This window comes from Streptomyces sp. NPDC031379 (genome assembly GCF_055569615.1).
The window spans coordinates 223,503-280,433 of the sequence record NZ_JBVIIT010000002.1 but is presented as its reverse complement, the minus strand read 5'-3'; the positions used below and the strand labels follow the sequence as shown (position 1 = coordinate 280,433).

Below are 56,931 nucleotides of genomic sequence, written 5' to 3'. Positions count from 1 at the left end.
CGTGCCGCCCCGTCCGCTCACTGTGCCGCCGGTACCGCCACCCCCATCACCTCGCGGGCGTGGCGGTCCGGTGTCATGCGCAGCCGCCACGCCTGCCAGCCCGCCTCGAGCTGGACGCCCCGCTCCAGCAGCAGGGCGTACGCCGAGGTGTAGTCGGCCAGTTTCTCGTCGCGCAGCGGATGCGCGGCGCGGGCCAGCTCGGCCAGTTCCTCCTGGGCGACCGCCGTGCCCACCTCCACCCCGCCCGGCGCCGCGTACGGCAGCAGGGTGCAGCGCAGGAAACGGGCCCAGTCCTCGCCGCGCCGGTCGTCGTAGGACGTGAACAGGGCGAGAGCCTCGTCGCACAGGGCCAGCGCCTGCTGGGTACGGGCGTTGCCCGCGTCGACCACGGCCAGCTCCAGGCAGGTCCACGCCTCGCCGTGGGCGACGCCGATGCGCTGGAAGTCGGCGCGGGCGTCGACGAGCAGCTGGCGGGCGAAGCCGGAGTTGCGCAGCGACCCGGTCTGCGCGGCCCGCTGGTCCCGGGTGACCCGGGCCGAGTGGTGCCGGGCGCAGGCCAGGCCGTAGACGTCCCGCATCCGGGAGAACATCGTGCGGGACCGCTCCAGGTCGCGCACCGCCTGATCCAGCTCCCCGTCCTCCTCCAGCGCCTGCCCCAGGTAGTACAGCGTCCACGCCTCGCCGCGCGCGTCCTCGTTCTCCCGGTGCCGGGCGGCGGCCTGCCTGAGCGCGTCCACGGCGGCCGGGGCGTCGCCGTCCACCAGGCGGGCCCGGGCCAGCTGGGTCAGCGCCCAGGCCTCCCCGCGGGCGTCGTGCGTCCGGCCGTACCGTTCCAGGGCGGCCCGCAGCTCCGTCTCCGCGCGCGGGACGTCTCCCATGCGCAGGGCCAGCTGACCGAGCTGGAAGTGGGCCCAGGCCTCGCCGTGCACCGAGCCGCCCTCATGGTGCAGGAGCAGGGAGCGGGTGAGCAGGTCGAGGGCCTCCGACAGGCGGGCCCGGTCGCGCTGGACCGCCGCGAGAGCGTGCATCGTCCACGCCCGGTCCGTCGCCAGCTCCGGCGCCGCCTGCAGATCCAGTGCCTCCTGGAGCTTGGCCGCCGCCTCGGTGAGGTTGCCCTGGTGGTGCAGGGTGATCCCCAGGGAGGTCAGGGCGCGGGCGGCACCCGCGTCATGGTGGGCCTCCCGGTACAGGTCGACGACCGAGGTCAGTGTGGTGCGCGCCTTGTCCAGCTCGCCCAGCTGCCGGGCCGCGATACCGGTGCGCCACTGCACCGAGCGCACCAGCAGCCCCTGGTCCACGGCCTGCGCCAGCTCGCTGATCTCGCCGAGCCGGTACAGGTCGCCGCGCAGCAGGCAGTAGTCGCACAGCGCGCCGAGCAGGTTCTGCACGGCCGCCTGGTTCACGCCCTCGGCGTGGCGCAGGGCCGCCGTGATGAAGCTGGACTCGTCGTCCAGCCAGCGCAGCGCCTCGTCGAGGGAGGTGAAGCCGTGGGAGCCGAACTGGTTCGAGCGGGTGGACATGTTGCCGTCCACCAGGCGCAGCACCGAGTCGGCCAGCTCCGCGTAGTTCACGATCAGCCGTTCCTGTGCCGCCGCGCGCTCGGCCGGGTCCTCCTCGTCCGCCAGCCGGGCCTGGGCGAAGGCGCGCACGAGGTCGTGCAGCCGGTACCGGCTGCCGCGTACGTGGTCGATCAGTCCGGCCCGGGCGAGCGCCACCAGGTGCCGGGTGGCCTCGGCCTCGTCGGTGGCGAGCAGGGCGGCGGCGGCCGCCGCGCCGAGCGAGGCACGGCCCGCGAGGGCGAGCCTTCTCAGCAGCCGGCGGGCGGGCTCCGGCTGGTCGGTGTAGCGCAGCCACAGCGCACGTTCCACCGGTTCCACCGGGCCGTAGGCGCCCAGGTCCGTGGCCAGCTGCCGCGGTGAACGCGGGCCGAGCGCGGAGCCCGCGATCCGCAGCGCCAGCGGCAGACCCCCGCACAACGCGCGGACCTCGTCGGCGGACTCGGCGTCGTAGGGGCTCGACGCGTCCTCGGCTGCCGCGGTCAGCAGCTCCTCGGCGCCCGGCGCGTCCAGCGGTTCCACCGGCAGGTGGTGCACCCAGGCCGGCAGGTCCGCCGGCAGGTCCAGAGCCGCACGGGCGGTGACCAGGACCAGACTGTCGGATCGCTCCGGCACCAGCGCCCGCACCTGCTCCGGGTCCGAGGCGTCGTCCAGCACGATCGTCACCGGCAGGCCCGTCAGATGCTGGTGATACAGCTCGCCGAGCCGCTTGACCTGCTGGTCGGGGGAGGAGCGCTCCCGGAACAGCAACTGCTCGCGGGGCGCGCCCAGCCGGTTGAGCAGGTGCAGCAGGGCGTCCCGGGTGGCCAGCGGAGCCTCCTCCCGGCTGCCGCCGCGCAGATCGACGACCACCGCGCCCCGGAAGTGGTCCCGCAGATCGTGCGCCGCGCGCACCGCGAGTGCCGTCCGGCCCGAGCCGGGTTCGCCGTGCAGGACGACCACCGTCGGCCGGGTCTCGGTGGCCGCCCGGGCCGCCTGCGCCCACTGCCTGATCCGCCCCAGCTCCTGCCGTCGCCCGGCGAACGGGCCGTCCGGTTCGGGCAGTTGCCCGAAGGACTGCTCCAGCACCGTGCGCCGGCGGGCCGCCGCGCTCTTGTCCGCGCCGCGCAGTGCCGGGCCGCCCGTCTTCTTCGGGCCGGTGGAGGCGCTGAGCATCCGCTGCTGGTCGAGGAAGGGGCGGATGCCCCGTACCTCCAGCGCGGTCAGCCACTGCAGCCGCAGCTGCTCCGGTCCGCCGGGTTGGCCGGCCTCGCCCGCGCGGTGATGAGCGGCCGGGAGGTGCGAACCGGCCACCTTCACCACCGTGGCCGCGGCGCCGACCACGCCCGCGACGACACCGGCGCCGACTGCCGTACCGGTGCCGGTCCCCAGGGACAGGTCGGCCACGGCTGCGGCGAGCGCGGCCACGGTCGCCGTCAGCAGCGCTGTCCCGGCGCCTTCGCGGGCGTAGCGCTGGCCGAAGGTCAGCCGGCCGGCGTCGGCCTCGTCCAGTGCGCGCGTGTAGGCCTCGTACTCCTCGCCGGCCGAGCGTGCCATCGTGTCCAGCGCGCCGCGCGTGCGCGACAGCAGCAGCTGTCCGTCGATCCGTCCGCCCGAGCGCCGTACCTCCTCCTCGACGGCCCGCGCCACCAGCCGCTCGGCCTCCGCCCGATGGTTGTCCCGCATGTCCCGTCCCCCTCCGGCGGCAACTCCCTTGCCTACGAGTGTCCTTCGGGGAGGCCGGGAGCGCGAGGGGTGGTGATCGAGAGGTGATGAACAGGGTGGACCGGGTTTGCCGACAACTTCTCCGCGTCCGTGTGCGTTTGGAGGAGGGCGGCCGCCTCTGTTCAGCGGGTCGTCCTGGACAGCGCGAGGGCCACACACGACGCCGCCAGCGCCCCCTCCGCCACCGCGCACAACAGGGCCTGGGCCAGGGCGCTGCCCGCCTGGGCGGTCGTTATGTCGAACCAGGCGTCCAGTACGGCGACGGCCGCCGTGGCGGAGGCCGTGAGGGAGGCTCGGGGGTCGCCGCGCAGGCCGAGCAGCGCGGTCGTGGCGCAGCCCGCCGCCATGAGGACGTCCAGGCCGATCCAGGCCAGGCGCCAGTTGTCCACCTGGGTGCTGCCCGGCAGCGTCACCGCCAGGACCACCGTCCACGGCACCAGCACAACCGCCGCCGCCCCCAGCACCCGCAGTGTCCACTTCTGCAGTGTCCACTTCCTCATCCCCGCCCCCTCCGGCTCGCTCCGTGCCCCACCGTCTTGCTGTGTGCCTCCACCGTAGACCGCAGAGAAAGTTCTGCAAAGAAATCTCGGCAGATGTCGGGGACGTCTCAGGGTCCTCAGGGTTACCGTGGCGGCATGACCGACGGCCTGCCCGAGATGACCAGCCTTGAGCGCACCGCTCTCTACAAGTCCCTGGGCAACCCCCTGCGCCGCCGGATCCTCGAATACCTCGGCCGGCACGGCGAGGCGAACTCCACCGTCCTCGCCCGCGAACTCGGCGAAAGCTCCGGCACCACCAGCTACCACCTGCGCAAACTCGCCGAGCAGCGGCTCATCGAGGAGATCCCGGAGAAGTCCGGCGGCCGCGAACGCTGGTGGCGGGCGTTGCCGTTCCGGCACACCACGCCCGACCCGGCCACGATGACCTCCGAGGAGTACGCGGCCGCGGCCCAGCTCGCCCACCTCAAGATCGAGTTCGACACCGCGCTGTACCGCCGGGCCCACGAGGAGTACCGAGGCCCCGAGGGCTGGGCCCAGGTCCAGCGCCACGGCACCTGGCTGACCAGGGAGGAACTGCTCGCCTTCATGCGGGACTACCACGCCCTGCTGGAGCGCTACGGCCACCCGCGCGAGGAGGCGCCGCAGGAGGCGCGCCCGGTGCTGATGCGTTTCTACGCGGTGCCGGAGGCCGTGGGAGAGTGGAACGGTGAACCGACTGGCCCATGAGACGTCCCCGTATCTGCTCCAGCACGCCGACAACCCCGTCGACTGGTGGCCCTGGTCGGCCGAGGCCTTCGAAGAGGCCCGCAGGACCAACAAACCCGTGCTGCTGAGCGTCGGGTACAGCAGCTGCCACTGGTGTCACGTCATGGCGCACGAGTCCTTCGAGGACCAGGCCACCGCCGACTACCTCAACGAGCACTTCGTCAGCGTCAAGGTCGACCGCGAGGAGCGCCCCGACGTCGACGCCGTCTACATGGAGGCCGTCCAGGCGGCCACCGGCCAGGGCGGCTGGCCGATGACCGTGTTCCTCACCCCGGACGCCGAGCCGTTCTACTTCGGCACCTACTTCCCGCCCGCCCCCCGGCACGGCATGCCCTCCTTCCGGCAGGTGCTGGAGGGCGTCGAGCAGGCCTGGAGCACTCGGTACGACGAGGTCAGCGAGGTCGCCGGGAAGATCGTGCGCGATCTCGCCCAGCGGGAGATCAGCCACCAGGGCGCCCGGCCGCCCGGCGAGCAGGAACTGGCCCAGGGCCTGCTCGGGCTCACCCGCGAGTACGACCCGCAGCGCGGCGGCTTCGGCGGCGCGCCCAAGTTCCCGCCGTCCATGGTCCTGGAGTTCCTGCTGCGCCACCACGCCCGCACCGGCGCCGAGGGCGCCCTGCAGATGGCCCAGGACACCTGCGAGCGCATGGCCCGAGGCGGCCTCTACGACCAGCTCGGCGGCGGCTTCGCCCGCTACTCCGTCGACCGGGACTGGATCGTGCCGCATTTTGAGAAAATGCTTTATGATAATGCCCTTTTGTGCCGGGTGTACGCCCATCTCTGGCGGGCCACCGGCTCCGACCTCGCCCGGCGGGTCGCACTGGAGACCGCCGACTTCCTGGTGCGCGAACTGCGCACGAACGAGGGCGGGTTCGCCTCGGCGCTCGACGCCGACAGCGACGACGGCTCGGGCCGGTACGTCGAGGGGGCGTACTACGTCTGGACGCCCGAGCAACTGGTCGGCGTCCTCGGCGAGGACGACGGCAAGCTCGCCGCGCAGTACTTCGGGGTGACCGACGAGGGCACCTTCGAGCACGGTCAGTCCGTGCTGCAACTCCCGCAGACCGAGGGCGTCTTCGACTCCGAGAGGATCGCCTCGGTCAGGAGCCGGCTGCTGCGGGAGCGGGCCGGGCGTCCCGCCCCCGGCCGGGACGACAAGGTCGTCGCCGCCTGGAACGGCCTCGCGATCGCCGCGCTCGCCGAGACCGGCGCCTACTTCGACCGGCCCGACCTGACCGAGGCCGCCCTCGGCGCCGCCGACCTCCTCGTCCGCGTGCACCTGGACGAACACGCCCGCCTCGCCCGGACCAGCAGGGACGGCCGGGTAGGGCCCAACGCGGGCGTCCTGGAGGACTACGCCGACGTCGCCGAAGGCTTCCTCGCGCTCGCCTCCGTGACCGGCGAGGGCGTCTGGCTCGACTTCGCCGGACTGCTCCTCGGGCATGTGCTGGACCGCTTCGCCGACCCGGAGACCGGTGCCCTGTACGACACCGCCTCCGACGCCGAACGGCTCATCCGCAGGCCTCAGGACCCCACCGACAACGCCACCCCCTCCGGCTGGACCGCCGCGGCCGGCGCGTTGCTGAGCTATGCGGCGCACACCGGGTCCGAGCCGCACCGGACCGCCGCCGAGCGGGCGCTGGGTGTCGTCAAGACGCTCGGGCCGCGCGTGCCACGGTTCATCGGCTGGGGGCTGGCCGTCGCGGAGGCACTGCTCGACGGGCCCAGGGAGGTCGCGATCGTCGGCCCGTCCCTCACCGACGACGCCACAACCGTCCTGCACCGCACGGCACTTCTGGGCACCGCGCCCGGAGCCGTGGTCGCGGTCGGCACTGCGGAGAGTGACGAGTTCCCGCTCCTCGCCGACCGGCCGCTCGTCTCCGGTGAACCGACGGCGTACGTCTGCCGTAATTTCACGTGTGACGCCCCGACGACCGACCCGGAGCGGCTGCGCGCAGCACTGAGCAGCTGAAAGGCGAGGTGGAGCGGGTCTTCGGGCTGCCCGAATTGGGCGGGTCTTCGGATAGATCCCGCTACCCGCACCACCGTTCCGAAACACGCTTTTTATCGGATCAGCCCCCACGCTTCACAGATCCCCCCTAGTCTCTCCACAGCGGCACGGCGGATGTGACTCACCGTCGTGCACACAGGGGGTATTTGGGGATCTGGGGGGATCTTTTTGCTGACGTCTGTCTTCGTTGCTGCTGTCTCATTGGCCCTGTTCTGGATGGCAGCCTTCACCCTGTGGTGGCAGATGCACGCGTGGCGGACGCCCGAAGTGCTCGCCTCCACACGGTTCAGCAGACCGGACGGGGACGAGCACGTCTCGTTCTCCCTGCTCCTGCCGGCCCGGCACGAGCAGGCCGTGCTGGACCACACCATCCAGCGGCTGCTGGAATCCACACACACCGACTTCGAGATCATCGTGATCGTCGGACACGACGACCCCGAGACCACGGCCGTGGCCGAGCAGGCCGCCGCCCGTGACGGGCGCGTCCGGGTCGTCGTCGACACGCACGAGAAGAAGAACAAGCCCAAGGCCATGAACACGGCGCTGCCGCACTGCCGCGGTGACGTCGTCGGGGTCTTCGACGCCGAGGACCAGGTCCACCCGGAGCTGCTCGCCCACGTCGACCACGCGTTCCGGACCACCGGCGCGGACGTCGTCCAGGGCGGCGTCCAGCTCATCAACTTCCACTCCAGCTGGTACAGCCTGCGCAACTGCCTGGAGTACTTCTTCTGGTTCCGCTCCCGGCTCCACCTGCACGCGCAGAAGGGGTTCATCCCGCTCGGCGGCAACACCGTCTTCGTGCGGACCGACGTCCTCAGGGAGGCGGACGGCTGGGACCCCAACTGCCTCGCCGAGGACTGCGACCTGGGCGTGCGCCTGTCCAGCGTGGGCAAGAAGGTCGTCGTCGCCTACGACTCCGACATGGTCACCCGCGAGGAGACCCCGGGCTCGCTGATGTCGCTGCTCAAGCAGCGCACCCGCTGGAACCAGGGCTTCCTGCAGGTGTACCGGAAGAAGGACTGGAAGCAACTGCCCGGACTGCGGCAGCGGTTGCTGGCCCGGTACACGCTGATGACGCCGTTCCTCCAGGCCTTCTCCGGCGTGATCATCCCGCTGAACGCGGCGATCGCGCTCTTCCTCGACGTGCCCGTCGGGATCGCCTTCCTCACGTTCCTGCCCCTGGTCACGGCGGCCGTCACCTTCGTCTTCGAGGTGGTCGGGCTGCACGACTTCGGCAAGCAGTACGCCCTTCGCGTCCGATTCATCCACTACGCGAAGCTCATCGTGGGCGGGCCCTTCTACCAGGTCCTCCTCGCCGGAGCCGCGATCCGCGCCGTGTGGCGCGAGCAACGCGGCCGGAACGACTGGGAACTGACCACGCACGTCGGCGCGCACCTCACCGCGGCCGAGCCGACCCGAGAGGACGTTCCTGCGTGACCTCCACTCTTCCCGCGGTGACCGCAGCGAAGGTCCCCGCGCAACGCCAGCCTGTGCCGGAAGCCGGTTCGACCGGCCGAACACAGCCGCCGGAGCGGCTCCGCTCCTCCCGTCCCGACCTGCTGCTGTGCGGTGTGCTGCTCGCGGCGATCCTCGTCGTCCAGGGCTGGAACATCGCCGCCTACCCGACCCTCAGCGACGACGAGGGCACCTACCTCGCCCAGGCCTGGGCCGTCCAGCAGGGCAAGGGCCTGGCCCACTACACCTACTGGTACGACCACCCGCCGCTCGGCTGGGTCCAGATAGCCCTGCTCAGCTGGATCCCCTCGGCGATCAGCCCCGGCTCGATGACCGTCGGCACCATGCGGATCACCATGCTCGTGATCAGCGCCGTCAGCGCGGTCCTCGTCTACGTCCTCGGCCGCCGGCTCTCCCTGCCGCGCTGGGCCGCCGGCCTCGGCATGGCCCTCTTCGGACTCTCCCCGCTCGCGGTCGTGCTCCAGCGGGAGATCTTCCTCGACAACATCGCCGTGATGTGGCTGCTGCTGGCGTTCTGCCTCGCCGCCTCGCCCAGCCGCCACCTGTGGCACCACTTCGGCGCGGGCCTGGCCGCCGCCGCGGGCGTGCTCACCAAGGAGACGATGCTCGTCGTCCTGCCCGCCCTGTTCGTCACCATGTGGCGGCACAGCCACCGCGACACCCGCAAGTTCGCCCTCACCGGAGCGGTCACCGCCTGCGCCCTCATCGGCTTCTCGTACCCCCTGTTCGCCCTGCTGAAGGGCGAGTTGTTGCCGGGCGACGGACACGTCTCGCTGTGGGACGGCATCACGTACCAGATGTCCCGGCCCGGCTCGGGCTTCATCCTCCAGCCGGGCACCGGCTCGCACGGCGTGCTGCACTCCTGGCTGTACTACGACCGCGTCCTGCCCCTCGGCGGCCTGGCCGGAGCCCTGCTGCTGATCGCCACCTGGCGCTGGTCGGTCACCGCCCGCGCCCTCGCCGGTCCGGCCCTCACGGTCGCCGTCCTGGCCGCCGTCGCCCTGCGGCCGAACGGCTATCTGCCCGCCATGTACGTCATCGGCGCCCTGCCCTTCCTCGCCCTCGTCCTGGCCGGCGGCACCGCCTCCGTCGCGCACGCGGTCCTGCGCCGCCGCCGCTCCGAGGGCGAGCGGCGGTACGTCACCGGCGGCCGGTACGCCCTCGCCGCCACCCTGGCGCTCGCCGCCGGCGCCTACGTCGTGCCGCACTGGTACGACGGTGACCGCACCGCCGTCACCACCGACGCCAACAAGCCCTACCGGCAGGCGTCGCACTGGCTGCGCACCCAGGTCGGGCACCCCGAGAACACCCGGGTCCTCGTGGACGACGCCCTCTGGCTGGACCTCGTCCACGCCGGATACCGGCCCGGGCTCGGCGCGATCTGGTTCTACAAGGCCGACCTCGACCCGGCCGTCACCAAGACCATGCCGCACGGCTGGAAGGACATCGACTACGTCGTCGCCTCGCCGACCGTGCGGCGCGACGCCAAGGACCTGCCCAACGTCAGGGCCGCCATCCGGCACTCCGAGCCGGTCGCCACCTTCGGCGCCGGACCCGACCGCATCGAGATCCGGCGGGTCGGCACTGCCGCCACAGGAGGCACGCGATGAGCAGCCACGAGTCCACCGCGCCCGTCCCCGGCCTCGAGGCGGTCGAGGTCCCCGAGCCCGGTGCCGTCACCATCGTCGTGCCGACCTTCAACGAGTCGGCGAACATCCGGCAGTTGCTGCACCAGATCACCGAGTCGGTGCCCACGCATCTGCCCTGCGAGGTCGTCTTCGTGGACGACTCCACCGACGACACCCCCGAGGTGATCCGCGAGGCCGCGCAGGACTGCCCGTTCCCGGTGGCCGTGCTGCACCGCGAGGAACCCGTCGGCGGGCTCGGCGGAGCCGTGGTCGAGGGCCTGAAGGCCGCGACCTCGGAGTGGATCGTCGTCATGGACGGCGACTGCCAGCATCCGCCGTCCCTGGTACCGGAGCTGGTCGCCACCGGAGAACGCGCGAAAGCCGGGCTCGTCGTCGCCTCCCGGTACATCGAGGGCGGCAGCCGGGCGGGGCTCGCCGGCAGCTACCGCGTGGCCGTCTCGCGCGGCGCGACCTGGCTGACCAAGGCGCTCTTCCCGCGCCGGCTGCACGGCATCAGCGACCCGATGAGCGGCTTCTTCGCCATCCGGCGCAGCGCGGTCACGGCCGACGTGCTCAAGCCGCTCGGCTACAAGATCCTCCTGGAGCTGGCCGTGCGCAGCCGCCCCCGCGAGGTCGCGGAGGTGCCCTTCGTCTTCCAGGACCGCTACGCCGGGGAGTCCAAGTCCACCGCGAAGGAGGGCCTGCGCTTCCTGGGCCATCTGGCCGGGCTGCGCACCGCCTCGCCCGTCGCGCGCATGGTCGGCTTCGGCCTGATCGGCGCGACGGGCTTCGTGCCGAACCTGGCCGGACTGTGGGTGCTGACCGTCCTGGGACTGCACTACGTGCCGGCCGAGATCCTCGCCAACCAACTCGGGGTGGCCTGGAACTTCCTGCTCATCGAGCAGCTGCTGTTCCGCGACCGGCGCGCCCACCGCCGCGGGTGGGACCGGCTCGGCCGGTTCGCACTGCTCGCCAACGCCGACCTGGTGCTGCGCATCCCGCTGATCGCCCTGCTCGTCCACCGGTTCGGGATGGGTGCCCTGCCCGCCACCGCGCTCGCACTCGTCCTGACCTTCGTCCTGCGCTTCGTGGGGACCGAAGCGCTGGTGTACCTCCCGCGTCGCCGCCGCGGGGCCCGTACGACCGCTAGGAGAGCCGTGTGAACATCCGCCGCAGACGGACCGCGCTGGCCGGGGTGGGCGCCCTGACCGCCGGTCTCCTTCTGACCTCGCCGCAGAGCGCCGAGGCCGCCAACCTCGTCAAGAACCCCGGCTTCGAGACCGCCGGTACGGACGACATGCCGTACTGCTGGGAGAAGTCGGGGTGGGGCGACAACGACTTCAGCTTCCAGACCGTGCCGGACGCGCACTCCGGGACCAAGGCCATGAAGGTCACCCTGACCCGGCGGACCGAGGGCGACCGCAAGGCGCTGATCACCGAGTCCGCCGCCTGCGCGCCGGTGGTGAGCGTCGGCAAGCAGTACGACCTCGGGCTCTGGTACAAGACCACGACCCCGGACGCGAACCTCACCCTCTTCCGGCACGACGCCACGGCCGGCTGGCAGTACTGGACCGACCTCAAGACCCTGGACATGGCGACGGCCTGGACGAAGGCCACGGTCCGCACGCCCGAGGTCCCGGCCGGCACCGACCGGATCTCCTGGGGCGTCTCCGTCTACGGCACCGGCTCGGCGACCACCGACGACTACACCATGGACCAGGTCCCGGACGTGGTCCCGCCGGCCCAGTGCACCGGCACGAACGCCCAGTGCGCCGACGGCAGCTGGTCCGTCCTGCCGACGCAGAACCCGGTGCGTTCCATGCACTCCGTCGTCCTCAACAACGGCAAGGTGCTGCTGATCGCGGGCTCCGGCAACAGCGAGGAGAACTTCAACGCGGGCACGTTCACCTCGGCGGTGTACGACCCGGCGAAGGGAACCTACAAGGTCGTCCCGACCCCGAAGGACATGTTCTGCGCGGGCCATGTGCAGCTCCAGGACGGGCGGGTCCTGGTCATGAGCGGCAACAAGGCCTATCCGGTCGTGGGCGGCCACGGCTACGAGGGCTTCAAGGACTCGTACATCTTCGACCCGAAGACCGAGACCTACAGCAAGACCAACGACATGAACGACGGCCACTGGTACCCGTCGGCGACCGAGCTGGGCAACGGCGACGTCATCTCCTTCGGCGGGCTGCGCGAGGACTCCACCGGCTCGGTGACCGCCGAACTCTGGTCGGACAAGGACAAGCAGTGGCAGCCGCTGTGGAAGGTGAACCAGACCTGGTCGTACTGGGGCCTGTACCCGACGATGATCCTGATGCAGGACGGCCGGCTCTTCTACACGGGCAGCCACACCTTCGGCAACAACATCCCCGGCACGGGCTCGGCGGTCTACGACTACGGCGCCAACACGATCACGCAGATCCCCGGCCTGCGGAACAAGGACGAGCGTGACCAGTCGGCCAGCGTGCTGCTGCCCCCGGCACAGGACCAGAAGGTCCTCACCCTCGGCGGCGGCAACATCGACTCCAATCCGGACGCCAACCGGCTCACCGACCTGATCGACCTCAAGCAGGCCAACCCGTCGTACGTGGCCGGACCGCCGATCCCGCAGGGCACGGTCGACCTGGGAGCCGGCAAGGTCGCCCAGACCGGCAACCAGGGCAAGATGTACGTCTCCGCCGTGCTGCTCCCCGACGGCAAGGTGCTGGAGACCGGCGGCGCCCTGCACAACCGCGCCAATCCGGTGTACGAGTCCTCGATCTACGACCCGGCCGGCAACACCTTCGACCCGGTGGCCGCCGACCCCGAGGCACGCGGCTACCACTCCTCGGCGTTCCTGCTGCCCGACGGCCGGGTGATGGCCACGGGTGACAACCCGGGCAACGGCACCTGGAACCACAACGTGTCGATCTACACCCCGCCCTACCTCTACAAGGGCACCCGGCCGACGATCACCTCGGTCATCAACCAGGAGTGGAAGTACGGCGACACCCAGCGGATCACGGTCGACCGGCCGATCGCCAAGGCGGAGCTGATCCGCCCGGCCGCCGTCACCCACTCCTCCGACCCGAACCAGCGCTTCGTCGACCTGCCTCTCTCGGTGAACGGCAACAACGTCGACCTGAACGTGACGAACAACCCCAACATGGCTCCGCCCGGCTGGTACATGCTCTTCGCGGTCGACGCCAACGGGGTGCCGTCGGTGGCCAAGTGGGTCCACCTGACGGGTCCGACGGCCCTGAGCGCCTCCGCCGCCTCCCCGCATGTCCACTCCTTCGCCGACTCCCTGAGCGGCAAGGTCTCCGGGCCCGGCAAGAAGCGCACGTCGCAGAAGGTCAGCCCGACCGTCTCCGGCTGCGACCGCCACTACGGCTCGGTCAACGTGTGCGTGCCGACCGTCTTCCCGCCGAAGGTCAAGGAGACGGGGCGTTGCGCCTGGCTCCAGCGCAACCACTACGGCCGTCTGAAGGTCAACGGTGGGGACGACCCGCTCGGCCTTGACCGGAACAAGGACGGCATCGCCTGCGGAAAGGGAGATGTGACGAGGCGCTAGCGCCGGCCCCGGCCCGCGCCCCTTCGGGGGCGCGTCACCTCTGGCCGCTGAATTCCGACAGGGCGCGCTCCACGATGGCTTCGAGCTGTTCGTGGTGCGCGCCCTTCCAGTACGCGCGGCCGCACGCGGTGCACTGGGCGAAGACGTCGTACGAGCGCTGCGTGCCGCCCTTGAGCTGGTCGGCGACCTCCTCCTTGGTGGCGTCCGTCAGCAGGCCGTTGCAGGCGGTGCAGCGGGTCCACGGGTGCAGATCGGGGGCGAAGCGGTCGAGGACGTCACGGAGCTGGTCGTCGGGGCGGGTGCTGTAGACGAAGGCGCCGGCCCACAGCTCGCGGCGGCGCAGCAGGCCCCGGTCGCGGCTGAGCATGACCCGCTGCTCGGCCGCCGAGCGGGCGGCCAGGGCCGGGTCGCCGATGTCGGTCGACTCGTACGCCGTGTCGACGCCGAGCAGGCGCAGGCGGCGGGCGAGGGTGCCGAGGTGGACGTCGAGGAGGAAGCGCAGGGGAGCGCCGGGTACCTGCTGGGGGCGTTCCACCGGCCGGACCGAGACGCGTTCGCCCGCCCGCGGGATGTGCGAGGGGGGTACCTCGCGGCCGTCCACGACCAGCGTGCCGACCTCGGTGAGCGGGACGCCGAGGGACTCCACGACATGGCCGAGGGTCGAGACGCCGTCCGTGGCGAGTCCGGTGGCGGCCGAGCGCCGGGCGGGCGGCACGAACACGTGCAGGGCGGGGGCGACTTCGACGTGGATCTCGGGTCCGTTCACTCCGTCAGGATGACACGGCCGGTGCCGGGGGCCTCAGGGGTTTTCGGCGGGGAGGCCGTGCTCCAGGACGCCCAGCGCCCGGTCCATGAGGTCGCGGAGATCGCCCTCGAAGCCGTTCTCCGCCCAGTACATGGAGACCTCCATCATGCAGCCGATGAGGGACATCGCGTAGACACGCACCTCCAGGCTCTCCGGGGCCCGGCCCGTGCGCTCCGCGAGGGCGCCGCAGAGCAGGCGCCCGGTCTCCGACATGGTCTCGAACATCCGGGAGCGGACCGCGGGGACCTGGACTCCGAGGTGCGCCCGCAGCCGGGTGACCTCGGGTTCCTCCGCGCTCAGCTCGAGGGCCCTGCCCATCACGTACCGCAGCGAGTCCATCCACGGCTCGCCCTCGGGCCGCGCCCGCAGCTCCGCCAGCATCAGGGGGTCGTACTCGTCCGTGAGGACGATGTCCTCCTTGGTCGGGAAGTAGCGGAAGACGGTGGACGGCGACACCTCGGCCCGGTCGGCGATCTGCTCGATCGTCGTGGCGTCGTACCCCTGCTCCTTGATCAGCGCGTACGTCGCGGTGCGGATGGCCTCGCGGGTCTTGATCTTCTTCCGCTCGCGGAGTCCGAGGCGGGGGTGGTCGGCGGGGGAGTAAGGGGATCGTGCGGCCGTCATGAGAGTCATTGTCCGGCATCGGTCGCGGAGGCGGCCATCTCCGGGGCGTCCCGCTCCTCGTTCCGCGCCGCCCTCGTGTCCGGCAGGAACGCGGCGGCCAGCAGCGCCGACACCAGGGACGCGATCCCGCACACCAGCAGGACCAGGCCCATGCCGTGGACGTAGGCGCTGTTCGCGGAGGCCGCGAGGTCGGCGGAGCCGGCCTGCTGGGCGACGATGTGCGCGGCGACGACCGAGTCGCCGGCGGTGTCGGCCAGCCGGGCGGGCAGCCCCGTGAGGTCGAGCCGGTCGCGGAACGTGCTCGACAGCAGGCTGCCGAGCAGGGCGATGCCGATCGCGCCGCCGACCTGGCGCAGTGTCATGAGCAGCCCGGATCCGCTGCCCGCGCGGTTCCTCGGCAGGGTGGCCAGCGCGCCGGACATCGCCGGGACGAGTGCGAAGCCGAAGCCGGCGCCGGCGATCGACAGCCACAGCGCGGTGAAACCGAAGCCGGAGCCGACCGTCGTACGGCTGCCGAGGAGCGCGGCGAACGCCAGCACGACCAGGCCCGCGCTGACCGTGGCGCGCGCGCCGAACCGCTGGGAGGCGACCGGCGCGCCCCGCGCGGCGACCATCAGGCCGCCGATCATCGGCAGCAGCCGGATGCCGGTGCCGAAGGCGTCGTTGCCGCGTACGGCCTGGAGATAGGGCGGCAGCACGAACAGCAGTCCGGACAGGATGAACATCACCAGGGTCGCGGCGACGGTGTTCAGCAGGAATCCGCGGTGGGCGAGCAGCGTCATGTCGAGCATGGGGCGCTCCGTCCGGCGCTCACGCAGCACCAGGGTGGCGATCAGGAGCGCGGACGCCGCGAACAGGGCCAGGACCAGCGGGTCGCCCCAGCCGCGTTCGGGACCCTCGATGATCGCGTAGACGAGGGCGCCGAGGCCGGCCGCGGTGCACGCCGTGGAGACGATGTCGACCCTGGGGGAGGCCGGGTCCCTGGTCTCGGGGAGCAGGAACAGGCAGGCCGCGATGCCGATCGCCGCCATGGGCACGTTGACCAGGAACACCGAGCCCCACCAGAAGTGGTTCAGCAGCCAGCCGCCCATGATCGGGCCGAGCGGCATGCCGAGCGCGGACGCGGTGGAGATGATGCCGAGGGCCTTGGCGCGCTCGTCCGCGTCGAAGAGCGAGGGCAGCACGGACAGGGCGAGCGGGGTGACGAGCGCCGCGCCGACGCCCATGACCGCCCGGGCCGCGACGACCGCGTTCACGTCCCCGGCCAGCACGCCCACCAGCGAGCCCGCGAGGAAGATCCCGAGTCCGGTGATCAGCATCAGCCGTCGCCCGAACCGGTCGCCGAGCAGTCCCGCCGGGAGCATCAGGGCCGCGAACACGACGATGTACGCGTCCGCCATCCACTGCTGCTGACCGGTGGTGGCGCCCAGGTCCCGCGCCATCGTCGGCAGGGCCACGTTGAGGATCGTCGTGTCGAAGCCGAGCACGAGCGAACTTGCGACCAGGGCCCCGAGGGCCCACCAGCGGCGGGGGTCGGGCCGCGTCTCCAGCGGCTGAGTGACAGTAACCATGAAATGAAAGTAACTCTCAAAAGAGTATGACTGTCAATCGGTCGGGGTGCCGGGCGCATGAAAAACGGCCACGGCTGGTGAGCCGTGGCCGGAAACGGGCGGGGGAGGGGTCAGGCGTGCTGGTACGCCACCAGCGAGATGCCGACGTAGTGGACGACGAACGCGGCGAGGGTGAAGGAGTGGAAGACCTCGTGGAAGCCGAACCAGCGCGGGGACGGGTTCGGCCGCTTGATGCCGTAGATCACTCCGCCGGCGCTGTAGAGCAGGCCGCCGACGACCACCAGGACCAGGACGGCGATGCCGCCGGTGTGCATGAAGTCGGGCAGGAAGAAGACGGCCGCCCAGCCCATCGCGATGTAGCAGGGCGTGTAGAGCCAGCGCGGGGCGCCGACCCAGAAGACCCGGAAGACGATGCCGGCCGCCGCGGCGGCCCAGATCCCCCACAGCAGCCACTGACCCTTGGCTCCGGGCAGGAGCAGCATGGTCAGCGGGGTGTAGGTGCCCGCGATGATCAGAAAGATGTTGGCGTGATCGAGGCGGCGCAGGACGCCGTCCATGCGAGGGCTCCAGTTGCCCCGGTGGTACAGCGCGCTCACGCCGAAGAGCAGACAGGCCGTCAGGACGTAGATACCGCAGGCGATACGGCCTCTGCTGGAGTTGGCCAGCGCGGTGAGCACGAGGCCCGCGATGAGTACGGCCGGGAACATGCCGAGATGCAGCCAGCCCCGGAGCCTGGGCTTGACCGGATGCGGCAAGGAGAGCGCGACGGGACCGCGGCCGGCGGCCGGCGTGTCCTTGGGCGCGTCGGAGGCGGACGCAGTCATGGCCCGCATGGTACCTACGCCGCCGTAAGTCGTCGGTCAACGCGTGGCCGTCGAGTGTCGCCGGGCAAAAAGTCCTCCAGCTGAACCCTATGTGGACGCAAAGAATCACGGAAACCGTGGCATTCCTCACGCTGCTCACCTGTGATGCCCTCTGGACAGATGCGCACTAAACTCGGATGATCAAATGAGTGCGGTCGACACCGGATGAGCGGCTACGAAGCATCCGGGTCGCGGCCCCCACGGGGCGACAAGACAAAAAATCCCTCTTTTAGGAGCAATCGTGGCGCGCGACATCGCGGCTCCCACCGGCGTCCCCACCCACCACCAGGAACTGATCTCGTGGGTCAACGAGATCGCCGAACTGACGCAGCCGGACAGCGTGGTCTGGTGTGACGGCTCCGAGGCCGAGTACGAGCGGCTGAGCGAGGAACTGGTAGCCAAGGGCACGTTCAAGAAGCTCGACCCGGTCAAGCGCCCGCATTCCTACTACGCAGCCTCGGACCCGACCGACGTCGCGCGCGTCGAGGACCGGACCTTCATCTGCTCCGAGAAGGAGGCGGACGCGGGCCCCACCAACCACTGGAAGGCCCCCGCCGAGATGCGGGAGATCTTCTCCGGTGAGCAGGGACTGTTCCGCGGCTCCATGCGCGGCCGCACCATGTACGTCGTGCCCTTCTGCATGGGCCCGCTCGGCTCTCCGCTGTCCGCGCTCGGCGTGGAGATCACCGACTCCGCCTACGTCGCCGTGTCCATGCGCACGATGACGCGCATGGGCCAGGCCGTCCTGGACGAGCTGGGCGACGAGGGCTTCTTCGTCAAGGCCGTCCACACCCTCGGCGCCCCGCTGGAGCCGGGCCAGGAGGACGTGCCGTGGCCCTGCAACCAGACCAAGTACATCTCGCACTTCCCGGAGTCGCGCGAGATCTGGTCCTACGGCTCCGGCTACGGCGGCAACGCGCTGCTCGGCAAGAAGTGCTACGCCCTGCGCATCGCCTCCGTCATGGCCCGGGACGAGGGCTGGCTGGCCGAGCACATGCTGATCCTCAAGCTCACCCCGCCGCAGGGCGAGTCCAAGTACGTCGCCGCCGCCTTCCCGAGCGCCTGCGGCAAGACCAACCTCGCCATGCTGGAGCCCACGATCTCCGGCTGGACCGTGGAGACCATCGGCGACGACATCGCCTGGATGCGCTTCGGCGAGGACGGCCGCCTGTACGCGATCAACCCCGAGGCCGGCTTCTTCGGCGTCGCCCCCGGCACCGGTGAGCACACCAACGCCAACGCCATGAAGACGCTGTGGGGCAACGCGGTCTTCACCAACGTCGCCCTCACCGACGACGGCGACGTGTGGTGGGAGGGCATGACCGAGGAGTCGCCCGCCCACCTGACCGACTGGAAGGGCAACGACTGGACGCCGGCCTCCGAGGTCCCGGCCGCCCACCCCAACGCCCGCTTCACCGTGCCCGCCGCGCAGTGCCCGATCATCGCGCCGGAGTGGGAGGACCCGAAGGGCGTGCCGATCTCGGCGATCCTCTTCGGCGGCCGCCGCGCCACCGCGGTGCCGCTGGTGACCGAGTCCTTCGACTGGAACCACGGCGTCTTCCTGGGCGCCAACGTGGCCTCCGAGAAGACCGCCGCCGCCGAGGGCAAGGTCGGCGAGCTGCGCCGCGACCCGTTCGCGATGCTGCCGTTCTGCGGCTACAACATGGGCGACTACATGGCCCACTGGGTCGACGTGGCCAAGGACAAGGACCAGTCCAAGCTGCCGAAGATCTACTACGTCAACTGGTTCCGCAAGAACGACGAGGGCAAGTTCGTCTGGCCCGGCTTCGGCGAGAACTCCCGCGTCCTGAAGTGGATCGTGGAGCGCCTGGAGGGCAAGGCCGAGGGCGTCGAGACCCCGATCGGCGTGCTGCCGACGCGCGACGCGCTCGACACCAACGGTCTCGAACTGGCCGAGTCCGACCTGGACTTCCTGCTCACGGTCGACAAGGAGATCTGGCGCGAGGAGGCCGCCCTCGTCCCCGAGCACCTCAACACCTTCGGCGACCACACCCCGAAGGAGCTGTGGGACCAGTACCACGCGCTGGTCGAGCGCCTGGGCTGAGGCCCGCCGAAAAGACTCCACGGCCGGTTGGGATGCCCTGACCAGCGATCGTCACGGCCGGCCGTGGTGACACCATCGAGGCCCCGCACAACGGCGTGCGGGGCCTCGGTCGTGCGCCAGGAGACGCCGCCGCTGTGGAGGGGCGCCGTGGTGGCGGCAACGAGGTGCCGGTCACTGCGAACGGTCCTCCAGGTACCGGGTGTGCGACTCCTGTCGGCGCGTCTCGGCGTCCCGCAGGGCCGAGGCCAGGCGTTCGGCCTCCTCGTGCAGCAGCCCCAGCTGGCGCTCCAGGTGCCGTTCCGGAGGCTCGGAGCCCGGGGCCAGACGGGTCCACCAGCGGGTCCGCACGAAGGCGTCCACGGCCTCGGGGACGTCCTGCCGTACCGCCCGGGAGACGGTGTGCACGCCTTCCGGGTCCTGGGCGAGGGCCTCGGCGGCCCAGCCGGGTGCCAGCAGCGCGTCCAGCAGCCCGGTCAGGCCGGTGAGCCGGGCGGCGGCCGTCGGCGGCAGGTCGACGTCCGCGAGATAGGCGCCCAGCTTCTCGAGATCGGCGCGGATCGCCGCCAACTCCTCCGACGGGCTCGGGAAGTCGGGCGGCGCGGGCCGCTCCGGCGGGGCGATCAGCGCACCCGCGCCGTAGAGCCCGGCGACCACCACGGGCCAGTACGGCCCCGCCACCCCGGTGAAGGTCAGCACCAGGCCGGCCAGCCCGCAGGCGCTGCCGGTGAGGTTCTTGCGGGACTCCAGCCGGCCGAGGAACTTACTGGTAGCCACGGATCTCCTCGAAGGCGCCGTCCAGCGAGCCCTCCCGGGCGTCGAAGAGGCGGCCGCCGGTCAGGTCGGCGATGTGCTGCAGCTCGGAGCGCGAGGAGTCGCCGAAGAGGATCGGGAAGACGGGGATGTCCCGCCCGGCGCCGGTGAGGCCGCGGTGGAAGCCGTCGAAGTCCCCGGCCCCGGCGCCGGAGGTGTTCTCGCCGTCGGTCATCAGCACGATCGAGGTGAACGTGTCCTCACCCGCGCCGAGATGGCCGTACGCCTTCTCCAGCGAGGTGTAGATCGCGGTGCCGCCGTCGGCGCTCAGGCCGGCGGTGTCCCGGCGGATGGCGTCGAGCCCGGCCTCGGGGTTCCCGGGGTCCACGACATGGGTGCGCACGCTCTTCACGTCCGAGCCGAACGGCATCAGCGTCACCTCCTCCCGGTCCCGGAAGTCGCCGGTGAGGCCGGTCAGCGCCTTCTTCAGCGCCGCCAGCCGGTCGCCCTCCATCGAGCCCGAGGTGTCGAGGACGTACACCGTGCGCGAGGGCCGGCGCAGCTCGTTCTCGTAGGAGTCGAGGAGGCCGTCGGCCACGGAACGGTCGCCGGGGAAGGGCAGTTCGCGGCGCCGGCTGGTGTCGAGGCCCGCCGCGGGCGCCACCGAGGGGACGACCGGGCGGCGGTGGGTCGAGTCGGTGATCAGCCGCTGCACGGCGTCGGTGCGCAGCTCTTCGGCCACCTTGCGGACGTCCTCACGGGTGCGGGCGTCCGTCGAGGCGAGCGAGGAGAGCGGGTAGTCGGCGGTGACCACGCCGTCCCTGGGGCGGATCACGGTCAGGCCCGGGATGCCCGTGAGGACGGACTCGTAGTTGAGCAGGGCGTCGACGCTGCCGCGCCGCTGGTAGGCGGTGGCCAGCCAGCCCGACGAACCCGAGGTCAGCTTCTGCCCCCGGAAGAACTCCTTCAGCCGCGGAGTGGCCTTGGCGACGTCGGTACCGGTGAGCGCGGACTGGGCGCCGGAGAGAGCCGAGGCGACCGAGACGAGGGTGGAGAACCCGGAGTGGGAGCGGGCCGGGTCGGTCATGCCGTAGGTCAGCCTGCCGCCGCGCACGGCGCGCTCGATCTGCGCCCAGGTGACCTGTTCGGGCTTCCAGCCGAGGGCCTTGAGGGTGGCCGGTTTCACGCCGATGGCGACCGGGCTGGACATCACCGGCGTCTCGGACACCACCTTCTTCGACGCCTCGGGACGCAGCCGCAGATAGTCGTCCGAGGACAGCCACAGCGCGTCGTACGCCCCGTCGGTCTTTCCCCGGGCCAGCAGGTCCACGGCGTCCAAGGTGCCCATGTAGGTCGGCCGGACGGTGATGCCGGTGTCCTCGCGGACGCGGTCGAGGACGGCGGTCATGTCGCTCAGCTCGCTGGAGGCGAGGACCCGGAGGGTGCCGGGCTCGGGGGCGCCCGGGTCGTCCTGGTGCTTCTCGGCCGTGCAGGCGCTCAGCACCGCGGCCGCGGCGACGGCCAGGGCCAGAAGGCGTCGTCTCATGCGGGTCCGCCCTCCAGCGCGCCCTGGGAACGGCTGCGCTCCAGGTAGGCGCCGGCGCTGTGCAGTTCGTCCGTCAGGGAGCGGACCGTCGTGGCCATCACCTCGGTCGCCTGGACCTTGTAGCTGTCGATGGCGTCGAGGGTGCGGTAGATCTGCTGGAACGCCGCGCGCAGCGTCTCCGCGCCGACGGCCGGGTCGGCGGCGATGCGCTGGATCTCGCCGCTCTGGGTGGCGAGCATCTCGGCGTTGCCCCGGATGAGGTCCTCGGTCGTCCCGCGCAGCGCGTCGACCTGCTCGACGACCTTCTTCTGGCTGTCCAGCGCGGAGGTCAGCATCACGGAGATGCGCAGGGCGGAGACGGTGGTGGTGGCGGCCCGGTCGACGCCCTTGATCAGTTCGTCGTTGTTGCGCCGTACGACGTCCATGGCGAGGTAGCTCTGCGCGCACACCGCCAGCTGGGTGAGCAGGTCCTGGTGCTTCTGCCGCACGGGGAAGAGCACGCCGGCGCGCAGGGTGTCGGCCTCCTGGGGATCGCCGACCCCGGCGATGTGGTCCTCGACGGCGGTGTCCAGGGCCTCGGTGAGGACGACGTACGCCTGGAGCTTGCCCATGGTCTCCCACAGCCGGACCCGCTCGGTCTGCAGCGCGGCGTTGTCCCGGCGCAGTTCGTCCTGCCCGCCGCGCAGACCGCCGACGATCCGGTTCAGCGTGCCCTGCGCGGAGGCGTACCTGGCGAGGTGGTCGCGCAGCCTGTTGCCGCCGGGCAGCCGGGACAGGAGCCTGCGTCCCTTGCTCGCGGGCAGGTCGCGCGGGTCCAGGTCCTCCACCACCCGGCGGAGTTCCACGAGCGAGCCGGCGACCTTCGCCTGGGCGTCACCGCCCTTGTCGGGCAGGCTGCGCACGGCTCGCTCCAGCATGCGGTTGGACTGGGCGCCGGCGGTGCGCATCTCGCCCGAGCCGAGGGCGGTGACCTCGCCGACCTTGCCCGCGAACTCGGGTGAGCGGGCGTCGAGCGAGGCCAGCTGCCCGACGAAGGCGGCGGCCTTGCGCGCCATGTCGGCGCGCACCCCGTCCTCGACGGGCACCAGACCGCCGGCCTTGTCCTTCGGCACGGGCGCGGCGGCCTCGGGTGGAGTGAGCGTGAACGCGCTGTCGTCATCGGTCATGTGCTGTTCCCCCGTCATCCGCGGGCCCGGCGGGCCATCTCGTGCAGCACCGCGGAGGTGGGCACGGGCGCCTGCCGGACGCCGGTGAGCTTCTGGTTGAGAAAGAGAGCGCGGTCGGCGGTCGCCGCGACGAACTCCGCGGCGTCGCCCTGCGGCCGGAACCCGTGCCGGACGGCGAGCTTGCGCAGCGTCGGGTCCGTGCTGAGCAGGTCCCCGAGCGCGCGGCCGTTCGCGTCGAGCGGCACGACCGTGTGGTCGCTGTTGACCGTGGTGTCCGGGTACAGCACCACCAGGTCGTCCACACCGTGCCGCTCGGCGAGCAGCGCGGCCACCTGCGACTCGTAGACCAGCACCAGCGGATTGCCGGCCCCGCTGACGAAGTCCCGGAACACCGCGTCCGAGCTGGACTGCTGGGCGCCCTGGACGCTCACCAGCTTGTGCAGCAGGGGGGCGACGCGGCCGACGTCGGCGCCGCTCGCGACGACCTTGCCGCCACCGGCGACGTAGGAGGCCGCGGCGAGGTAGAGGGCGCCGGAGTTGGAGGACTCGGGGTCGGTGCTGGCGATGTACAGGGTGCCGGTCAGCTCCGTGTGCCGCCGCGCCCCCTTGAGCTGCTGCCAGGTCCGGTCGTGCCGGGCGGCGTCCAGGTAGGCGGCCATCCTCAGCGTGCCGCGGTTCCCGCCGCCGAGCACGGCCAGTCCGTTCGCGGCGAGCACGTCGGCCGCTCCGCGGTGGGCCACGACGACCAGCGGCGAGTAGAAGGGCCGGGGCAGGGGCTCCCGCACGCGGTACTTCGCGGCCAGCTGGTCGGCGGGCGCCTGGCTGGAGGGGAAGGCGAAGTCGTACCCCTCGAGGTCCAGCCCCTCCATGGCCCAGGACCCGGAGGTCTCGGCCCGCACGGTGTAGCCCTTGGCGGCGAGGGCCTTCACCACGTCGGGATCGGCGAAGAACTCCGCCTTCTCCGATCCGATCACTCCACGCACGGTCTTCGTTGCCGTGCCCTTGTCCTCACCTTGCCGGCCTGCGACGACGGCGGCCACCACGCCACCGATCAGCAGCACCGCGAGGACGATTCCCGCGATACGTCTCACGCCGGGGACTGTGCTCGCGGAACCCAACATTCCCCGAGGCGGTCGGTGAACCGGGGGTGACATGTCGGCCCCGGCACCGCAACGGGGTGAATGGCGCCCGGTCCGCGCGTCGCTGCGGGTGCACGCGGACCGGGGCCGATCGGGGGGACCCGGGGTGGGGTCACTGGGCGGTGCTGAGTTCCTTCGGTTCGGACAGCGCGGCCGCGTGGGCGTCCATCCGCTCGGCCGAGAGGATCGCCGCCGCCGTGTCGGCCCGCGAGGCGGCGACCACGAGCGCGCGGCCGGCCAGGGCGTGCGCGCGCCGGTGCAGGGCGGTGGGGTCACCGGCCGCGGTCGGGGTCGCGCGCAACGGTGCGCGTCCTCCCCGCAGCCGGGCCACCTGCCCGGTGAGCCGCTCGGCAGCCGCGTCCAGGTCGGCGGACGGCGTCAGGGCGCGCAGCTCGTCGGTGACCGCGAGGAGCGCGGTGAGGTGGCCGGCGAGCTGGATGTCCAGCTCCTCCTCGCGCGAGCGGTGCGGGAAGTCGGAAGGGGCGTCGGCCATCGTGCTGTGGACCGACTTGGTGCGGATCGGTTCGTACATGGGTGATGGCCTCCTGTGCGCTGACAGGAAGCCATCTTAGCTTGGATTTCGTCTAAAGTTGAGTCGGGTCACGGATTGCGGTCCGTCGTACTCGGTCCGCTACGACTGGCCGTATCCGTCCAGGAAGTTCCCGATGCGGGTCACCGCGTCCCTGAGGTCCCCGACCGACGGCAGGGTCACCACGCGGAAGTGGTCCGGCTCGGGCCAGTTGAACCCCGTGCCCTGGACGACCATGATCTTCTCCTGGCGCAGCAGGTCCAGGACCATCTGCCGGTCGTCCTTGATCTTGAACACCTGCGGGTCCAGGCGCGGGAAGAGATACAGCGCTCCCTTGGGCCGTACGCAGCTCACGCCCGGGATCTGCGTCAGCAGTTCGTAGGCGGTGTCCACCTGCTCCTTGAGCCGGCCGCCCGGGAGCACCAGGTCGTTGATCGACTGGCGTCCGCTGAGCGCGGCGACCACTCCGTGCTGGCCCGGCATGTTGGCGCACAGCCGCATGTTCGCCAGGATCGTCAGGCCCTCGATGTAGGAGTCGGCGTGCGCGCGCGGGCCGGAGATCGACATCCAGCCCACGCGGTAGCCGGCCACCCGGTAGGCCTTCGACATGCCGTTGAAGGTGAGGGTGAGCAGGTCCGGGGCGATCTTCGCGGTCGGGGTGTGCGTGGCGCCGTCGTAGAGGATCTTGTCGTAGATCTCGTCGGAGCAGACGAGCAGGTTGTGCCGGCGGGCGATGTCCGTCAGCCCCTTGAGCACGGCCTCGTCGTACACCGCGCCCGTGGGGTTGTTCGGGTTGATGATGACGATGGCCTTGGTGCGGTCGGTGACCTTGCGCTCGACGTCGGCGAGGTCGGGCATCCAGTCGGACTGCTCGTCGCAGCGGTAGTGCACCGCCGTACCGCCCGAGAGGGAGACGGCCGCCGTCCACAGGGGGTAGTCCGGGGCCGGGACGAGGACCTCGTCGCCGTCGTCCAGCAGGCCCTGCATGGCCATCACGATCAGCTCGGAGACGCCGTTGCCGATGAAGACGTGCTCGACGTCCGTCTCGATGCCGAGGGTCTGGTTGTGCATGACGACCGCGCGACGGGCGGCCAGCAGGCCCTTGGCGTCGCCGTAGCCGTGCGCGGTGGAGACGTTGCGGAGGATGTCCTCGAGGATCTCCGGGGGGCACTCGAAGCCGAAGGCGGCCGGGTTGCCGGTGTTCAGCTTGAGGATGCGGTGGCCCGCCGCCTCAAGCCGCATGGCCTCCTCGAGAACCGGGCCCCGGATCTCGTAACAGACGTTGGCGAGCTTGGTCGACTGGATCACCTGCATGTCCGTGAGCTTACGACCCGGTAACGCCTCTCGGGTCGTGTTTTCCGACACGTGAGACACGGAGGTTTGCCCGGATATCGCCATTGGCTGTCTCAGGAGACACTTGCGTCCCTAGAATCCGCTGTCATGTCCACCAGACCGGAGCACGAGGTGGGGGCGCACGGCGTGCACGGCCCGGGCGGCGAGCCGCAGGGTCCGCCGAACGTGTACCTGCCCCGTACGGCCCACGCCCCCGCGTACGACGCCTACGCCGACCCTGCCGCCGCCCACGGCTGGCAGAACGCCTACGACGCCACGCGCGAGCTGCCCGCCCAGTCCGAGGCGCCCGCGCCGGGGGAGCCGAGCGAGGGCCGGGCCGGGCGCCGGCGGGAGGCGCGGCGCAAGGGCGGCCGGCGCCGGGTGGCGGTCGTCGCCGGGGCCCTCGGGGTGGCCGGGACCGTCGCGGTGATCGCCGGCATGTCGGGCGGTTCGGGTTCCCCCGACGGCTCCCCTCCAGCGGGCGGCGGACGTGGCATCGCGCGGGAGTCCGCCGCGGCGAGCACGGACGCCGCCGACACCACGGACCCCACCTCGGCGGCTCCGGCCGCCGCCGGCGCCTCGCCGTCCCGTGCGGCGGACACCCCGGCCGCCCGCCCGGCCGGGACGGACGCGACCGGCGCCCCCGCGGCCACCAGCTCGGCCCCGGCCGCCTCGGCGTCCACCACCCCCGCCCCCACGGCCACGACGAACACCCCGACCACGTCGGCCTCGGGCATCCCCGGCAGAGGTCACGGCCACGGCACCACAAAACGCCCCCGCTGACGCCCGACCGGCGCCCCGGGCGGACGGTCTCCGGACGGCAGCGGTGTCTCGGCCGCGCGGCGGACGGTGTCCGGGCGTCGGCCGTGTCGGCCATGAGGTGGGTGGTGCCCGGGCGGCGATGGTGCCGGTTGTGCGGCAGACGGTGTCCGGGCGTCGGCGGTGTCGGCCATGAGGCGGGTGGTGTCCGGGCGGCGGTGCGGCTCGCGGGGGTGGGCGGTGGCGTCGGGCGCGGAAGGAGGCGCCGTGGCGCGGTCGGCGTCACCGTCCGCCGGTCACCATCTCGCGGTCCCTGCTTGTCGCGTGCTCGGCAGGGCCTCGCGGTCTACGGCGCGGCGCGCTCGGCCTCGCCTCGCGGCCGGTGCCGTCGCGGACTCGGCGCGGCCGCGCGGCCGACGCCGCCGCGTCCGGGGTGCCGTGGCGTGGCCGGTGTCACCGCTCGCCGGACTCTTGCGGTCCCTGCTTGTCACGTACGTGCCCCGGCCCGGCGGCCGACGTGACCGTGTACTCGGCGCGCCCCCCGGCCGGTGCCGTCGCGGACTCGGCGCCCCGGCCGATGCCGCGGCGCGCTCGACACCGGCCCCCGGTCAGCGCCGTCACGCGCCCGGTGCCGCCGCCCGCGCTGCTCGCCCTTGACGTGGTCTCTGTCGTGACGGTCGGTCATATCCGTTCGATGGAGCTGTAGATGCATGTCGTGCGGACGGTGGGGCGTGGGAGAGTTGGCCGTACGACCGAACAGCCCCGAGCTGCTCGTCCGGAGCGGCAGCCGGCGACCGCCGCCGATGACGACGTGCTCGCCTGCGACGGGGACCGTGATCGCGTCGCCGGGCGGGTGCGGGCGGCGGTGGCCGACGGCCGGCTGGGGCTGGACGAGGTGGACGGCCGGCTGACCGAGGTCTACAGCGCCCGGACGCTGGGCGAGCTGGCCGTCGCCGGACGGGGGCTGCCCGAAGTCGGCCCCCGGGACGAACTCGTGGTGGACCGTAAGCCCGGCTCCCGTTTCGCGCTGGGCCTGTTCGGCGGCTTCGCTCGTGAGGGTCAGTGGGTCGTCCCGCCGCGGTTCACCGCCTGGTCGATGTGGGGCGGCGGCAGGCTCGACCTGAGCGAGGCCCGCTTCACCGCCCAGGAGACCGTGATCCGGGCCGTGGCCCTGTGGGGCGGGACCGGCATCGTGGTCCCGGACGACATCGACGTCGAGGTGCGGGGCTTCGGGCTGTTCGGGGTGTTCGGCAGGCGCGGAGCCCGCAAGGCGCGGCGGCCGGGTGCCCCGCGTGTCGTCATCAGGGGGCCGGCCCTGTTCGGTGCCGTCGTCACCAAGCCGAGGACGGCCCGGACGTAGGGGAGAGGACGCCGGCCGGCGCGGCCGGCGGTACAGGGAAACCCCTATGACCTGAGCCGGCTTCTTGTTCACACCCCTCTCTGCGTTGAGAATGCGCATGACAACCACGTGGGCGGCCGGAACTTCTCCGGTCGCCCAAGTCGTAAGAGGGGACCCCCACATGAACAAGCCTCTCCTTGCCGCGCTCTCCTCCCTGGCCATAGCCGGGGTGGGCGCAGCTCCCGCCGTCGCCGCGCCGCTCACCGCCAAGGCCGCCGCGGTGACCGTCGACTTCGCCGGCACCGTCTCACTCAGCAACTGCTCCGGCTCCGTCATCCGCTTCCCCAACTCCGCGGACACCGACCCGGCGCTCGTGCTGACCAACGGCCACTGCCTGGAGACCGGCTTCCCCAGCCCCGGCGAGGTCATCACCGGCCAGTCCTCCAGCCGCAGCTTCGGCCTGCTGAACTCCGCCGGCACCAAGGTCGCCACGCTCCGCGCCAACCAGGTCGTCTACTCGACCATGACGGACACGGACGTCACGATCTACCGCACCACCACCACGTACGCGGCGATCAAGAACTCGTACGGCATCAACCCGCTCACCGTGCAGGACACGCACCCGACCGCCGGCACCGCCATCAAGGTCGTCTCCGGCTACTGGAAGCGGATCTACAGCTGCAACGTCGACGGCTTCGTGTACCGGCTGAAGGAGGGCGACTGGACCTGGAAGGACTCGGTCCGCTACACCTCCTCCTGCAACACCATCGGCGGCACCTCGGGCTCGCCCGTGATCGACACCGCCACCGGCAAGGTCGTCGCCGTCAACAACACGGGCAACGAGGACGGCCAGCGCTGCACGGACAACAACCCGTGCGAGGTCGACGCCAACGGCACCGTGACCGTCCGCAAGGGCATCAACTACGGCCAGGAGACCTACAACATCCCGGCCTGCTTCACCACCGGCAACAAGCTCAACCTGAGCGCCGCCGGCTGCACCCTGCCCAAGCCGTAGCCGCCGGCGCCCGGCTGTCACACCGGGGTACGACGGACCGCCCGCCCCGCCGTGACGTCCGTCCGCTTCCCGTCCTCGACGACGAACCTGCCGTCGATCAGGACGTGCGGGATGCCGGTCGGCAGGCGGCGGGGCTCGGCGAAGGTGGCGCCGGACGCGACCGTCTCCGGATCGAAGAGCACCAGGTCGGCCCGGTACCCCTCGCGCACCAGCCCGCGGTCCGGCAGTCGCAGCCGGGCCGCGGGCCGGCCGGTGAGGTGGGCGACGCACTCCTCCAGCGTCAGCACGCCCGACTCCCGCACGTAGTGGCCGAGGTAGTGCGGGAAGGTGCCGTACGCGCGCGGATGCGGCTTGGCGCCCTGGAGGATGCCGTCCGAGCCGCCGGTGTGGGTCCGGTGCCGCATGATCGTGCGGACGTTCTCCTCGTGGCCGACGTGCTGCAGGATCGTCGTACCGAGCCGGTCCTCGACCAGCAGGCGGTGAGCCGTGCTCCAGGGTGTCTCGCCGCGCAGGGCGGCCGACTCGCGGACCGTACGGCCGACGTGGTCCGCCAGGGCCGGTTCGGTGACGCCGGAGATCTCGATCGTCTCCCACTCCACGGGCACGCCGTGGCAGCCGTCCGAGCCGGTCACCTCCAGGTCGTGCCGGATGCGCTCGGCCGTCGCCGGGTCGGTGAGCCGGGCCAGGATCTCCTCCGGGCCGCCCTCGCTCGCCCAGCTCGGCAGCAGCGCGGCCAGGGTGGTGCAGCCGGGGGTGTAGGGATAGGTGTCCAGGGTGATGTCCGCCCCTGCGTCCAGGGCCCCGTCCAGCAGGGCGAGCAGCTCCGGTGCCCGGCCCTCGTTCACGCCGAAGTTCATCGTCGCGTGGGCCAGGTGCAGCGGGCAGCCCGCCTCCCGGGTCAGGGCGACCATCTCGGCGTAGGCCTCCAGGGCACCGGCGCCGTAGGAGCGGTGGTGCGGGCAGTAGTAACCGCCGTACCGGGCCACCACCCGGCACAGCTCGGTCAGTTCGGCGTCCTCGGCGTACATGCCCGGGGTGTAGGTGAGCCCGGAGGACAGGCCCATCGCGCCCTGCTCAAGGCCCTCCGCCACCAGCCGCCGCATCCGGTCCAGTTCCTCGGGGGTGGCCGGGCGGTCCTCCCAGCCGACGGCGAGGGCGCGGACCGTGCCCTGCGGGACGAGGTAGGCGGCGTTCACGGCGATCCCGCGGTCGAGCCGGTCCAGATACTCGCCGACCGTGCGCCAGTCGACGTCGATGTCGTCGCCGTACCCGTTCCAGCCGGTGATCGCCCGCCGCACCTCCTCCAGGGTGCGGTCGTCGACCGGGGCGTACGACAACCCGTCCTGGCCCAGCACCTCCAGCGTGACCCCCTGCGCCGCCTTCGCGCTGTGGTCGGGGTCGCGCAGCAGGGCGAGGTCGGAGTGGGCGTGCATGTCGATGAAGCCGGGGGAGAGGACCAGGCCCTCCGCGTCCATCTCGCGCATGGCGCGCGGACGCTGGCAGCCCGCCGCGGCGGCCTCCTTGACGATCGAGACGATCCGTCCGCCGGCGATCACGACGTCGGCGCGGTAGGAATCCGCGCCGCTGCCGTCGACGACGTCGGCGTCCCGGATGACCAGGTCCTCCACGCGGGCCTCCTAGAAGAACGTACGGATGTAGTCGACGACCGTGCCGTCCGCCTCGACGACCGGGATCAGCTGCCACTTGTCGAAGGACGTGCACGGGTGGGACAGGCCGAAGCCGATCCAGTCGCCGATCCCGACCTCGGCGTCCGGGCCGGTGCGCAGCCACAGGTGCTGGTCGGACAGGGCGCTCACCTCGATGCCGGCCGCGGGGTGCTCGGTGCCGTTCCGCCGTACCACGTGCGCCACCGGAAGGTCGAGGTCGTAGGCGGCGTCCCGCTTGCCCGCGTTGACGAACGCCTCCGTCGGGGACGGCCGGGAGACGACCTGGGCCCACAGCCGGAACGCGGGCTCCAGCGCGCCCTCCTCGGGCACCCGGTTGAACGGCGTCAGCCTGCTGTAGTGCACGTCGTCGTGCGAGACGTACGCACCGGAGCGCAGCAGCTTCAGGACGGGGAGGGACAGCTCCGGGACGGCGGCGAAGACGTCGGCGACCGCGTCGAACCACTCGCTGCCCCCGGCGCTCACCACGATCTCCCCGGCGTCCGCGAACCGCCCCGCCTTGTCGAACTCCACGGCGAGTCCGACCAGCCGTTCCAGCCACTGCCGCACCAGCTCCGGCGTGGCGCCGGGCACCTGGGCCTCGTACCCCGCCACGCCGGCCAGCCGCAGCGTCCCGGCGCCGGCCACCGCGTCGGCGACGGCCAGGGCCTCGGCCTCCGTGCGCACACCGGTCCGCGCCCCCTCGCCCGCGCCCAGCTCCACGACCACGTCCACCGGGCGGGCGGCGCCCCGCAGGGCCGCGTCCATCAGCTCGACCCCGCGCACGGAGTCGACGTAGCACAGGAAACGGAAGTCCGGGTCGGCGGCCAGCTCGGCGGCGATCCAGCGCAGGGCGGGGGCGTCCACCAGCTCGTTGGCGAGGAAGATCCGCCGGATGCCGAACGCCCGGGCGACGCGCACCTGGTGGGGCACCGCCAGCGTGATGCCCCAGGCGCCGTGGTCGATCTGGCGCTGGAAGAGCTGCGGGGCCATGGAGGTCTTGCCGTGCGGGGCGAAGGCGAGGCCGTGCCGGGCGGTGTACGTCTCCATCAGCGCCAGGTTGTGCTCCAGGCGCTCGGCGGACAGGGCGAGGACCGGGGTGGTGAAGCCGTCGGCCTCGCGGAAGAGGTTGCGGCGCTGGGCGGCCAGCTCGCCGACGGTGAGGCCGTCGGCGTCCGGCGGGAGGCCCTTGAAGCGGTGGTCCACCCGTTCTCCGGCGAGACGGGCGAGCGCTTCGGTGCCGGTGTGACGGCCCATTTACCCTCCTGATCAGGCGCGTTGCGTATTCTGCAACATCCATTGCGTATGTCGCTCACTGCTGTCTAACATCTCGGCCAACACCGGGTCAACGAAACCGCCGCCCCGGGACACGGACGAGGAGCCCCACCATCGTGACCGCCGACGGACACCCCCGCGCCACCCCCGACGTCGTGGATGTCGTCGCGCTCGGCGAGTCCATGGTCACGTTCCTGCCGTCCGGGCCGGGAGGCCTCGCCGACGTGCCGTCCTTCGAGCGGGGGATCGGCGGTGCCGAGTCCAACGTGGCGTGCGTACTGGCGGCCGCCGGCCACTCGGCACGGTGGGTGAGCCGGGTGGGCGCCGACGGCTTCGGCCGGCACCTGGTGCGGCGGATCGCCGGGTACGGCGTCGACACCGGCGCCGTGCACACCGACCCGGCCCGGCCCACGGGCATCTACTTCCGCACAGCGGCCGACCGGGACACCGACGCCCACGAGGTGGCGTACTACCGGGCCGGGTCGGCGGCCTCCGCCATGGCCGTGGACAACGTCGACCTGGCGGCGGTACGGGCGGGACGGGTGCTGCATCTGTCCGGGATCACGGCCGCGCTGTCCCCCGGCTGCCTGGAGCTGATGCGCGCACTGACGGCCCCCCGGCCCGGCCGCCCGCTGGTCTCCTTCGACGTCAACTACCGGCCCGCGCTGTGGCCGGACGCCGACGGCCCGCGCGTGCTGCTGGAACTGGCGCGAGGCGCCGACATCGTGTTCGTCGGCGACGACGAGGCACGACAGGCATGGGGGCTGCACGGCGGCCGATCCATCCTGGAGGCGCTGCCCGAGCCGGCGACCGTGGTCGTCAAGCAGGGCGCGGGCGGAGCGACCGCGTTCGACCGGAGAACCGGGGGACTCGAGGACGCCGACGGCACCGCGACCTTCGTCCGGGCCCCGAAGGTGGACGTCGTCGCCCACGTCGGCGCCGGGGACGCCTTCGCCGCCGGCTTCCTCTCCGGCACCCTGCGCGGACTGCCCCCACGGGAGCGCATCCGGCACGGGCACCTGATGGCGGCGGCCGCGCTCACCACGCCCGGCGACCTCGCCGCCCCGCCCTCCCGCGGCCACGCCGACCGCCTGGCCGCCCTCGACGACGACACATGGGGGAGACTTCGACTCGGCCCCGGCTGGACGCAAGCCGAACAGGCCCCGGAGGAGGCGAACACCCCATGAGTCAGACCGTCGACCGCGCCCTGAGCATCCTGCCGCTGCTCGCCGAGGGCCCCGCCGACCTCGGCCAGGTCGCCGACCGCCTCGGCGTCCACAAGTCCACGGCGCTGCGACTCCTGCGCACCCTGCACGAGCACGGCCTGGTCTACCGCCAGTCCGACCAGCGCTACCGCCTCGGCGCCCGCCTCTTCGCCCTCGCCCAGGAGGCGATGGAGAACCTCGACATCCGCGAGATCGCCCACCCCCACCTGGTCCGCCTCAACGAGGCCTGCGGCCACACCGTGCACCTCGCCGTCTACGAGGAGAACGAGGTGCTCTACATCGACAAGGTCGACAGCCGCTACCCGGTCCGCATGTACTCGCGGATCGGCAAGCCCGTCGCCATCACCGTCGCCGCGGTCGCCAAGCTGCTCCTCGCCGACCTGCCCGAACCCGAGCGCCGCGCCCTCGCGGACAAGCTCGACTACCCCCTCTACACGGCCCGTTCCACCCCCAACGCCGCGGCCTTCCTGCGCGAGTTGGAGCAGGTGCGCGAACAGGGCTGGGCCACCGACCTCGGTGGCCACGAGGAGTCCATCAACTGCGTGGCGGCACCGATCCGCGGCGCCGACGGACGCGTCGTCGCGGCGATGTCGGTCTCCGCGCCCAACGTCGTCGTCACCGCCGACGAACTCGTCACCCTGCTCCCGCAGGTGCGCCGTGTCGCGGACGCGATCAGCGGCGAGTACTCCGGAAGAACGCCAGTGAAGGGCACCTCCGTATGACCGAGAAGACCGCACTCACCCCGAAGACCCACACCACCCCGCCCGCGAAGTTCTCCCACGGCGTGAAGAAGGGCAACATCCTCCAGGTCGCCGGCCAGGTCGGCTTCCTGCCCGCCGAGGAGGGCAAGCCCCCGACGCCGGCCGGCCCCACCCTGCGCGAGCAGACCCTGCAGACCCTCGCCAACGTCAAGGCGATCCTCGAAGAGGGCGGCGCCGGCTGGGACGACGTGATGATGATCCGCGTCTATCTGACCGACGTGGACCACTTCGCCGAGATGAACGAGATCTACAACACCTACTTCGAGGAGCAGGGCCTCACCCAGCCGCCCGCCGCCCGCACGACGGTCTACGTCGGTCTGCCGGCCGGCCTCCTCATCGAGATCGACGCGCTCGCCGTACTCGGCTGAGCCCCCGACCCACCCCCCCACCTCCCGCACGTCCCGCACGGCACGGCACCCTCCAGGGCGCCGTGCCGCGCTCCCCCCTGCCCGAAAGCTGCATGAACTTACCCAGAGGACCCCCGAATGCCCCATCCGCTCGCCGCGACCGCCCCCGCCGCACCACCCCACACCGGAGGCCTGCTCCTCCTCCTCGACGGCACGCCGGGCCTGCTCACCGTCGCCGCCGTCGGCATAGCCCTCCTCCTCTTCCTGATCATCAAGGTCAGGCTCCAGCCCTTCGTCGCCCTGCTCGCCGTCTCCATGGCCGTCGGCCTGCTCGCCGGCCTCTCGGTCACCGAACTCTTCGGCACCGTCCAGCGCTCCGACGCCGTCTCCACCATCGAGTCCGGCATGGGCGGCATCCTCGGCCACGTCGCGATCATCATCGGGCTCGGCACCATGCTCGGCGCGATCCTCGAAGTCAGCGGCGGCGCCGAGGTGCTGGCCTCCCGCCTGCTGGGCCTCTTCGGCGAGAAGCGCGCCCCCCTCGCCATGGGCCTCACCGGCCTGATCTTCGGCATCCCGGTCTTCTTCGACGTCGGCATCTTCGTCCTCGCGCCGCTCGTCTACGCGGCCGCCAAGCGCGGCGGCAAGTCGATCCTGCTCTACTGCCTGCCCCTCCTCGCGGGCCTGTCCATGACCCACGCCTTCCTGCCGCCGCACCCCGGCCCGGTCGCCGCCGCCGGACTGCTGCACGTCCAGCTCGGCTGGGTCATCCTCATGGGCGTCGTCTGCGGCATCCCGGCCGTGCTGGCCGCGTGGGCGTTCTCCGCCTGGATCGGAAAGCGGATCTTCGTCGCCGTACCGCAGGACATGGTCGAGGCGGCGGAGGAGGCCAAGAGGGCCGTCGTCGCCGAGCAGCGCGCCCAGGGCGTGGACCCCCTGGAAAGGCCGGTGCCGCTCGGCACGGTTCTCGCCATCATCGGTACGCCGCTGGTGCTGATCCTCGCCGCGACCTTCTCCTCGATCGCCCTGGACCCCTCCACCGGCCGCTCGGTGCTCGAGTTCCTCGGCCACCCCTTCGTCGCCCTCACCCTCGCCCTGCTGCTCGCCTACTACCTGCTCGGCATCCGGCGCGGCTGGTCGCGCAAGTCCCTGGAGGCGGTGTCGACCGCGTCCCTGAAGCCGGTCGGCAACATCCTCCTGGTGGTCGGCGCGGGCGGGGTCTTCGGCGCCGTGCTGAAGGCCAGCGGGGTCGCCCAGGCCCTCTCCGACACCTTCAACGGCGTCGGCCTGCCGGTGATCGTGCTGTCGTACCTGATCTCGCTCGTGCTGCGGGTCGCCCAGGGCTCGGCGACGGTCGCGATCGTCACGACGGCGGGCATCGTGGCACCGCTCCTGACGGAGGGTCACCACTCCCAGGCCTTCGTCGCCCTCGTCATCATGGCCATCTCGGCCGGTTCCATCTTCGCCTCGCACGTCAACGACGGCGGCTTCTGGATGGTGGCGAAGTACTTCGGCATCAGCGAACGGGACACGCTGAAGACGTGGACGGTCCTGGAATCGGTGCTGTCCGTGGCGGGGTTCGCGGTGGCGGCGGTGGTGAGCGTCTTCGTCCAGGCGTCGTAAGAGTGGCTCGTGTGCACCACGGGATGCGCGGGCTGACTGGTTCCGGCACAGGGAAGTCGTCCATACTGCCGCCGTGGAGCAGCGCATAGGATCGAGCAGCAAGCCCTTGAAGGGCGAGCCCGTGACGGGCGCCGGTTTCGACCCGGCCTTCATCCCCGGCATCACGGCCCCGGTCCCGGCTCAGGCCGAGGCCGAGGCCGAACCGCGGGACGCGGAGCCGGAGGCGGAGGCCGCGGCGGGGCCGAAGCAGCCGGCGCGCGCCGAGGAACCGGAACCCGAGGATTCGGCACAGCCGGAGGAACCGGCGGCCGACGAGGAGGCGGACGACGAGAAGGCGGCCGACGGCCCCGTCTTCGAGGCCGCCGACCGCCGCGCGAAGATAGTGGCGGACCGCAGGGGCGTCCGCCTCAGCCTGGACGAGGAGTCCTGCGAGTTCCGCTGGGACGAGGTCGCCGCGGTCGAGACGGAGTCGCCGCGCTTCGGCAGGCGCTTCACGATCACCGTGCACACCCCTGACCGCCGCTGGTACCCGATCGAGATCGAGGCGACGGCCAGGTCGCGCTTCACGGAGTGGGAGAGCCGGCTGGACGCCGTCCTCGACGCCTACTTCGAGGAAGCCGACCAGGACGAGGAAGCCGGCCGGGACTAGCCGCAGTACTGGGCCTCTTTCCCGATCGACCGGTACATGCAGTCGGCGTTCTCCAGCAGTTGCAGCACCGCGTCCTTGTTCCGGGAGGTCTCCCGCTCGATCACCTCGTCGGGCGGGTAGAACCCACCCCCGGAAGCGGACGCAGGATACATCTCGAAGGTGTAGTCGAAGATCTTCTGCGTACCCCACAGATAGTCGTCGATCGACCCGTCCGTGATGTACAGATCACTCGACTGCTCGGGCGTGTACCCGTTGCTGGCCGCCATCTTGCGCCCCACGGCCTTGAAGGCGGCAGCGTCGTCCGCCGTCATCCCGGTGGCGGTGTCCGCGTACGTGTACCCGAACGGCCACAGCACCAGCTCGCTGTAGGTGTGGAAGTCGATCCCGGCCTTGATCTGCTGCTTGCCCCCGACGACCCGGCTGCGCACGAAGTCGGCGACGACCTTCACCTCAGGCGCGGACTCGGCGGCGGAGCCACGGTAGGTCTCGGACGAGGCCGACCCCGAGGATCCCCCGCAGCAGCCCCACTTGTAGTTCCAGTTCCGGTTCAGATCGGTCCCCACGTACGACGACCCGGAGTTGGGCTGCCGGTTCTTCCGCCAGGACCGGTACGACCCGCTGGCGATGTCGTACTCGCCGCCGTCCGGGTTCAGGTCCGGGATGATCCATATCTCCCGGCTGTCGACGATGTTCGTGATCCGCGAGTCGGAGCCGTACCCCGCGCCCAGCTCGCGCAGCAGGTACAGCGCCATCTCCACGGTCAGATGCTCCCGGGCGTGCTGATGGGCGGTGAAGAGCACCTCGGGCTCGTTCTCGTCCGTCCCCACGTTGTCGCTGACCTTGATGGCGACGATGTCCCGCCCCTGGTACGACTTCCCGATCACCCGCTTGCTCATGATGCCCGGGTAGGCGGCGAGCCGCTGGTCGATCTCGGCGTTCGCCTCGGCGTAGTTGTGGTACTTCGAGTCGGCGCCCGGGAAGTCGAAGAGCCGCGGCCCGGACCGCTGGGGGGCGGCCCCCGCCGGGCTGACCTCGTAACCGAGCCGACGCAGCTCACGGATCTGGTCCGCGCGCCCGGAGACGACCACGGTCTCCTCGTCGGCCTCGTCCACGGTGACACCGGTCGCCTGGATGGCCGTACGGGTCACGGGAGTCGTGTGCTGGTGGATCTCGTACTGCTTGACGTCGTCGGCGGAGGGCGCCACCTTTCTGACGCCGTCGGCGCTGGCCTGTGTGGCGGTCGCCGAGACGGGGGCGGCGAGGGCGAGGGCCAGCAGCGCGCCGAGCCCGGCGATACGTCTGCCGCCGCGCGCGCCGGAGCCGCGGGTGCGAAGTCGCATGAACTCTCCTTGGGTCTCCAGGAATTCCGGGGTCGCCGGAATGTGGGGAGTGGAGCTGGGAGCTGGGGGGTGTGCTTCAGTGCGACGTGCGGTAGGGGTGCGGACCGGAGGGCGGGGTCTGCTGTGAGTCCGCTGTGCCGGCCGGCGCTCCATGCTCCAGCTATGTCATGGTCAGGTCAAGCAGTGTCAAAGGGGGACGACTGGAAATCGCCGGGCGCGGCCCTCTCGAACGGTCGTACGGCAAGATGCGGTTCGGCACGGCAACAGAGAGTAGGGCAGACAGTGACGGAATCAGACGAGGTGGACCTCGTCCATCTGGAGGACGAGGGCGGCAATCGTTGCGTCATACGCCTGACGGGCCCCGCCCGGCCAGGGAGAAACACCGTCCGGGCCGACGTGCTCCTGACGGCGAGTTTCGTCGACGCCCGCCTGGACGTGTACCTCTTCCCCGGCGACCTCGACGCCTGGCAGGGCGATCTGGTCGAACTCGCGCCCGGCAAGGACGCGCGGATCGGCCACGACCGCGGCCTGAGGCTCATCCTCCACATGCTCGAGGACCACTCCCTGGCCGTGACCGTCCACGACCCCGACCGCCTCACCACCGCGCTGCGGATACGCCCGGAGGAGGACTGGATCGAAGACCACCACCGGCGCGCCGAACAGGTGCGCCGCACCTGGCCCGACGCCTGCTGAACGAGGCCGGCGCCCACCGGGGGAGGCGCCCGCCGGGGCCCGCCGGGACCTACCGGGGGAGGCCCGGCCGGTGCCGCTCGACACGGTCGAGGTCACCGCCGAGCAGATCGCGGTGACTGATGCCGAAGTCCCCGTTGGCCAGGGCCTGACCGTCGCCGTAGTACCGCCCCACGACGGTGTCGGGCAGAAACGCACGCACGCTGTGCCGCATCCGTTCCGGGTACTCGACGGGGGCGCCCCAGCCTTCCGGAGCCTCGTCGGTGGAGAACAGCACCCAGTGGTCCACGGGCACGTCGGCGCCGAGATCCGGCGCGCCTCCCGTATGACTGTCCAGCGCGGGCAGACTCAACCGATCGGGATCGTGCGGCGCGTACCAGACCAGCAGCGGCTTGGCCCGCTGCGCGTCGGCGTTGTCGAAGCAGCACAGGGCGATGGCGTGGTCGGGAAAGTGCTCGGCGTAGAACCGCAGAAGCTCCGGTGCGACCTCGGGCCGCCTGTGCGGAGGCACACGATGGAGCGCGGCGGGGATCAGGGTCGGATCGTCGGCGAGCAGCACGGTGTACACGTCGTGCTCGAAGACCTCCACGGCCGCCCGGCTCACGCCCATCCACGCGATGCCGTCGTCCTGGGTGTCCTTGGTGTCGACGGCGTCGACCATCCGGCGCAGGACGTCGTCGGAGCGCCCGACGGAGAGGAACTGCCGGGGCGTGACCTCCCGTGCCGGCAGGTGCAACAGCATGGCGTTGGGCCCGTCCGCCAGGTTCACGGCGGTGTTCTGGTACCCCATGACATGGATCAGCCCGTGCGCGGGATGACGCAATCGCCCGCAGTACAGGGTCGTCCCCGAGAAGGAGGCTTCACCGGCCGAGATGCACATGCGCGTCCTTGACGGCGTCGATGAAGGGGGCGAAGGCGCCGACGGCGAAGGTGAGGGTGGCTCGGGCAGGGGCCTTGGAGTCTCGGATGGCTATGTGGGTGTGCAGGTCGGCGACTTCGACGCACGTGTTGCCATCGCCTCCGCCGGAGTACGAGGACTTCTGCCAGCGGACGGCCTCGGTCATGCGAGTGCCTCACAATTCCTTCGTCATGCGGTGGATGAAGTCTCGCGACTCCACGGGCTCCAGTGCTGCCTTCCCCACCTTATTGAGCAAGGCCCGGAAGCGCGCCAGCTGAGATTCGGCATCGATGAAGGCGGTGCCGTGCGGAGCGTCGCGCAGCACGGTGTCGAGCTGAGGAAGCGGGCCGCCCACGTACATCATCTCGATTCCCGCGCCCGCGAACCCCTCTCGGGCCAACGGGATGATGCGCACCGTCGCGCGCCCTGCTTCGATCGCCTGTAGGACTGCCAGGAGTTGCGCACGGGTGCTGCCGCGATCCGACACCAGGATGCGCAGTGCGGCCTCGTGGATGATCGTCTCGTAAGGGATGGGGTTGTCACGCTCCAGTGTGGACCTGCGCCTCATCCGGTGCTCGATGCGCGGCCTCAGTTCGCTCTCCGGCAGTTCCGGGACCATATAGCCGAAGACGGCACGGGCGTAATCCGGAGTCTGGAGCAGTCCGGGCACGTGGCTGGTGACCACCTCATGCAAGAACGTGGCGTGGTGCTCGACCTCGGCGACATCCAGGAAGACCGGCGGCAGCACCCCGCGGTACCCCTCCCACCAGCCTTGCGTGCGGTCTGTCGCCATCGTGACCAGGGCCTCGATCAACCTATCGTCGGCGCAGGCGTAGTGGGCGGCGAGACGTCGTACCCGTTCCTCACTGACGCCCGCGAGGCCCGCTTCCACTTGACTCATTTGGGCCGAGGTCGAACTGAGCAGCCCTGCCACCTCACGCGCCTTGAGGCCGGCCGCTTCTCGCAGCCTGCGTAGCTCTGTGCCCAGGCGTACTTGCCGTGCCGTGGGTTGGCTTCTCGGCGCCATGGGCCCTCCGACTTCAACCGCCATGTTGACGTGCCTCGTTCGGGGGTCAGGTTACGCGATCAGCTTGCATGAGGAAAAATTTTTGCTCTACCGTCAGTGACGCACTGGACACGCTGCGGAAGTGCACCGCTCCGTCCTGCCACGACGGCCGCGACAAAGCCACCGCACGCGAACACCGCCCTCACTCAACGGAGTTGATTTCGCATGCCCGAGACCTGGGACTACACCCTCTACATCCCCAACGACCTCAGAGCCGTCACCGTCTGCCGCCGGACCCTGCGCCTGATCCTCACCCTGCACGGCCTGATCGGGCTCGTGGACACGGCCGAGCTGCTGGCGACGGAGCTGGTCTCCAACGCCGTACGGCACACCAAAGGGCCGGCCGCTCTCCGGGTCCGCCGCACCGCCCAGGGAGTGGTCTGGATCGGAGCCTGGGACACCGACCCGGCACCCCCGCCTCCGCCCCAACCGCTCGGCCAGGTCACCGATCTGGAGGACGGCCGGGGACTGGGGCTGGTCCGGGCCTGCGCCGACTACTGGGGCTGGCAGCCGTCGGCCCGGTTCGGGGACCGGGGAAAGTTCGTGTGGTGCGAACTCGCGGCGGCCTAGCTCGTTGATCATGTCGTGCAAATGCCTAGCGATGGCGAGGTCCGCGCGTACTGGCGCAGATACCGGCGCATTCAGGCTGATCGTGAAGTGCTCCTCCGGATCCTGGAGTGGCGCGGCATCCCGATCGCCAGCGATGTCCGGTCACGTGTGGCCGCCTGTGGCAGCCAGGAATTGCTCGTGCTGTGGATGCGACGGGCGGTGCACGCGGTGGACGCGGCGGAGCTGTTTGCCGAGGAGTGAGCGTTCAGGCCGCCTCGGCCTCCAACTCGTCGAGGTGTGCCTGAAGCACGCGCGCGATCTCGTGCACGTCTCCGACCGCAGGGATGTGCCCGTGCTCGGTGACGCCCAGTTCCAAGGCTCTCTCGCTGGTGAAGTGCACCAGGTCAGGTGAGGGCGCATAGCGATCCCTGAGCCGGCATGCGAGAACGGCTGCCTCGCCGGGTGTGGCGTTCACGGCCATGATCGGACGCGGCGGAGCTGTTCGCCGGGGAGTGAACAGGTGACCGTTGGGCCGCTCGCTTCTCGGTCGGTGTCGTGCTTCCGTGAGCCGAGTAAAGGGCGCTGCGCGTCGCCTTCGGCGATGACCCTCCGGGCCACCCTTGACTCGGCTCACTCCAACACGGGTCGGAAGCGAGCGAGCGGCCCCAAGAGGCGCTGGTTCTAGGCGTGTTGGGCCCCTGGGGTGGCTAGGTATGCATGGTTGGCATGAGGCGTGGTCGCGCTGTGGCGGTAGCCGGGCTGGTTCGGCGGCCTACGAGCAGGTACCACGCTAGTCGCTTCCAGGTGTGGGTCGGCCGGGAGCCGGTGACAGGGTGATTGGCAGACTTGGGCAAGAAGTGCTGAAGCATTTCGAAGGATGAGGGGTCACTTGCTCCAGGAGAGTGGCCCAATCCTGTCCCGTTACGGCCCGGGACCAGTGGGGCATGGCGGACTCGGAACCTCTCATTGCAGTGGATGGATTGGTCATCTTCAAGGATCCTCTCGGTCGTCCAGACCACATCGGTGCCGTAGTTGGCCGCAATGCCGTTCGTCTCCGTCTTCAGGAAACTTCTAGGCTATCTCTCGCCGCATATAGACTTTCTCCATCTCTTGTGAATTGTCCGATACCTGAGAGGAGTCGGCGTTCGGCTCACTCATCACGCTCGAATTGTGGAACCTCGGCTACCGAAGCAGGATCGTCGATGGGGTAGATCGGTGCTTCGTCAGGGGCTCGCACTCGAGATACGGTGACACCATGTAGACATGCGTCGCACCAGAAGAGGAGATATCCGAGGCGACTTTCCGGGTCCACAACGTACCGTGTGCTTAGTTGATGTCTGCCGCAATGTGGGCACGGTTCGGTGGCTGCTTCATCGGTATCGAGATTTAGTCGTGAGAGTGTCTTCAGCCAGGCGGTTCGGGTAGTCACTGGCTCAGTCTTCCATTGTAGTAGTTCCAGAACTGGTCCTCTGATCCATAAGCGGCCCGCTCCCATGCGGCCTCTTGCTCCAGTGAGGAAGCGCTGCCGTGTAGATCGATCTGCATGACGTGCATTCGTTCGTGCCCGATCGTTCGAACCAAGTCTTCCTTAGAAGTGAACGCGTCGGGATACAAAGTGATAGTGCGGTCAGGTGATGTGTGTCCGTAGAGTCCACGTCCGATCAGATCTGTGTCTCGGTTGATCTTAATTTTCACTCCATCGAGCCCCACTCCAGCTTGCTCGGCCACCTGGTGCACCACCCGCTTCTGCATGGCAACCTGCAGTTCAGAGAAGGGGCCCGTGTTTGTAGTTCGGCGCTCCAAGCCCGAGGTCGATTCATTCGGGTGGCAGTCCGGTGCTAGTCCCAGGGCATCACTCCGAATGAATGGGTTCTCTACATAGATGGCAGGGTTCGGTGCCGGGATGAGCCCGAGTGGGTCGGCCGTGAGGTAGCGGGCAGTTTCGGGGTCATAGTGACGGAAGCAGTTGTAATGCAGGCCCGTCTCGGGGTCGTAGTACTGGCCCGGGAAGCGTAAAGGCGTGTAGGTGGTGCTAGTGGCCGCCCAAGCCGTCGTCCCCCACAGCGTGCTTCGGGTGTGCCAGGCGATGTCGCCCTGTTCGTCGATGAGTTCGCTGGGGGTGCCGACGAGGTCGGTGACGATGGCGAAGAAGCGGGAGTCGATTTCCGACTGGGGGGCGTCGGCTGAGGTGATGCGTTCTGTCTGCGTGAGGGGGCGCAGGCCCTGGTGGTCCCAGGTGAGGGTGACCGGGTTGGGGAGGTCGGGGGACGTGGTCGTCTGTTCGCAGAGGGTGGTGCCGTCCCAGGTGAAGTCCACCCTCTCCAGCACTGTTTCGCCGTCGTCCGCGAGGCGGAGTTTCGCCGTGCGGCGGCCGAGGGGGTCGTAGGTGTAGCGCCAGCGGGTGCCGTCGGGGGTCACCACCGTGGTCAGGCGGTCCTCGGCGTCCCATGCGTAGCGCCAGGTGTCCGGTTTCCTCGACAGGCGGGTCTTCTGGCGGAGGGTGACGCGGCCCAGGGCGTCGTGTTCGTAGCGGATGGTGCCGGCTCGGGTGATGCGGGTTCCCACGTAGGTGCGCGGCCCCGTCGCCTCGGCGCCCGGGTGGTCCGAGGGCCAGGACGCCTGGGTCTGGTTGCCTGCCGCGTCGTAGGCGTACGTCTCCGTCCAGCCGGTCGCGTGGACCGCCGTCACCCTGCCCGTCGTGTCCAGGTCGAAGCGGCGGGTGCCGGAGAGATGGTCGTCGATGCCGATCACGCTGCCGTCGGCCCGGTAGGTGTAGGCCCGGTGCTGGACCGTGTGGCCCTGTGCGCCGGTCACCGACTGGGTCGTCAGGCGGCCCAAGGCGTCGAAGGTGTGCTCCATCGCGATCGTTCCGCCGATGTGGCGGGTCAGTTCGCGGCCCGCCTCGTCGTACGTGAAGTCGATCGACCGGCCTGACGCCACCATGCCCGTGCGGCGGCCGGACGCGTCGTACGACCAGGTCGTCTCGGCGCCGGTCGGGGTCGTGCGGCCGGTGCGGCGGCCCAGCGCGTCGTACGTGTACGTCAGTGTGCGTCCGTCGACCGTCTCGGAGTGCAGGCGGCCGTAGCGGTCGCGGAGGAGGATCAGGGTCGTGCCGTCCGGGCCCGTCGCCTGGGCGAGCTGGTCGGTCAGGTCGTAGGCGTACGTCGTGACCCGGCCCGCCGTGTCCTTGCGGAGCACCTGGCCGAGTTCGTTGCGTTCGAAGGACACCGTCTCGCCGAGGGTGTTCCTGCGTGAGGTCAGGTGGCCGGCCGCGTCGTACCCGTACGTCAGCGTGCGGTCGTCGAAGTCCGTCTCCGTCGCCAGACGGCCGGCCTCGTCGTACTCGTAGGTCCAGGTCAGGCCCTGCGGGTTCGTGACCTTCGTCAGGCGTAGTTCCGTGTCGTGGGCGAACTCGTAGCGGACCCCGTCAGGGTCCGTGCGTGCCGTGAGCAGGTCGAAGTGGGTGTACTCGAAGCGGGAGAGACCGCCCAGGGGGTCGGTGTGGCTGATGCAGTTGCCCTCGCCGTCGTACGTCCATGTCTCCGCCGTGCCGTCGGGGGCCGTGCGGCGGGTCAGGTGGCCCTCGATCGACCACTCCAGCGCCGTCGTCGCACCGGTCGGGTCCGTGATGGTGACGGGGCGTCCGAGCGCGTTCCGCTCGTAGCGGGTCACCGCTCCCCGCGGGTCCGTCACTTCCACCGGGAGGCCCGCGCGGTCGCAGACCACCCTCGAGGTGTTGCCGAGCGGGTCGGTCACGGTCGTCAGATGGCCGGCGTCCGTGTACGTGAAGAAAGCCGTCCGGCCCGCCGGGTCCGTCACCGACGTGCGGTTGCCCCGCTCGTCGTACGTCTGGCGGATCACCGTGCCGTCCGGGTTCACCACCTTCACCGGCAGACCGAGGGCGTTGTACTCCGCCTTCGCCTCGCGGCCGTCCGGGCGGACCACCCGCGTGAGGTTGCCCGCCTCGTCGTACTCGAACGTGGTCGTGCGGCCCAACGGGTCCGTCGTGGACAGCAGACGGTTGTAGCGGTCCCGGTGGTAACGGGTCGTAGCTCCCAGGGCGTCGGTCTCCGCGACCACCTGCCAGACATCGTTGACCAGGTAGCGGCGCGTGTGGCCCTCGCCCGTCGTCGCCGTCGTGGTCCGCAGGCCCGTCGTCGGGTCCGGGTCCTCGTACGTCAGGCGCAGTGCCATGTGGCCGGCCGCGCCGCCCTCCGCGACGCAGCGGTCGTGGTCGTCGTACTCGTACGTGTAGCCGCGGTCGTTCGTGTCCGTCCAGGACGTGACTCGTCCCGAGTCGTCGTACGTGAAGCGGAGCGGGAGGCCGGACGAGTTGACGACTTCCGTGAGGTTGCCGTCCGTGTAGGCGAAGCGCTTCAGCTCCTCGCCCGTGGCCTCTAATCGGTACGCCGTGACGCGGCCCGCTTCCGTGGTGATGCGTACACCTTGGCCGGCGCTCGTGAAGACACCCAGTGGGGTGCCCTGAGCGTCGTACTCGAAGGTGATCCAGTCGCCGTTGCGGTCGTCCACCTGTTCCAGGACCGCCAGGCCGACGCCTCGGTCGGCGAAGTGCCAGGTCCACTGCCTGCGGGGGTCCGTGATCGTGTAGCCGTCGTCCACCCGGTCCAGGGGGAGGCGGGGACCGTGGCTCGGGAGAGTCGGTACGCCTGGTGCCGGGTGGGGGTACGACAGGAGCAGGCCGTCCTCCGTGACGAAGACGACTCCCTCCGCGTCGATCTCCAGGCGCTGGTCCAGGGTGGAGGACCAGGACGGGCCGAACCAGCGGCCGAGGCGGTAGCCGGACTCCACCCGTCGGGACAGGACGAGTGGCAGGGTGCCGGGGAGGGTGACGTCCGTCTGCGGGAGGTACATCCTGCCGGTGGCGAGGTCGATGGGGTCGGTGCCCTTGCTCTCCACCGCGTTGCCCTCGCGGGAGGGCTGGTGCGGGTCCTCGCTCACCCGTCCCCGAGCCGAGGGCCCGGCGGCGTCCTCCGCGCCCTTCTCCACCGCGTTCCGGGCGGTCTTGCGCAGTCCCTGCTCCGCGAGGCCCTCCGCGCCCTCCTTCAGCGCGAGCCGCATCCCGCCGCGGGCCAGCCCGGTGCCCTTCGTACCGACCAGCTCCGGGACCATGCGGCCGAAGAACTCCGAGGGGTCCTTTCTGATGCCTTCGGCGGCGGCCTGGACGGCTCGTTCGGGGTGCGCAACGGTGGAGGTCAGGCCGGAGAGCGTCATGCTGACGTTCTGCAGATAGGCGGCGGGGTGGGTGAGGTTGTAGGGGTCGGTGGGGTTCAGGCCGCGGACGAAGTTGACCAGGCCGGCCCCGCCCTTGAGAACGCCTCCGCCGAAGTGGGTGAGTTCGGTGGTGGTGGCCCGCAGATTGTCGGAGAGGTTGTTGCCCAGGCGCTGCAGCGGCGGGGGCTCGGCGGGCGCGCGGGCGAGTGCCGCCTTCACCTTGCCCTGTGCCTCGGAGGCGACGGTGTTGCGCTGCTTGCGGGCCTGGGCGAGTTTGTGGACAGCCGATTTGATGTCGGCCTTGCCGGGGTCGTGGAACGGTCCGGGCTTGGGGCCCGGGTCCTGGTCCGCCTCGACCTTGGCGTTGTAGGCGTCGACCTTGTCGTTGTAGGTGTCGACCGCGTCCCGGGACGCCTTCACGCCCTTCTTGTAGAGTTCGATGGCCTCCTTCGCCTGCCCCTGCGCCCATGTGACGGTGTCGGCGTACGACTCCAGGGCACCCGCCGCCTCCTTGCAGGCCTCGGCCGCGTGCGCCCACTTGGCGGGGTGGACGCCGAACTTCTCCCGGAAGGCGTCACCGCCCTCGCCCTTCCAGCCGGAGGAGTCGACCTTCTTCAGCCCCCGGCTCACCTTGTCGAAGGCGCCGTTGAAGTCCCGCAGGTGCCCCGCGCTCTCCCGGATCTTCGAGGGGCTGCCGTGGACGAGTTCGTCGGCCTCCTCGCTCTGCCCGAGCTGCTGCTCGCCGGGGGTGGCGCCCAGGTCGGAGGCGAGGTCGTCACCCCAGTCCTCGACGGCGTCCGCCCAGTCGTGCGCCCCGACGCGGTCCAGGCCGTCGCCCAGCTTGTTCGTGGCGAAGTCGACGCCCTGGCCGACCTTCTTCCTGCCCTCGTCGTAGAGGTGCTCGCCGTAGCCGAGACCCTTGTTCAGGCCGTCGCCGATGTCACCGAGGATGCCCATCAGCCTTCACCGCCCTGCTGCCCGGCGGCCTCGGCGCGCTCCTCGGGAGAGGGACCGAAGTGGTCGTCCAGGTACTGGGCGTACTCGGTGTCCGTCATCCCGAACATCTCCGCGTCCGGGCTCAACGGCCCCAGCATCCGCGAGGTCCCCACGTCCCGGCCGGCGTCCTTCCAGCCCTGCTTGCTGTTGGCCCAGGCCTGCTCGAAGGACTCCTTGCTGTAGTCGACGTCGCCGCCGTAGGCACCGGAGGTGGCGATCTCGCCGTAGCCCATCGCCTCGACCTCCTCCTCGGAGGCGTACGGATTGCCGATGGCCGCGTTCTCGACGACCTTCAAGGTGCCCGCGACGTACTGGTCGTTCTCGTAGTACGTCCCCGCCGCCAGCCCCGTCTTCTCGGCGAACCCGTTGCCCTCGTTGATCAGCGACCGCACGCCCCACTCCCAGCGCTCGCAGAACGACTTGAACTCGCCCGTCAGCCCCTCGTGGCCCAGCTCCAGCCCGGACAGCGCGAGGTCGCCGAACCCGCGCCCGGCCCCGGCCTCACCGACCATGCCGAGTTCCTTCAGCTCACCCAGCGCCTCGGTCAGGCCCTTGGCGATCAGACCCAACCCGTCCGTCTTCAGGTCCTTGCCGTCACCACTCACGCCTCGTCCCCCATTTGCGCCTCGACATCGACAGCCGCCCCGTCCGGCACGATCCCGCGCACCGGCGGGAACAGCGCGCCCTCCCCCTCGCCGCCCACGTCCAGGGCCACCCCGCACGGCACGCCCACGGCGGGAACCGCGGCGTCCAGCAGGCGTGCCCCCAGCCACCGCTGGTAGGCCCACTCCCGGTCGCCCTCGCCTCGCGCGAGCGCGAAACGGGCCAGGGCCCGCTCGTCGGAGAAGGCGTAGATCCAACGGACACCGCCGAAATCGGCTGCCAGCGGGTTTCCGTCTTCGGCGTCGAGAGGTACGAGTACGGCCGTACGCCGGAACTCGCCCAGCAGCACCGCGAACTCGCGGCGTCTGCGCTCGGCGGCTGTCGAAGCGTCGGTGAGGGTTGCTGCATGCGAGGGTGAAGCGGTGCCCTCGGACGCCTCGGGTCCGGTCGTCTCCCGCTGGTCGGCGCGGGCCAGGTCCACGTAGTCGTACAGCCGAGACCTGGGTGTTTCTGCCGCCGGTCCGGCGGCGCCCCCCTGTTCAGGCATGCCCCGGATCATCACATCGGCTTTTTGCCGGTCGCAACGCAGAACGCGGGCGACCGCTCGGATATGGCCGAAGGGCACCCCCGCGCACACGACAGCGCCCGGACCCTCACAGGTCCGGGCGCCGCATGCCGGAAGGCGGGTACGTCAGCGGTCGCTCACGTCACGGCATCGCGTGCACATGCGCCCCCACCGCGTTCGACCACGCGTTGCCCGAGGCCGCGTCCCAGTTGGTGGACCAGGTCATCGCGCCCCGCAGGTCGGGGTAGGTCCTGGACGGCTTGAAGGTGCCGCAGCCGGTGCCCTTGGCCAGGCAGTCCAGGGCGTTGTCGACCACTGTCGGGGAGACGTAGCCGCTGCCCGCGCCACTCGGTGACGCCGGCAGGCCGAGGCCCACCTGGGACGGGGCGAGGCCGCCCTCCAGCTGGATGCAGGCGAGCGCGGTCAGGAAGTCGACCGAGCCCTGGCTGTAGACCTTGCCGTCGCAGCCCAGCATGGAACCGCTGTTGTAGTACTGCATGTTGACGACCGTGAGGATGTCCTTGATGTTCAGGGCCGTCTGGAAGTAGGAGTTCGACGTCGACTGCATGTCGATCGTCTGCGGGGCCATCGTGATGACGAGGGACGAGCCCGCCTTCGACGACAGGGACCGCAGCGCCTGGGTCATGTACGTCGCGTTGAGGCCGTTCTCCAGGTCGATGTCGACGCCGTCGAAGCCGTACGTCTGCATCAGGGAGTAGACGGAGTTCGCGAAGTTCGACGCCGAGGCCGCGTCGTTGACCGAGATCGTGCCCTTCTCGCCGCCGATCGAGATGATGACCTTCTTGCCGGCCGCCTGCTTGGCCTTGATGTCCGCCTTGAACTGGTCGGCCGTGTAGCCGCCGAGGCCGGCCGAGTCCAGGTTGAAGGCCACCGCCCCCGGCGTCGAGGTGGCGTCCGCGAAGGCGACCGCGATGATGTCGTAGGCGGAGGGGACGTCGGAGATCTTCTGGACCGTGGCGCCGTTGTTGAAGTTCTGCCAGTAGCCCGTCACGGCGTGCTTGGGCACCGTGCCGCCACCACCGCCACCGCCGCCGGTCGCGGACGTCGTCCCCGTCACCGTCGCCGACTTCGCCGACTCGCCCGCCGCGTTGGTCGCCGTCACCTGGAAGGAGTACGACGTGGAGGCGGTGAGGCCGGTCACCGTCGCGGAGGTGCCGGTCACCGCCGTCACCTTCGTGCCGTTGCGGTAGACGTTGTAGCCCGTCGCGCCGGACACCGCCGACCAGGACAGGGAGACCGACGAGGACGTCGTGCCGGAGACCGTCAGGCCGGCCGGGGCGGCGGGGACGGTCGGGGCCGGGTCGCCGCCACCGCCGCCGTCGGGCCCGTAGACGGAGACGTCGTCGGCGAAGTAGGCGGCCTGGCCGTACCAGCCGTGGGTATAGACCGTCACGGAGGTGGTGGAGGCACCCGTGGTGAAGGTCGTCGACAGCTGTTTCCAGGACGGGGCGTCGGGCGTCCACGTCGAGACGTCCGTCGTGCCCGTGCCCGTCACGCCCAGGTAGGAGTATCCGCCCTGGACCCATGCGCTCAGCGTGTACGTCGAGCCGGGCTTGACCGCCACCGTCTGGGTGCACTTGGCGTTGTCCTGCCCGGCCGGGGTCGCCTTCAGGGCGGACGAGCCCCCGTGCACCGGGGAGGAGACCGTCGTGCCGCTGCCGGCCGTACAGGTCCAGTTGCCCAGACCCGACTCGAAGCCCGCGTTCTTGACGTTGTTGACGTCCGCCGCGGACGCGGGGGAGGCCGCGGCGAGGCCCGCGACCGAGAGGGCGAGGGCGCCGGCGGCGGACCACGTCGCGAGCCGCCGTCTGCGGGATCTGGGTATGCCTGGTGCGCGGTCCACTGGAGCCTCCGGTGGGGGAGTTCGGCGGGGAGAGGGTGAGGGACGGTGGCCACCGCTGGCGTACAAGTTGGTCCAGACCAATCCTGGTGTCAAGAGGTCCAGACCAAAACCGTCTCCGCCCGTCGACGCAACCTGTCCCCTTTTGGCGGGACTTGCGCCGAGAGAGTTCCACGCGAGCTTCACAAACGCTGTTCTCCGGTCATACGGCCGTGGATACAGTGCTCACGTAGTCACGCAATGAAGTCGTTCTGGCGCATTGGAGTTACACCGGTGGGCCGGCGGGTGTGAAGAGCGGGGAGCTGCGCGTGCCAACTGCCATTGCCGTGACCAGTGCCGACATGGCACTGCCGGCGCAGGACGAACGGACCATGCCCGCCGTCGTGTTGCGCGACCTCGACCAGCGGCCGCTGGACCAGGCCCTCACCGACCTGCACGCCCTGACCGAGCAGTACGGATACCTGGTCGTCGTCTGCTCACCGGCCACCCCGGAGCCCGTCGTACGACGGCTGCACACCCTGCGCTCGCTGCTGGAGAGCGACCGCATCGCCTTCTTCCGGCCCGAGCTGCCGCCCCTCGCCGTCGCCGTCCTGGCCCGCCAGCTGCGCCAGCTCGCCTCCTGCGACCTGAGCCCGGGCGTACTGGCCTCCGCCGGACGCCTGCTCACCCATTACCTCCACGCCGGCGCCGTCCTCGGTTCCGTCGCCAAGCTGGACCGCGTCCCGGTCGGGCTGAAGGCGCACGCCAAGTCCTGGGTACCGGGCAGCCAGTTCGCGGTCCTCGCCCACCCCGAGCCGCAGCTCGTGCGGATCGGTCCCGGGGCCACGCTCAAGGGGCCCGAGTTCAACACCTGGATGCTCGTCGCCAAGGGGCAGCTGCAGAGCGACTGGGCCACGGGCCTCGGCACGGCCTGGAAGGCGCACGGCCTGCGCGAGACCCCGCTGCCCGCCGAGTCCCCGGTGTGGTGGGGCACCGGCCGGATGATCGAGTTCTGCAGCTACCTCGCCGACCTGTCGGTGCTCTACCAGCTGGTGACCTCCGTACGGCAGACCAGCTGTCACTGGTGCGGTCTCGACGTCATCGGCGACCGCTGCGTCTTCTGCTCGGCCACCCCGCCCGTCCACGAACCACCCACGCCACGCGCCCTGGAACACCGCACGCCCGCCTGACCGGCCCGACCCCGCCCCCTGACCCGCACGACCCCGCCCCCATGACTCGCACGACCGGCCCGAGGACCCACCCACATCCCGCTCGACCGATTCCCCCAATGAGGTTGCACGGTTCATGAACTCCCGTCAGCGCCGCGGCGTGATACTCCTGATCCTGTCGGTCCTGTGCGCTCTCGGCGCGTTCGCCGGTGTGCTCTCCGTCGTCCACGACGCGAACTCCAAGGTCGGTCCCGAGGTCACCGCCTACCGGGTCAGGTCCGAGGTGAAGCCGTACACCGCGCTGAACACGGGCCAGTTCGAGAAGATCACGATGCCCGAGCGGTGGCTGTCCGACAACGCCGTCACCGATCTGCGCCGGATCCGGGGCAAGATCGCCGTGACCACCCTGCGGGCCGGCTCCCTCCTGCAGACCGACATGATCGTCGACCAGCCCGCCCTCCAGCCCGGACAGCAGGAGGTCGCCATCATGATCGACGCGGCCACGGGCGTCGCCGGCAAGATCACGCCCGGCTCGCGCGTCAACGTCTATGCCACCTTCGAGGGAAAGAAGGAAGGCGACCCCGACCAGTCGAAGATCATCGTGACCCATGCCCGCGTTCTCGACGTCGGCCACATCACCGCCCTCGATCCCGACCGCAGCAAGAACCAGCAGCAGCCCACCGAGGCCGTCCCCATCACCTTCGCGCTGTCCACCCTCGACGCCCAGCGCATCACCTACGCGGAGTCCTTCGCCCAGCGCGTCCGGCTCGCGCTGGTGGCCCCGGGCAGCGAGACCAGCGTCCCCGACAAGGACCGCACCTACGAACTCGCGACGGACAAGTGAGAGGCGGCCATGCCCACCAGGATCCTCCCGGCCGGCGCGGACCCGGACGCCGTCCGCTCCCTCACCACCCTGCTCAGCCAGCTCCCCGACGCCGAGCCGCAGCCACCGGCGACCGACTCCACCCAGCTGGTCGACACCCTCGCCCGGCTCGCCGCCGAGTCGATCGACGAACTCCCCGAAGTGGTCGTCGTCCATGAACGCATCGGACCCGTCCCGGCCCTGGAGCTGATCCGCGAGGTCGCCCTGCGCTTCCCGGCCGTCGGCGTCATCCTCGTCACCACCGACGCGAGCCCCGGCCTGTTCGCCGCCGCCATGGACTCCGGCGCCCGCGGCCTGGTCGCGCTCCCGCTGTCGTACGAGGAACTCGCCGGCCGCGTCCAGGCCGTGGCCCAGTGGTCGGCCGGCGTGCGACGGCACCTCGGGCACGGCGCCGACGCGTTCGGCGGTGTCGGCGGCACGGTCGTCACCGTCAGCGGCGCCAAGGGCGGCACCGGCACCACCCTGACCGCCATCCAGCTGGCCCTCGCCGCCCAGGCCTCCGGCCGCGCCACGGCCCTGGTGGACCTCGACCTCCAGACCGGTGACATCGCCTCCTACCTGGACATCCAGTTCCGCCGGTCCGTCGTGGACCTGGCCACCATCACCGACATCTCGCCCCGCGTCCTCGCCGACGCCGTCTTCCGCCACGACACCGGCCTCGCCCTGCTCCTAGCCCCCGGCGAGGGCGAACGCGGCGAGGAGGTCACCGACCGCGCCGCCCGCCAGATCGTCAGCGCCCTGCGCTCCCGCTACGAGGTCGTCGTCATCGACTGCGGCTCCCAGCTCAGCGGGGCGGGCGCCGCGGTCGTCGAGATGGCCGACACGGCCCTGCTGGTCACCACCCCGGACGTCATCGCCGTACGCGCGGCCAAGCGGACGGTGCGGATGTGGGACCGGCTCCAGGTCCGCAAGGCCGAGGAGACGACGGCTGTCGTCAACCGGCACACGCGGCAGACCGAGATCCAGCCGGCCCTGGTGCAGCGCATCACCGGCACGGCCCTCGCCCGCACCGCCGTCCCCGCGGCCTTCAAGGAGCTGCAAGGGGTCGTGGATGCCGGCCGGGTCCATGAACTCGACGGCAAGAGCACGGTGAAGCAGGCCCTGTGGGCGCTCGCGGGGGAGCTGGGGCTGGTGAAGGCGGCCGAGGGCGCCTCACATCGCGGGAGCGGACGGGCGCGCGGTGACCGGGGGTCGGTGAGCTTTCGGCGGCGGAAGGAGTGAGGGCGCGGTGAGAAGACGGCCCGGTGGGGATCGGGGGCAGGTCAGCATCGAGTTCCTGGGCATGGCTCCGCTGATCGTCCTGACGCTGGTGCTCATGTGGCAGGCCGTGCTCGTGGGGTACGCCTACACGCTCGCGGGGAATGCTGCCGACGAGGGGGTGCGGGCGGGGACGGCGGCGGCCCGGGGGGAGCGGTTCGGCGTGTGCCGGCAGGCGGCTCTGCGACATCTGTCCGGGGCGTGGCGAGAGGGCGCCACCGTGCGGCGCTGCGACGGGAGCGGCTATGTCACGGCAGACGTCGACCTCAAGGTCCCGGTGCTCTTTCCCGGATCCATCGACTTCCCGGTCACGGTGCACGGCCATGCCGGCGCCGTGGAGGAGGTGAAGCGCTGAGATGTCGTACCGCCGTGGACGCGATGGGGGACAAGTGGCCATCGAGTACCTGGGGTTCATCCCCGTCCTGCTGATCGTGGGGCTGGCCGGGTTCCAGATCGGCGCGGTCGCCTACGCCGCCGAGCAGGCCGGTACGGCGGCCCGGGCCGGGGCGCGGGCGGCGTCCCTGCAGCAGCCGTACGCCCAGGCCTGCGCGGACGCGGTGAGCGGCGGGATGCAGGTGAGCTGTTCCGCCGCCGAGGGAGACGGTTCGGTCACCGTGACCGCCACCGTCCGCATCCCGAAGATCATCTGGGGTCTCGGTGACGCCACCAAGACCGCCACCATGCCGCTCGACCACTGACCAGGACCCGGACCCCGACCAGAACTCAGCCGACCACCGACCAGGACCCGCTCGACCACTGACCAGGACCGAGGAGCTGCGGACCATGAGCCTGCGGGCACGTATCAACACTCCGGAGGAGCACGGCAGCCGGGGCGAGGACGGGCATCTGGTCGCCTCCTACCGGGCCAAGCTGCTGGAGGAGATCGACCTCGCGGAGATGAGTTCGCTGGCCGCCGCCGAGCGCCGGGCGCGGCTGGAGCGGGTGCTCGGGCACATCATCAGCCGCGAGGGCCCGGTGCTGTCGACGGTGGAGCGCTCCCAGCTGATCCGCCGGGTCGTGGACGAGGCGCTGGGCCTCGGCATCCTCGAACCGCTCCTGGAGGACGCGTCGATCACCGAGATCATGGTGAACGGCCCCGACGCGATCTTCGTCGAACGCGGCGGCCGCGTCGAGCAGTTGCCGCTCCGCTTCGCCTCCGCCGACCAGCTGATGCAGACCATCGAGCGGATCGTCTCCACCGTCAACCGGCGGGTGGACGAGTCGAACCCGATGGTGGACGCACGCCTCCCCTCCGGCGAACGTGTCAACGTCATCATCCCGCCGCTGTCGCTGACCGGGCCCATCCTGACCATCCGCCGCTTCCCGCGGTCCTTCACGCTCCAGGAGCTGATCGGCTTCGGCTCGCTCGACGAGCACATGGTCTATCTGCTGGCGGGCCTGGTGCAGGCGAAGTTCAACATCATCGTCTCCGGCGCGACCGGTACCGGGAAGACGACCCTGCTGAACGCGCTCTCCGGGCTGATCCCGCCGCACGAACGCATCATCACCATCGAGGACTCCGCCGAACTCCAGCTCCAGCAGACGCACGTCGTCCGCCTGGAGTCGCGCCCGCCGAACGTGGAGGGCAAGGGGCAGGTCACCATCCGCGACCTGGTCCGCAACTCCCTGCGGATGCGTCCCGACCGGATCGTGGTCGGTGAGGTCCGCGGCGGCGAGTCCCTCGACATGCTCCAGGCCATGTCCACCGGTCACGACGGCTCCCTCGCCACCGTGCACGCCAACAGCGCCGAGGACGCCCTCACCCGGCTGCAGACCCTCGCCTCCATGTCCGACGTCGAGGTCCCCTTCGTGGCGTTGCACGACCAGATCAACAGCGCGGTCGACGTCCTGGTCCAGCTGACCCGGTTCGCCGACGGCGCCCGCCGCATCACCGAGATCGCACTGCTCGACAGCCACGGCGGGGAACCGTACCGGCTGGCGACCGCGGCCCGCTTCGACGCCCGGCCCATGACCCCGGAAGGCCGCGTGTACGGCGCCTTTCAGTACTTCCCGCTGCCCCGCCGTACCGCCGACCGCCTGTACATGGCGAGCCAGCCCGTTCCGCAGGCCTTCGGCGTCGCCCACTCCGCGGACCAGCTCGCCACCCGAGAAGCCAGGTAGGTAGGCCACCCCATGGAACTCCACACCCTCGTCCAGCTCACCCTCGGCGTGACGCTGCTGACCTGTGTCCTGGCCGTGGCCGGCGTGCACGCCTACGCCTCGGGCCGGGCCCAGCGCGCCGCCCTCGTCGACCGCCTCACACACACCGGGTCACCCCCGGCGGCCGGCCGGCGGCGCCGCTTCCGCGATCTCGACCGGCGGCTGCGCCGCACCCGCTTCGGCCGCTGGCTCGAACTCCGCCTGGCCACGACCGGCCTGGACGTCACGCCGGGCGAGTTCTTCGTCTGCATGCTGGCCGTGGTCGCCGGGCTCTGGCTGATCGGCCAGGCCACCCTCGCCCCCTTCTTCGGCCCCCTCGCGGGCCTGCTGGGCGTCTGGGCGGCGGTGCAGTTCCTCAACTGGCAGCGCCAGAAACGCATCGAACGCTTCATCAACCAACTCCCCGAACTGGCCCGCATCCTGGCCAACGCCACCCAGGCCGGCCTCGCCCTGCGCACCGCGATCGGCATGGCGGCGGAGGAGCTGGAGGCCCCCGCGGGCGAGGAACTGGCCAAGGTCGCCGACCAGCTGGCCGTCGGTCACTCCCTGGACGACGCGCTCGGCGAACTCGCCGACCGCCTCCCCTCCCGTGAACTGGTCGTCCTGGTCACCACCCTGGTGCTGTCGAACAGGGCGGGCGGCCAGGTGGTCTCCGCCCTGCGCAACCTGACCGAGACCCTGGAGGAACGCAAGGAGACCCGGCGCGAGATCCGCACCCAGCTCTCCCAGGTGACCATGACGTCGTACGCCGTCCCCGTCCTCGGCGTCGGCGCCCTGTTCCTGATGAACGGCGTCAAGGACGGCGCCTTGGAACGCATGACCGGCTCACCGGTCGGCCAGGCCTGCGTGATCATCGCGTTCGCCATGTACGCCGTCGGCTTCGTCCTCATCCGGCGCATGAGCCGGATCGACGTGTGAGGAGGGCTCGGACTCCATGGGACTCCTGCTCGCACTGCTGATGGGCCTGAGCGTCTGGGGCGCCTTCGCCGGCATCCGCATGTACCGCGCCGACGCCAAGCTCCCCGGTGACCTCGCCGTGGCCCTGGAGGTCGGCGCCACCCGCACCGGCGCGGTGGGCTCGGTGATCGACCGCATGGGCATGCGGTACGCCCCGGCCGTGCTGCGCCTGATGGGCCCCCGCCTGGTCGCCAAGTACCGCCGCAGGATCGACCTCGCGGGCAACCCCGGCGGCCTGACCATCGACCGCTACGCGGCCCGCCGCGCGGTCTACGGCGCGCTGGGCGGCGTGGGCTTCCTGGTCTTCCTGCTCCGCGGCCAGTGGTTCGTCGCCCTGCTCCTGCTGCTGTTCGGGGCGCTCTGGACGGAGGTCGGCATCTGGTCGGCGATCCGGGTCCGCAAGGACGTCATCGAGCGCACGCTGCCCGACTTCCTGGACGTGCTGGCGGTCGTGGTCAGCGCGGGCCTCGGGTTCCGCCAGG

General features: G+C 70.9%; 49 protein-coding genes (1 of these 49 cut by a window edge). 26 read left to right on the top strand and 23 right to left on the bottom strand.

Features of this window, described 5'->3' with window-relative positions; genetic code table 11:
• Positions 1-17: 17 nt before the first annotated feature.
• Together ACZ5CW_RS04065 and ACZ5CW_RS04060 are read right to left on the bottom strand one after the other, a co-directional pair.
• The gene (locus ACZ5CW_RS04065) at positions 18-3,221 is read right to left on the bottom strand and encodes a tetratricopeptide repeat protein (protein WP_468598140.1); all 3,204 of its coding nucleotides are present in this window, start codon (positions 3,219-3,221) and stop codon (positions 18-20) included.
• Positions 3,222-3,382: 161 nt separating this feature from the next.
• Entirely contained in the window at positions 3,383-3,760 is a 378-nt protein-coding gene (locus ACZ5CW_RS04060; RefSeq protein ID WP_468598138.1) for a hypothetical protein, read from the bottom strand.
• A gap of 135 nt (positions 3,761-3,895) precedes the next feature.
• Between ACZ5CW_RS04060 and ACZ5CW_RS04055 the strand changes: the two genes are divergently transcribed.
• The 6 genes from ACZ5CW_RS04055 (at position 3,896) to ACZ5CW_RS04030 (ending at position 13,196) form a co-directional block, all read left to right on the top strand.
• The gene (locus tag ACZ5CW_RS04055) at positions 3,896-4,486 is read left to right on the top strand and encodes an ArsR/SmtB family transcription factor (protein ID WP_468598136.1); all 591 of its coding nucleotides are present in this window, start codon (positions 3,896-3,898) and stop codon (positions 4,484-4,486) included.
• Positions 4,467-6,497 (top strand): thioredoxin domain-containing protein, encoded by a 2,031-nt coding sequence (locus ACZ5CW_RS04050; protein WP_468598134.1) that lies wholly within the window; start codon positions 4,467-4,469, stop codon positions 6,495-6,497. The genes ACZ5CW_RS04055 and ACZ5CW_RS04050 overlap by 20 nt, the downstream gene beginning before the upstream one ends.
• 207 nt (positions 6,498-6,704) lie before the next feature.
• Entirely contained in the window at positions 6,705-7,973 is a 1,269-nt protein-coding gene (locus ACZ5CW_RS04045; RefSeq protein ID WP_468598132.1) for a glycosyltransferase, read from the top strand.
• Positions 7,970-9,622, top strand: coding sequence for an ArnT family glycosyltransferase (locus tag ACZ5CW_RS04040; protein WP_468598131.1), 1,653 nt, complete (start codon positions 7,970-7,972; stop codon positions 9,620-9,622). The genes ACZ5CW_RS04045 and ACZ5CW_RS04040 overlap by 4 nt, the downstream gene beginning before the upstream one ends.
• A complete protein-coding gene (locus tag ACZ5CW_RS04035; RefSeq protein ID WP_468598129.1) occupies positions 9,619-10,803 on the top strand; it encodes a glycosyltransferase in 1,185 nt (394 codons plus the stop codon). Before ACZ5CW_RS04040 ends, ACZ5CW_RS04035 begins: the two co-directional genes overlap by 4 nt.
• The gene (locus ACZ5CW_RS04030) at positions 10,800-13,196 is read left to right on the top strand and encodes a galactose oxidase-like domain-containing protein (RefSeq protein WP_468598127.1); all 2,397 of its coding nucleotides are present in this window, start codon (positions 10,800-10,802) and stop codon (positions 13,194-13,196) included. The genes ACZ5CW_RS04035 and ACZ5CW_RS04030 overlap by 4 nt, the downstream gene beginning before the upstream one ends.
• Before the next feature lie 34 nt (positions 13,197-13,230).
• Here ACZ5CW_RS04030 and ACZ5CW_RS04025 read toward each other — a convergent pair whose 3' ends face one another.
• The 4 genes from ACZ5CW_RS04025 to trhA form a co-directional block, all read right to left on the bottom strand.
• Entirely contained in the window at positions 13,231-13,962 is a 732-nt protein-coding gene (locus ACZ5CW_RS04025) for a Mut7-C RNAse domain-containing protein (RefSeq protein WP_468598125.1), read from the bottom strand.
• A gap of 33 nt (positions 13,963-13,995) precedes the next feature.
• A complete protein-coding gene (locus tag ACZ5CW_RS04020) occupies positions 13,996-14,625 on the bottom strand; it encodes a TetR/AcrR family transcriptional regulator (RefSeq protein ID WP_468598123.1) in 630 nt (209 codons plus the stop codon).
• Positions 14,626-14,630: 5 nt separating this feature from the next.
• A complete protein-coding gene (locus ACZ5CW_RS04015) occupies positions 14,631-16,196 on the bottom strand; it encodes an MFS transporter (RefSeq protein WP_468598122.1) in 1,566 nt (521 codons plus the stop codon).
• Between the two features lie 110 nt (positions 16,197-16,306).
• Positions 16,307-17,020, bottom strand: a complete 714-nt coding sequence (gene trhA / locus ACZ5CW_RS04010) for a PAQR family membrane homeostasis protein TrhA (RefSeq protein ID WP_468598121.1) — start codon at positions 17,018-17,020, stop codon at positions 16,307-16,309.
• Between the two features lie 280 nt (positions 17,021-17,300).
• On the opposite strand from trhA, the gene ACZ5CW_RS04005 reads away from it, so the two are divergent.
• A complete protein-coding gene (locus ACZ5CW_RS04005) occupies positions 17,301-19,124 on the top strand; it encodes a phosphoenolpyruvate carboxykinase (GTP) (RefSeq protein WP_468598119.1) in 1,824 nt (607 codons plus the stop codon).
• Between the two features lie 171 nt (positions 19,125-19,295).
• Here ACZ5CW_RS04005 and ACZ5CW_RS04000 read toward each other — a convergent pair whose 3' ends face one another.
• From ACZ5CW_RS04000 to ACZ5CW_RS03975, 6 genes are all read right to left on the bottom strand, one after another.
• Positions 19,296-19,898: a hypothetical protein gene (locus ACZ5CW_RS04000; protein ID WP_468598118.1), complete on the bottom strand. Its 603-nt coding sequence runs from the start codon at positions 19,896-19,898 to the stop codon at positions 19,296-19,298.
• A complete protein-coding gene (locus ACZ5CW_RS03995; RefSeq protein ID WP_468598116.1) occupies positions 19,885-21,420 on the bottom strand; it encodes a vWA domain-containing protein in 1,536 nt (511 codons plus the stop codon). Before ACZ5CW_RS03995 ends, ACZ5CW_RS04000 begins: the two co-directional genes overlap by 14 nt.
• Entirely contained in the window at positions 21,417-22,586 is a 1,170-nt protein-coding gene (locus tag ACZ5CW_RS03990) for a toxic anion resistance protein (protein ID WP_468598115.1), read from the bottom strand. The genes ACZ5CW_RS03995 and ACZ5CW_RS03990 overlap by 4 nt, the downstream gene beginning before the upstream one ends.
• Positions 22,587-22,600: 14 nt before the next feature.
• Positions 22,601-23,677, bottom strand: a complete 1,077-nt coding sequence (locus ACZ5CW_RS03985; protein WP_468598113.1) for a substrate-binding domain-containing protein — start codon at positions 23,675-23,677, stop codon at positions 22,601-22,603.
• A gap of 160 nt (positions 23,678-23,837) precedes the next feature.
• Positions 23,838-24,257: an SCO4983 family protein gene (locus ACZ5CW_RS03980; RefSeq protein WP_468598111.1), complete on the bottom strand. Its 420-nt coding sequence runs from the start codon at positions 24,255-24,257 to the stop codon at positions 23,838-23,840.
• A 99-nt stretch (positions 24,258-24,356) separates the two neighbouring features.
• The gene (locus ACZ5CW_RS03975; protein WP_468598110.1) at positions 24,357-25,568 is read right to left on the bottom strand and encodes a pyridoxal phosphate-dependent aminotransferase; all 1,212 of its coding nucleotides are present in this window, start codon (positions 25,566-25,568) and stop codon (positions 24,357-24,359) included.
• A gap of 126 nt (positions 25,569-25,694) precedes the next feature.
• Here ACZ5CW_RS03975 and ACZ5CW_RS03970 point away from each other — a divergent pair, with 126 nt between their 5' ends.
• The 3 genes from ACZ5CW_RS03970 to ACZ5CW_RS03960 all read left to right on the top strand — a co-directional run bounded on the left by ACZ5CW_RS03970 (position 25,695) and on the right by ACZ5CW_RS03960 (position 28,699).
• The gene (locus tag ACZ5CW_RS03970) at positions 25,695-26,369 is read left to right on the top strand and encodes a hypothetical protein (protein ID WP_468598108.1); all 675 of its coding nucleotides are present in this window, start codon (positions 25,695-25,697) and stop codon (positions 26,367-26,369) included.
• Between the two features lie 682 nt (positions 26,370-27,051).
• Positions 27,052-27,705, top strand: coding sequence for a DUF1707 SHOCT-like domain-containing protein (locus ACZ5CW_RS03965; protein ID WP_468598107.1), 654 nt, complete (start codon positions 27,052-27,054; stop codon positions 27,703-27,705).
• A 160-nt stretch (positions 27,706-27,865) separates the two neighbouring features.
• Positions 27,866-28,699 (top strand): trypsin-like serine peptidase, encoded by an 834-nt coding sequence (locus ACZ5CW_RS03960; RefSeq protein WP_468598106.1) that lies wholly within the window; start codon positions 27,866-27,868, stop codon positions 28,697-28,699.
• A gap of 17 nt (positions 28,700-28,716) precedes the next feature.
• Here ACZ5CW_RS03960 and ACZ5CW_RS03955 read toward each other — a convergent pair whose 3' ends face one another.
• Both ACZ5CW_RS03955 and ACZ5CW_RS03950 read right to left on the bottom strand, forming a co-directional pair.
• Positions 28,717-30,327 carry an N-acyl-D-amino-acid deacylase family protein gene (locus ACZ5CW_RS03955; RefSeq protein WP_468598104.1) on the bottom strand — a complete coding sequence of 537 codons (1,611 nt, stop codon included), beginning with the start codon at positions 30,325-30,327 and terminating at the stop codon, positions 28,717-28,719.
• Between the two features lie 9 nt (positions 30,328-30,336).
• Positions 30,337-31,620, bottom strand: a complete 1,284-nt coding sequence (locus ACZ5CW_RS03950) for an alanine racemase (RefSeq protein ID WP_468598103.1) — start codon at positions 31,618-31,620, stop codon at positions 30,337-30,339.
• A 134-nt stretch (positions 31,621-31,754) separates the two neighbouring features.
• Here ACZ5CW_RS03950 and ACZ5CW_RS03945 point away from each other — a divergent pair, with 134 nt between their 5' ends.
• From ACZ5CW_RS03945 to ACZ5CW_RS03925, 5 genes are all read left to right on the top strand, one after another.
• A complete protein-coding gene (locus ACZ5CW_RS03945; RefSeq protein ID WP_468598102.1) occupies positions 31,755-32,825 on the top strand; it encodes a sugar kinase in 1,071 nt (356 codons plus the stop codon).
• A complete protein-coding gene (locus ACZ5CW_RS03940; protein ID WP_468598100.1) occupies positions 32,822-33,586 on the top strand; it encodes an IclR family transcriptional regulator in 765 nt (254 codons plus the stop codon). Before ACZ5CW_RS03945 ends, ACZ5CW_RS03940 begins: the two co-directional genes overlap by 4 nt.
• On the top strand, positions 33,583-33,993 hold the full coding sequence (locus tag ACZ5CW_RS03935; protein WP_468598099.1) for a RidA family protein: 411 nt from the start codon (positions 33,583-33,585) through the stop codon (positions 33,991-33,993). The genes ACZ5CW_RS03940 and ACZ5CW_RS03935 overlap by 4 nt, the downstream gene beginning before the upstream one ends.
• A gap of 117 nt (positions 33,994-34,110) precedes the next feature.
• Complete coding sequence (locus tag ACZ5CW_RS03930) at positions 34,111-35,595, top strand: GntP family permease (RefSeq protein ID WP_468598097.1); 1,485 nt, start codon at positions 34,111-34,113, stop codon at positions 35,593-35,595.
• 73 nt (positions 35,596-35,668) lie between these two features.
• Positions 35,669-36,244, top strand: coding sequence for a hypothetical protein (locus tag ACZ5CW_RS03925; RefSeq protein ID WP_468598095.1), 576 nt, complete (start codon positions 35,669-35,671; stop codon positions 36,242-36,244).
• On the opposite strand, the gene ACZ5CW_RS03920 is transcribed toward ACZ5CW_RS03925, so the two are convergent.
• Positions 36,241-37,584, bottom strand: coding sequence for a M14 family metallopeptidase (locus ACZ5CW_RS03920; RefSeq protein ID WP_468598094.1), 1,344 nt, complete (start codon positions 37,582-37,584; stop codon positions 36,241-36,243). The genes ACZ5CW_RS03925 and ACZ5CW_RS03920 overlap by 4 nt on opposite strands.
• A gap of 282 nt (positions 37,585-37,866) precedes the next feature.
• On the opposite strand from ACZ5CW_RS03920, the gene ACZ5CW_RS03915 reads away from it, so the two are divergent.
• Entirely contained in the window at positions 37,867-38,277 is a 411-nt protein-coding gene (locus ACZ5CW_RS03915) for a DUF5959 family protein (protein ID WP_468598093.1), read from the top strand.
• Between the two features lie 49 nt (positions 38,278-38,326).
• On the opposite strand, the gene ACZ5CW_RS03910 is transcribed toward ACZ5CW_RS03915, so the two are convergent.
• From ACZ5CW_RS03910 to ACZ5CW_RS03900, 3 genes are read right to left on the bottom strand one after another with little or no spacing between them, the layout of a single operon-like run.
• Positions 38,327-39,154, bottom strand: a complete 828-nt coding sequence (locus ACZ5CW_RS03910) for a hypothetical protein (RefSeq protein WP_468598092.1) — start codon at positions 39,152-39,154, stop codon at positions 38,327-38,329.
• Positions 39,135-39,338, bottom strand: coding sequence for a DUF397 domain-containing protein (locus tag ACZ5CW_RS03905; protein WP_468598090.1), 204 nt, complete (start codon positions 39,336-39,338; stop codon positions 39,135-39,137). Before ACZ5CW_RS03905 ends, ACZ5CW_RS03910 begins: the two co-directional genes overlap by 20 nt.
• A 9-nt stretch (positions 39,339-39,347) precedes the next feature.
• Positions 39,348-40,199 (bottom strand): helix-turn-helix domain-containing protein, encoded by an 852-nt coding sequence (locus ACZ5CW_RS03900; RefSeq protein ID WP_468598089.1) that lies wholly within the window; start codon positions 40,197-40,199, stop codon positions 39,348-39,350.
• A gap of 204 nt (positions 40,200-40,403) precedes the next feature.
• Between ACZ5CW_RS03900 and ACZ5CW_RS03895 the strand changes: the two genes are divergently transcribed.
• Together ACZ5CW_RS03895 and ACZ5CW_RS03890 are read left to right on the top strand one after the other, a co-directional pair.
• A complete protein-coding gene (locus ACZ5CW_RS03895; RefSeq protein ID WP_468598087.1) occupies positions 40,404-40,808 on the top strand; it encodes an ATP-binding protein in 405 nt (134 codons plus the stop codon).
• Between the two features lie 21 nt (positions 40,809-40,829).
• Positions 40,830-41,048 carry a hypothetical protein gene (locus tag ACZ5CW_RS03890; protein WP_468598086.1) on the top strand — a complete coding sequence of 73 codons (219 nt, stop codon included), beginning with the start codon at positions 40,830-40,832 and terminating at the stop codon, positions 41,046-41,048.
• Between the two features lie 4 nt (positions 41,049-41,052).
• Here ACZ5CW_RS03890 and ACZ5CW_RS03885 read toward each other — a convergent pair whose 3' ends face one another.
• The 5 genes from ACZ5CW_RS03885 to ACZ5CW_RS03865 all read right to left on the bottom strand — a co-directional run bounded on the left by ACZ5CW_RS03885 (position 41,053) and on the right by ACZ5CW_RS03865 (position 50,047).
• Positions 41,053-41,262, bottom strand: coding sequence for a hypothetical protein (locus tag ACZ5CW_RS03885; protein WP_468598084.1), 210 nt, complete (start codon positions 41,260-41,262; stop codon positions 41,053-41,055).
• A 950-nt stretch (positions 41,263-42,212) separates the two neighbouring features.
• Complete coding sequence (locus ACZ5CW_RS03880) at positions 42,213-46,976, bottom strand: putative T7SS-secreted protein (RefSeq protein ID WP_468598083.1); 4,764 nt, start codon at positions 46,974-46,976, stop codon at positions 42,213-42,215.
• Positions 46,976-47,620, bottom strand: coding sequence for a hypothetical protein (locus tag ACZ5CW_RS03875; protein ID WP_468598082.1), 645 nt, complete (start codon positions 47,618-47,620; stop codon positions 46,976-46,978). Before ACZ5CW_RS03875 ends, ACZ5CW_RS03880 begins: the two co-directional genes overlap by 1 nt.
• Positions 47,617-48,165 (bottom strand): hypothetical protein, encoded by a 549-nt coding sequence (locus tag ACZ5CW_RS03870; protein ID WP_468598080.1) that lies wholly within the window; start codon positions 48,163-48,165, stop codon positions 47,617-47,619. The genes ACZ5CW_RS03875 and ACZ5CW_RS03870 overlap by 4 nt, the downstream gene beginning before the upstream one ends.
• Positions 48,166-48,325: 160 nt before the next feature.
• Positions 48,326-50,047: a chitinase gene (locus tag ACZ5CW_RS03865; RefSeq protein ID WP_468598079.1), complete on the bottom strand. Its 1,722-nt coding sequence runs from the start codon at positions 50,045-50,047 to the stop codon at positions 48,326-48,328.
• Between the two features lie 323 nt (positions 50,048-50,370).
• On the opposite strand from ACZ5CW_RS03865, the gene ACZ5CW_RS03860 reads away from it, so the two are divergent.
• The 8 genes from ACZ5CW_RS03860 to ACZ5CW_RS03825 all read left to right on the top strand — a co-directional run.
• Positions 50,371-51,213: a hypothetical protein gene (locus ACZ5CW_RS03860; protein ID WP_468598397.1), complete on the top strand. Its 843-nt coding sequence runs from the start codon at positions 50,371-50,373 to the stop codon at positions 51,211-51,213.
• A gap of 115 nt (positions 51,214-51,328) precedes the next feature.
• Positions 51,329-52,036, top strand: coding sequence for a Flp pilus assembly protein CpaB (gene cpaB / locus ACZ5CW_RS03855; RefSeq protein WP_468598078.1), 708 nt, complete (start codon positions 51,329-51,331; stop codon positions 52,034-52,036).
• 9 nt (positions 52,037-52,045) lie between these two features.
• Positions 52,046-53,296: an AAA family ATPase gene (locus ACZ5CW_RS03850; protein WP_468598077.1), complete on the top strand. Its 1,251-nt coding sequence runs from the start codon at positions 52,046-52,048 to the stop codon at positions 53,294-53,296.
• Between the two features lie 7 nt (positions 53,297-53,303).
• On the top strand, positions 53,304-53,687 hold the full coding sequence (locus ACZ5CW_RS03845; protein WP_468598075.1) for a TadE family protein: 384 nt from the start codon (positions 53,304-53,306) through the stop codon (positions 53,685-53,687).
• 1 nt (position 53,688) lies between these two features.
• Entirely contained in the window at positions 53,689-54,030 is a 342-nt protein-coding gene (locus tag ACZ5CW_RS03840; RefSeq protein ID WP_468598073.1) for a TadE/TadG family type IV pilus assembly protein, read from the top strand.
• A gap of 85 nt (positions 54,031-54,115) precedes the next feature.
• Complete coding sequence (locus tag ACZ5CW_RS03835) at positions 54,116-55,453, top strand: CpaF family protein (protein WP_468598071.1); 1,338 nt, start codon at positions 54,116-54,118, stop codon at positions 55,451-55,453.
• Positions 55,454-55,465: 12 nt separating this feature from the next.
• Positions 55,466-56,410, top strand: coding sequence for a type II secretion system F family protein (locus tag ACZ5CW_RS03830; protein ID WP_468598069.1), 945 nt, complete (start codon positions 55,466-55,468; stop codon positions 56,408-56,410).
• Positions 56,411-56,426: 16 nt separating this feature from the next.
• On the top strand, positions 56,427-56,931 hold the 5' portion of the coding sequence (locus tag ACZ5CW_RS03825) for a DUF5936 domain-containing protein (protein WP_468598068.1). Its footprint extends 383 nt past the window's final position; 505 of the gene's 888 nt are visible here — the first part of the coding sequence; the start codon lies at positions 56,427-56,429; its stop codon lies beyond the right edge, outside the window.

What these genes read in the sequence shown, in the direction of transcription:
- ACZ5CW_RS03905 (WP_468598090.1), bottom strand. Translation starts at nt 39,338, where the DNA reads ATGACCGAGGCCGTCCGCTGGCAGAAGTCCTCGTACTCCGGCGGAGGC.
- ACZ5CW_RS03995 (WP_468598116.1), bottom strand. Translation starts at nt 21,420, where the DNA reads ATGAGACGACGCCTTCTGGCCCTGGCCGTCGCCGCGGCCGCGGTGCTG.
- ACZ5CW_RS04015 (WP_468598122.1), bottom strand. Translation starts at nt 16,196, where the DNA reads ATGGTTACTGTCACTCAGCCGCTGGAGACGCGGCCCGACCCCCGCCGC.
- ACZ5CW_RS03830 (WP_468598069.1), top strand. Translation starts at nt 55,466, where the DNA reads ATGGAACTCCACACCCTCGTCCAGCTCACCCTCGGCGTGACGCTGCTG.
- ACZ5CW_RS03850 (WP_468598077.1), top strand. Translation starts at nt 52,046, where the DNA reads ATGCCCACCAGGATCCTCCCGGCCGGCGCGGACCCGGACGCCGTCCGC.
- ACZ5CW_RS03900 (WP_468598089.1), bottom strand. Translation starts at nt 40,199, where the DNA reads ATGGCGCCGAGAAGCCAACCCACGGCACGGCAAGTACGCCTGGGCACA.
- ACZ5CW_RS03960 (WP_468598106.1), top strand. Translation starts at nt 27,866, where the DNA reads ATGAACAAGCCTCTCCTTGCCGCGCTCTCCTCCCTGGCCATAGCCGGG.
- ACZ5CW_RS03990 (WP_468598115.1), bottom strand. Translation starts at nt 22,586, where the DNA reads ATGACCGATGACGACAGCGCGTTCACGCTCACTCCACCCGAGGCCGCC.
- trhA (WP_468598121.1), bottom strand. Translation starts at nt 17,020, where the DNA reads ATGACTGCGTCCGCCTCCGACGCGCCCAAGGACACGCCGGCCGCCGGC.
- ACZ5CW_RS03950 (WP_468598103.1), bottom strand. Translation starts at nt 31,620, where the DNA reads ATGGGCCGTCACACCGGCACCGAAGCGCTCGCCCGTCTCGCCGGAGAA.
- cpaB (WP_468598078.1), top strand. Translation starts at nt 51,329, where the DNA reads ATGAACTCCCGTCAGCGCCGCGGCGTGATACTCCTGATCCTGTCGGTC.
- ACZ5CW_RS03890 (WP_468598086.1), top strand. Translation starts at nt 40,830, where the DNA reads ATGCCTAGCGATGGCGAGGTCCGCGCGTACTGGCGCAGATACCGGCGC.
- ACZ5CW_RS03870 (WP_468598080.1), bottom strand. Translation starts at nt 48,165, where the DNA reads ATGCCTGAACAGGGGGGCGCCGCCGGACCGGCGGCAGAAACACCCAGG.
- ACZ5CW_RS03920 (WP_468598094.1), bottom strand. Translation starts at nt 37,584, where the DNA reads ATGCGACTTCGCACCCGCGGCTCCGGCGCGCGCGGCGGCAGACGTATC.
- ACZ5CW_RS04065 (WP_468598140.1), bottom strand. Translation starts at nt 3,221, where the DNA reads ATGCGGGACAACCATCGGGCGGAGGCCGAGCGGCTGGTGGCGCGGGCC.
- ACZ5CW_RS03910 (WP_468598092.1), bottom strand. Translation starts at nt 39,154, where the DNA reads ATGTGCATCTCGGCCGGTGAAGCCTCCTTCTCGGGGACGACCCTGTAC.
- ACZ5CW_RS04035 (WP_468598129.1), top strand. Translation starts at nt 9,619, where the DNA reads ATGAGCAGCCACGAGTCCACCGCGCCCGTCCCCGGCCTCGAGGCGGTC.
- ACZ5CW_RS04055 (WP_468598136.1), top strand. Translation starts at nt 3,896, where the DNA reads ATGACCGACGGCCTGCCCGAGATGACCAGCCTTGAGCGCACCGCTCTC.
- ACZ5CW_RS03980 (WP_468598111.1), bottom strand. Translation starts at nt 24,257, where the DNA reads ATGTACGAACCGATCCGCACCAAGTCGGTCCACAGCACGATGGCCGAC.
- ACZ5CW_RS03965 (WP_468598107.1), top strand. Translation starts at nt 27,052, where the DNA reads ATGCATGTCGTGCGGACGGTGGGGCGTGGGAGAGTTGGCCGTACGACC.
- ACZ5CW_RS03835 (WP_468598071.1), top strand. Translation starts at nt 54,116, where the DNA reads ATGAGCCTGCGGGCACGTATCAACACTCCGGAGGAGCACGGCAGCCGG.
- ACZ5CW_RS03935 (WP_468598099.1), top strand. Translation starts at nt 33,583, where the DNA reads ATGACCGAGAAGACCGCACTCACCCCGAAGACCCACACCACCCCGCCC.
- ACZ5CW_RS03930 (WP_468598097.1), top strand. Translation starts at nt 34,111, where the DNA reads ATGCCCCATCCGCTCGCCGCGACCGCCCCCGCCGCACCACCCCACACC.
- ACZ5CW_RS03975 (WP_468598110.1), bottom strand. Translation starts at nt 25,568, where the DNA reads ATGCAGGTGATCCAGTCGACCAAGCTCGCCAACGTCTGTTACGAGATC.
- ACZ5CW_RS04020 (WP_468598123.1), bottom strand. Translation starts at nt 14,625, where the DNA reads ATGACGGCCGCACGATCCCCTTACTCCCCCGCCGACCACCCCCGCCTC.
- ACZ5CW_RS03895 (WP_468598087.1), top strand. Translation starts at nt 40,404, where the DNA reads ATGCCCGAGACCTGGGACTACACCCTCTACATCCCCAACGACCTCAGA.
- ACZ5CW_RS03940 (WP_468598100.1), top strand. Translation starts at nt 32,822, where the DNA reads ATGAGTCAGACCGTCGACCGCGCCCTGAGCATCCTGCCGCTGCTCGCC.
- ACZ5CW_RS03840 (WP_468598073.1), top strand. Translation starts at nt 53,689, where the DNA reads ATGTCGTACCGCCGTGGACGCGATGGGGGACAAGTGGCCATCGAGTAC.
- ACZ5CW_RS04060 (WP_468598138.1), bottom strand. Translation starts at nt 3,760, where the DNA reads ATGAGGAAGTGGACACTGCAGAAGTGGACACTGCGGGTGCTGGGGGCG.
- ACZ5CW_RS03880 (WP_468598083.1), bottom strand. Translation starts at nt 46,976, where the DNA reads ATGGGCATCCTCGGTGACATCGGCGACGGCCTGAACAAGGGTCTCGGC.
- ACZ5CW_RS03970 (WP_468598108.1), top strand. Translation starts at nt 25,695, where the DNA reads ATGTCCACCAGACCGGAGCACGAGGTGGGGGCGCACGGCGTGCACGGC.